This window comes from Methylobacterium sp. PvP105, from assembly GCF_017876975.1.
Classification (GTDB): Bacteria; Pseudomonadota; Alphaproteobacteria; order Rhizobiales; family Beijerinckiaceae; genus Methylobacterium; species Methylobacterium radiotolerans.
The window spans coordinates 1341627-1398137 of record NZ_JAGIPA010000001.1 but is presented as its reverse complement, the minus strand read 5'-3'; the positions used below and the strand labels follow the sequence as shown (position 1 = coordinate 1398137).

Genomic DNA, 56511 nt, shown 5'->3' with positions numbered 1-56511 from the left:
GAGCTGCGCGGCTGGAGCGACTACGCCCTGGAGGGCCAGGGCCGCCTCACGCATCCGATGCGCTACGACGCGGCGAGCGACCGCTACCTGCCGGTTGGCTGGGACGAGGCTTTCGCGGAGATCGGCGCGACTCTGCGGGGGCTCGACCATCCGGACCAGGCCGAGTTCTACACGTCGGGCCGGGCCTCCAACGAGGCGGCGTACCTGTACCAGCTCTTCGCCCGCGCCTACGGGACCAACAACTTCCCCGACTGCTCGAACATGTGCCACGAGGCGAGCGGCGTCGCGCTGATCGACGCCATCGGCATCGGCAAGGGCACGGTCCTGCTGGAGGATTTCGAGAAGGCGGACGCGATCTTCTGCGTCGGCCAGAATCCCGGCACCAACCATCCGCGGATGCTCGGCGACCTGCGCCGGGCAGCTGAGCGCGGCGCCAAGGTGGTGGTCCTGAACCCGGTCCGCGAGCGCGGCCTGGAGCGGTTCGCCGACCCGCAGAACACCGTCGAGATGCTGCGCGGCGCCAGCCGACCCATCGCCAGCCACTACCTGCAGCCGCGCTCGGGCGGCGACATGGCGGCCTTCCGGGGCATCGCCAAGGTCGTGTTCGCGCGCGACGCCGAGGCGCTCGCGGCCGGCCGGCCCTCGCTCCTCGACCGCGCCTTCCTGGAGCACCACACCGCCGGGCTCGACGCGTATCGCGCCGCCGTCGAGGCGACGTCCTGGGACGCGATCCTCGATCAGTCGGGCCTGACCATGGACGAGATCGCCGCGATGGCGGACGTCTATCTCGGCGCCCAGCGGGTCATCGCCACATGGGCCATGGGCGTGACTCAGCACCGGCACTCGGTGGCGACGATCCGGGAGATCGCCAACCTGCTGTTCCTGCGCGGCCATATCGGCCGGCCCGGCGCGGGCCTTTGCCCGGTGCGCGGCCATTCCAACGTGCAGGGCGACCGCACGGTCGGCATCAACGAGCGCCCCTCCGCCGCCTTCCTGGATTCCCTGGAGCGCCATTTCGGGCTCGCCATGCCGCGCCGGCACGGCCACAACGTCCTGGCGGCGATCCGCGCCATGCGGGACGGCACGTCGAAGGCCTTCATCGGGCTCGGCGGCAACTTCCTCCGGGCGACGCCCGACACGCCGGTCGTGGCGCAGGCGCTGGCCTCGTGCCGGCTCACCGTGCACATCGCCACCAAGCTCAACCACGCCCATCTCGTGCCCGGCGCGGTCGGCTACCTGCTCCCCTGCCTCGGCCGCACCGAGATCGACCGGGGCGCCGAGGGCAAGATCCAGATCGTGACCGTCGAGGATTCGATGAGCATGGTCCACGGGTCGGGCGGCATCAACAAGCCGGCCTCGAAGGAGCTGCGCTCCGAGATCGCCATCATCGCCGGCATGGCGCAGGCCACCGTCGGCTCCGCCGCCATCGACTGGGCCGGGTTCGCCGCCGATTACGACCGGATCCGCGAGGCGATCGCCGCCACGATCCCGGGCTTCACCGGCTACAACACCCGGGTGCGCAAGCCGCGCGGCTTCATGCTGCGCAACCTCGCCGCCGAGCGGGTGTTCGAGACGGTCACGGGCCGGGCCAACTTCTCGGCCGACGCCCTCCCGACCGAGACCGAGCATCAGGCCGCCCGGAAGACCCGCGACACCTACGTGTTGCAGACCTTCCGCAGCCACGACCAGTACAACACGACGATCTACGGCCTGGATGACCGCTACCGTGGCGTCTACGGCGAGCGCCGCGTGATCTTCGCCCACCCGGACGACCTCGCGGAGATCCGCGACCGGCTCGGCGATCGGGTCGACGTCGTCGGCACGCACGACGACGGCATCACCCGCCGGGCGGAGGATTTCCGCCTCGTGCCGTTCGACATGCCGCGGGGCGCCCTGGCTGGCTACTACCCGGAGCTGAACGTGCTGGTGCCGCTCTCGACCTCCGGCGAGAAGAGCGACACGCCGACCTCCAAGTCGGTTCTGGTCACCCTGCAGGCGCGCGCGGCGGCGTGAGCGGGGGGCTCGACGAGGCGGCGTTCGTCGCCGCCCTCGACCGGGTCTCGGCCGCCCGGCCGGATCTCGACCCGCTGGCGGCGGGCCTCCTGGCGGCGCTGGACCTCGGCCTTCCGGGCGACAGCCGCGCCTTCGCCCGCACCTTCGGGGTGGAGCACGCCCTCGTGCTGCGCGCCCTCTCGGGCCTGGAGGAGGCCGGGCTCGTCGCCGTCACGGCGCGCGACGGGCGCACGCAGCGGACGCGCTACACGACCTCCGGTTCACGAGCTTCGGTGCCGTCGCCTCCGGCGTCATCGCGCGCGTAGCGCAGTGACCTGGGCAGCGCGATGCCGCAGAGCGTGGCGCTGCTGGATGGCCTCGCCCCGCTCGCAGGGTCGGGGGTTAGCCGACATCGGACGGAGCCGCGCTCAGAACCCCTTCGCCCTGATGGCCTCGGCCCAGGTGACCGCCCGGCGGTTCACGCCGAGATGCTGCCGCTCGTAGAGCCGGCCCTCCAGCTTGATCGCGCCGCGCTTGGCGTATTCCGGGCGCTCGAACGCCTCGATCACCAGCTTGGCGCGGCGCACCTCCTCCTCGGTGGGGGCGAAGGACGTGTTGGCCGGCTCCAGCTGCGTCGGGTGGATCAGGGTCTTGCCGTCGAAGCCGAGGTCGCGCGCCTGCCGGCACTCGTCGCGGCAGCCCTCCGTGTCGGCAATGTCGTTGTAGACGCCGTCGAGGATCGCGAGCCCCTCCGCCCGGGCTGCGGCCAGCGCCATCATCATCCAGGGCAGCATCGGCACGCGGCCGGGGACGATCTTGGCCCAGGTGTCCTTGGCGAGGTCGTTGGTGCCGAGGACGAGGCAGGTCAGGCGGTTGCGCGGGTCGCGCTTCGCCCGGGCGATCTCCTGGATGTTGAGGATCGAGGCCGGGGTCTCGATCATCGCCCAGATCGCGATGCCGTCCGGCGCGTCGAGGGATTCGAGCCGGTCGGCGATGCTCTCCAGCACGGCCGGGGACGAGACCTTCGGCATCAGGATCGCGTCGGGCTTGGCCTCGATGGCGGCGTGGAGATCCGCCTCGCCCCACGGGGTCTGTGGGGCGTTGACCCGGATGACCAGCTCGCGGCTGCCATAAGCGCCGCTCTTCACCGCGGCGCAGACCTGCTCGCGGGCGATGTCCTTCTCCTCAGGGCCGACGGCGTCCTCGAGGTCGAGGATGATGCTGTCCACCGGCAGGGTCTTGGCCTTGTCGAGCGCCCGCTGGTTCGAGCCGGGCATGTACAGCACGCTCCGGCGCAGGCGCAGATCGGTCGTCGTGGCCATCGGCTTCTCCCTCCTGGGCCGTCGCGCGGCCTCCCGTCGTTGCGCTGCACCCTAAAGCACGAACCCGGTCGCGCCACACCCTAAAGGTCGGGGCGGGTGAGTCCCCGCGCTGTTTGATACCGCGCCGTCTCTCCGCAGATCGAAGCCCCGGTTTGGTCATGTTCCGCCGCTTAAAGGCCGACCGAAACCAATTCTCGGAGTCCGGGATCTCTACGATGCGCAAAGCCTTGGTCACCCTCGCCTTGCTCGGGACATTGGCTGCACCCGAGGCGGCCCGGGCCCAGAGCCGGACCACCCTCGGCGTCGGCTCCGGCGCGGTCGCCGGGGCGCTGGTCGGCGGGCCGATCGGCGCCGTCGCGGGGGCCGTGGTCGGCGGCTTCGTCGGGAACTCGACGGAGCGCGGGCGCCGCCACGTCCGCCGGGGCCGCCGCTACGCCGCGCCGCGCCGCTCCTATCCGCGGCGCGCGGAGGCGGTCGTGCCGCGGACGACGGGCTCCGTGGCCCGCGCCGCGCCGCCGGCCCAGCCCACCACCTGGAAGGACCCGCGCTAGCAGGCCTCGAGGCCGCGCGCGGCTGTCGCCTAGGCTGCCGGTTCGAGGGCGGCCGGGGCGGGCGTCCGGAACGTGTCCCGGGCGAGGCGCGGGAAGGCGATCGCCTGCCCGAGGCCGCGGGCGCCCAGGAAGCTCACGAAGGCGAGCCACAGCCCGGTATTGCCGAAGCCCAGGCTCTCGACCAGCGCGAGGATCGCGCAGTAGGCGGCGAGCGCGCACACCATGAGGTTGCGCATCGCCCGCGTCCAGGTCGCGCCGATATAGATCCCGTCATACGCGAAGGGCGCCGCGGCGGCGAGCGGCGCCAGGGCGGCGAGGACGAGGTAGGACTGGGCCGCCTCGCGGACCGGACCGTTCGTGGTCACGGCATCGATGAAGGCCGGGCCGCCCGCCAGAGACACCAGGCTGACCGCGAGGCCGAAGCCGAGGCACCAGCGCAGGCTCAGGGCGGCGGCCGCGTCGAACGCCTCCCGGTCCCGGGCGCCGACGGCCTGGCCGCACAGGGTCTCGGCCGCCGTGGCGAAGCCGTCGAGGAAGAAGCCGCCGATCAGGAAGAGATTCCACAGGACCGAGTTCGCGGCCAGGACCACGTCGCCCTGCCGGGCGCCGAGCGCCGAGAACAGCACGATGCCGGTGATCAGCGCGAGCGTCCGCAGGATGACGTCGCCGTTGACGCTGAGCGTCCGGCGCAGCGCCGCGGCGTCGCGGAGGTCGCGCAGCGGCACCCGGAAGGGCCGGGAGCCGAGCCGCGCCAGGAGGGTCAGCCCGAGGCCGAGCCCGAGCGCCTCGGCGCCGAGGGTCGCCAGCGCCGCGCCGGCGAGGCCCAGGCCGAAGCCCAGGACCAGGGTGAGCGTCAGCGCGACGTTGGTCAGGTTGATGGCGATCTGCAGCAGCAGGCCGAGATCGGTGCGCCCGCGCCCCAGGACCGAGCCGAGCACGCCGTAGCTCGCCAGCACGAAGGGCGCTGACAGGATGCGAATGTGGAAGTACGTCGCGAGACCGGCGATGACTGCCGCGCTCGCCCCGCTGATCGCGAAGGCGAGCTGCGCGAGAGGGCCTTGCAGGGCCACCAGGACGAGGCCGATCAGGGCGCCCGCCGCCAGCGCCCGCGCCAGGATGCGGTCGACCTCGGCGTCGTCCCGTCCGCCGACCGCCTGCGCGGTCAGGCCGGCGGTCGCCATGCGGAGCGCCCCGAACGACCAGAAGATCGCGTCGAAGATCACGGCGCCGAGGGCGATGGCGCCGAGCAGCGCCGCGTCGCCGAGCCGCCCGATCACCGCCGCGCCGACGAAGCCGAGCATCGGCGTCGTGACGTTGGCGATCGTCATGGGCAGCGCCAGGGCCAGGACGCGGCGGTTCGTCGAGCGGGCCGAGCTGGCGACGGTGTGCATCATGCCGCACGCTAAGAAGCCGAGCCCTCCGCGCAAAGCGGGGTGATCGCATCGGCGGGTTGCGATGGCGGGCGGCCGATCTGCCCGAACCCACGGCGCGCCGGGCCGTCGGGGCGCGACCGTGTCGGATCGGCCCCCGACTCCGTCAGCGGGAGACGGCGAAGAGGCGCGCGATCAGCCAGAGCGGTACGACCACGATCGCCCCGGCGACGATCCAGCCGCCGAAATCGTGGAGCGAGGCGAGCCCGACCTCCACCAGCGCCCGCGCCGAATCGTAGACGTGCCAGAACAGCCGCCCCGGCGTCAGGCCGAGCATCGACATGAAGGCGCCGACCAGCACCGACAGGAACAGCAGCCGCAGGAACACGCCGGCGGGCGAGCCGCCGAGGAACCGCCGCAGCGCGGAGGGATGGGACCGGTAGCCCTCCGCGCCGTAGGGGGCGTTCGGCGGGGCGCCCTGCTGATAGCCTTGCCGGCGCCGGTCGTGATCGACGAGCATTGCGTCCTCGTGAAGCCTCAGGGCCCTCGGATCGGCGACGAAGCGGGCGGAACCGTGGCCGGCACACCACACCGCTTCGAAACCCGAGCGCGGATCAGGCGTTGGCGGGTTTCTCGCGCGCCGTGCACATGGCAAGCGGCGTCGCGCGCGCCAAGATGCGGGACGGGGTGGATTGCGACGCGCGACTCGCGCGGCGCGGCCTCGACCAAAGGGAGAACTCCCGGGAATCGGGATTGGTGTGAGAGGCTCTGAGTGCCGACGGGACCATACGCACGATGATCGACCACGCCCTGTTCGACCCGGCGACGATCGATCCCGAGACGCTCCGGCTCAATGCCGAGATCGTCGCGGCGCACGCCGCGCTGCCCGATCCCTGGTCGCTGCCGATCGCCGAGGTTCGCGAGCGCCGCCGTCTGGGCACCAAGGCGGCCCCCGCCATGCCGCACAGCGCCCGGGCGGAGTGGCTGACGATCGACGGGCCGGGCGGTCCGCTCAAGCTCCGCGTGGTCCGGCCCAAGCCCGGCGTGAAGCTGCGCGGCGCCTACCTGCACATTCACCGCGGCGGCTGGGTCTGGGGCTCCGCCGACGAGCAGGATCCCTGGCTGGAGCGCATCGCCGACACCTGCGGCTTCGTCGCCCTGTCGGTCGAGTATCGCCTCGCCCCCGAGCATCCCTATCCGGCGGCCCTGCTCGACTGCGAGGCCGCGGCCCTGTGGCTGGCCGGTCCGGGGAAGACCGAGTTCGGCATCCACGCCCTGACCATCGGCGGCGAGTCGGTGGGCGCGCACCTCGCCGTGATGGTGCTGCTGCGGCTGCGCGACAAACACAACCTCCCGCGGGCCTTCCGGGGCGCCAACCTCAACGCCGGCTTCTTCGATCTCGGCCTCACCCCGTCGGTGCGGAACTGGGGCGAGGAGCGGCTGGTCGTGAACACCCGCGACCTGACCAAGTTCGCCGACGGCTACGTCCGCGAGGGCATCGACCGGCGCCGGCCGGACGTGTCGCCGATCTACGCCGACCTGAAGGGCCTGCCGCCCGCCCTGTTCACCATCGGCACCGCCGATCCCCTCCTCGACGACACGCTGTACATGTCGGCGCGCTGGGCCGCGGCCGGCAATGGCGGACACACGGCGATCTATCCCGGCGGCTGCCATGTCTTCGCCCGCTACCCGAGCCCGATGAGCGAGCGGGCGCTGGAGCTGATCGACCGCTTCCTGATGGCGCTCGCCTGAGCGTCCCGTCCGAGATCCTGCCGGAAGGATTCCGCGCCTGGTTCGCGGGCCGCGGCTGGGCGCCCCGGTCGCACCAGCTCGATCTCCTGCGGATCGCCGGCGCCGGCCGCTCGGCGCTGCTGGTGGCGCCGACCGGGGCCGGCAAGACGCTGGCCGGCTTCCTGCCGAGTCTCGTCGACCTCGCCGAGCGCGGGCCGCAGAAGAAGGCGGCGGGCCTCCACACCCTCTACGTCTCGCCCCTGAAGGCGCTGGCGGTGGACATTGCCCGCAACCTCGACGCGCCGATCGCCGAGATGGCGCTGCCGGTGCGCGTCGAGACCCGCACCGGTGACACGCCGGCCCACAAGCGCACCCGCCAGATCAGCCGGCCGCCGGACATCCTTCTGACCACGCCCGAGCAGCTGGCCCTGCTGATCGCCCACCGCGAGGCGGCTGAGTTTTTTGCCGGACTGCGCTGCGTGGTGCTCGACGAGCTGCACGCGCTGGTCACCTCGAAGCGCGGCGACCTGCTGGCGCTGGCGCTGGCGCGGTTGCACCGGCTGAGCCCGGGACTGGCGGCGATCGGGCTTTCCGCGACGGTGCGGGAGCCGGACGAGCTGCGGAAGTACCTGGTGCCGCAGGGGCCGCTCCCCCCTCCTCCCTCTGCGAGCGGGCAACCGGGATCGCATCGCGACGAGGGTCATACGGCTGCGGAACATGACGGGGACCCCCGTGCCGGTGCAGGAGTGGGAAAGGGTGAGGGCCGGAGCCTTCCGGGAGGAGGCTCGGCCTCCTCGCGACTTTCTCCCGCACGGGAGAGGGCCCCCGTCGAGACGCCCATGGCCGACCTCGTCACGGTGGCCGGCGGCGCGAAGGCGGATCTTCGCATGCTCGACCTCGGCCGGGCGCTGCCGATCTCCGGCCACACGGCCTGGCACTCGATGCCGGCAATCTACGAGCTCATCAAGGAACACCGGACCACGCTTGTCTTCGTGAACACCCGGCTTCAGGCCGAGTACACGTTCCAGGAGCTGTGGCGGCTCAACGAGGACGCGCTGCCGATCGCGATCCACCACGGCTCGCTCGATGCCCAGCAGCGCCGCCGGGTCGAGGCCGCCATGGCGGCAGGGCAGCTCCGCGCGATCGTCTGCACCGCAACCCTCGACCTCGGCATCGACTGGGGCGACGTCGACCTCGTGGTCAATGTCGGCGCGCCGAAGGGGGCGAGCCGGATCATGCAGCGGATCGGCCGCGCCAACCACCGCATGGACGAGCCCTCGAAGGCCTACCTCGTCCCGGGCAACCGCTTCGAGATGCTGGAGTGCCAGGCGGCGCTGGACGCCGTCGAGGAGGCCGCGCAGGACACGCCCGACGCCCGCCAGGGCGCCCTCGACGTCCTCGCCCAGCACGTGCTCGGCATGGCCTGCGCCGACGCCTTCGACCCGCTCGAGCTCTACGACGAGATCGTCTCGGCCGCGCCCTACGCCGGTCTCTCCTGGGAAGCGTTCGAGCAGGTCGTCGACTACGTCGCGACCGGCGGCTACGCGCTGCGCGCCTACGAGCGGTTCGCGAAGATCCTGCGCGGGCCGGACGGGCTCTGGCGCGTCCGCGACGCCCGCACCGCGCAGGCCTACCGGATGAATGTCGGCACCATCGTGGAGGCGGCGCGGGTGAAGGTCCGGCTCGGCCGGACCCTGCGCGGCAAGCCCGGCACGGTGTTGCCGAAGACCGGCCGCGTGCTCGGCGAGATCGAGGACGAGTTCGCCGAGACGCTCACCGTCGGCGACACGTTCCTGTTCGCGGGCGAGACCCTGCGGTTCGAGGGGCTCTCCGAGGACGAGTGCCTCGTCACCCGCGCGCCGGCCGGCACCGATCCGGCGATCCCGTCCTACGCGGGCGCAAAGTTCCCGCTCTCGACCTTCCTGGCCGCGCGGGTCCGGGCGCTCATCGCCGACCCGTTCGCGTGGGACCGGCTGCCGAAGCAGATCGGCGAGTACCTGCTGCAGCAGCGCCGACGCTCGGTCCTGCCGGGCGAGCGCGACCTCCTCGTGGAGACGTTCCCGCGGGGCAAGCGCTTCTACCTGACCGCCTTCCCGTTCGAGGGCCGCCTCGCCCACCAGACGCTGGGCATGCTGCTGACCCGGCGCCTGGAGCGCGCCGGCCTGCGGCCCCTCGGCTTCGCGGCCAACGATTACGGCATCGCCATCTGGTCGACCCGCGACGTCTCGGAGCGCGCCGCGATCGATCCGGACTTCATCGGCGACCTGTTCGCGGTCGACATGCTGGGCGACGACCTCGAGGCGTGGCTCGACGAATCCGCCATGATGAAGCGCACGTTCCGCCAGTGCGCGGTGATCGCCGGCCTGATCGAGCGCCACCATCCGGGTCAGAAGAAGTCCGGCCGGCAGGTCACGATCTCGACCGATCTGATCTACGACGTGCTGCGCAAGCACCAGCCCGACCACCTCCTGCTGCGGGCGGCGCGGCAGGATGCGGCAACCGGACTCCTCGACGTGAGGCGCCTCGGCATGATGCTAGAGCGCATCCAGGGGCGAATCATCCACAGGTCTCTCGACCGGGTCTCGCCGCTCTCCGTGTCCGTGATGCTCGAGATCGGGCGCGAGCGGGTCTACGGCGAGGGCGCCGACGAGATCCTGGCCGAGGCCGAGGCGGAGCTTCTCCAAGAGGCTCTGTCCTGACCGCCGATCCGCCCTCCCCCGACGACACCGAGGATGCGATCTTGGCGGCCGGCCTGAGACTCGAGAAGACTCACAAGCACCCCACCCTGCTTCTCGCGGGCGAGACCCTGGTGCTCGACCTCTGCGGCGGCCTCTGGCTGCCGGAGCACCGGACGCTGATCGTGTCCGATCTCCATCTGGAGAAGGGCTCGTCCTACGCGGCCCGCTCCGGCCAGTTCCTGCCGCCCTACGACACCCGCGAGACGCTCGCCTGCCTGCACGAGGCGGTGGTGCGCCACGATCCCGCCCGCGTGGTCGCGCTGGGCGATTCCTTCCACGACGCCCGCGGTCCCGAGCGCATGGAGCCCGGCGACCGCGCCCTGGTGGCGGCCCTGCAGGAGGGGCGGGACTGGGTCTGGATCGCCGGCAACCACGACGCGGCCGTGAACGAGGGCGTGGGCGGCCGTTACGCCGACGCGCTCACGCTGGGCGGCCTCGTCCTGCGCCACGAGCCGAGCCCGGAGCCCGTCCCCGGTGAGATCGCGGGCCATCTCCATCCCTGCGGGAAGGTGGCGATGCGCGGGCGGGCGGTGCGCCGCCGCTGCTTCGTCACGGACGGCACCCGCCTCGTCATGCCGGCCTTCGGAGCCTACGCGGGCGGCCTGAACGTCCGCGACAGGGCGATCGAGAGCCTGTTCCCCGACGGGTTCACCGCCCATCTCCTCGGAGACGGGCGGGTCTTCGCCATCGGCCGGGCGCAGCTCGCCCGGGATTGAGCCGCGCGGATCAGGCCGTCTTCATGAAGCGGATCACGCTCTCCGACAGGCTCGTCGAGTGGCCGGCGAGGCTCTCGGCGATGCCCTGGACCGTCTGCGCCAGCTGACCGGTGGCGTTGGCGGCCTCGGAAACGCCGCCGATATTGCCCGCCATCTCGTGGGTCGAGACCGCCTGCTCCTCGACGGCGCTCGCCATCGCCAGGGTAAGCTTGGACAGTTCGTCCACCGCCGCGGTGATCATCTCGATGGCGCCCACGGCGTCGCCGGTGGCGCTCTGGATCGCCGAGACCTGCTGGGTGATCTCGCCGGTCGCCTTGGCCGTCTGCTCGGCGAGTGCCTTCACCTCGGAGGCGACGACCGCGAAGCCGCGTCCGGCGGCGCCGGCCCGGGCCGCCTCGATCGTGGCGTTCAGCGCCAGCAGGTTGGTCTGGTCGGCGATCGACTTGATCATGCTCACCACCGCGTCGACCTTGCGGGCGTTCTCGGCGAGCTGGCGCATGGTCGCGTCGGTCGTCCCCGCCTGGGCGGCGATCTGCTGCGCGCGCTCCGAGACCCGCCCGACCTGGCCGGAAATTTCCTGGATCGCGCCGTTCATCTGCTCGGAGCTCGACGCGACCGACGAGGCCTTGTGGCGCGCGGATTCGGCTGACTGCATCAGGCCCTCGGCCGAGCTCTGCATCTCCTGGATGGCGGAGCCGACGGCCTCCACGACGCGCTTGACGTCGGTCTCCATGTTCACCTGCGCGGTGACCACCGCCCAGGTCAGCATCGGGCCGAGGTACTGCCCCTTCTCGTCGTTCACCGCCGTGACCCGCAGGTTGAGGGTCTCTGGCCCGACCCTGATCTTGGTGCTGTGCGGCAGCCGGCTCGCGTCCGCCAGCATGGTGCGCTGGTGGCTCGGGTTCTTGTGGAAGATATCGAAGGAGCGGCCGAGCATGTCGTCGACTCTGACCGGCAGGTGCTGGTCGATCGTGCCGAGCGTCTTGCGCGACGTGGCGTTCATGTAGTCGATCTTGAAGTTGTCCTTCAGGTCGGCCGTCATGACGGCCACCGGTACGTTGTCGATCATCGTCAGGAGCCGATTGATCTCCTTCTTCTTCGCGGAGATGTCCGCGGCGAACTTTACGACCTTGATCGGCTTGCCCCGCGCGTCGAGGACGGGATTGTACGTCGCCTCGAGCCAGACCGAGTCGCCCTCCTTGTCGAGGCGCAGGAACTCGCCCGTGACGTACTGACCGTCCTTGAGCTTGTCCCAGAACGCGGCGTACTCCGCGGTCTCGGCATAGCTCTTGTCCACGAAGATGCGGTGATGCCGGCTCTGGACGTCGCTGAGGCTGTACTTCATCAGCCGCAGGAAGTTCTGGTTCGCGTGGAGGACGGTCCCGTCCATCGAGAATTCGATGATCGCGAGTGAGCGGTCCAGGGCGTCGATCTTGGCCTGGGCCTCGTTGAAGACAGTACGATTGAACATGGTCCCGCTCGCGTTCCCCCGCGCCGGGTCTAGCGCCGCATCGTTAATGAATTGCTTATTTCGGAATTCGTTCAGGTTAAGCGCGGGCGAAGATCGAACGAATGCTTGCGACGCCGTGTCCGCTCTGTGCTCGTGTCCGGACCGGCGCCGCCCTCGGCGGCTGAGATGCGATGTGGTGTTTCCAATGCTATAATTTTTCGGTCAATATTAGAACCAGCCCCGCATGCGGAAGTATATGATCGGCGCGACCGCGCTCAAGAGGATCAGGCCGAGCGCGTAGGGATATCCGAGAGCCCAATCCAGCTCGGGCATGTGCTTGAAGTTCATGCCGTAGATCGACGCGATCAGCGTCGGCGGGACGCCGACCACCGAGACTACGGTGAGGACCCGGAAGACGTTGTTCTGCTCGATCGTGATGAGGCCGAGGGCGGCGTCGAGCAGGAACTGGACGTTCTCGGCGAGCCGCGTCTCGAACTCGTCGAGGGACTCGATGTCCCGCTTGATCGTCTCGAAGCGGGAATCCTCCGGCAGGCCGAGGCCGTCGCAGGCCGCGGCGACGAACGGGATGATCCGTTCGAGGCCGAGCAGGCTCGACCGGATCTTTCCCAGAACCTTCCCGCGGTTGCTGATGCCGCGCAGAATCCGGCGCAGGGCGAGATCGCGGCGCCGGGGCGGGGGGCGCTCCAGGCGCCGCCGCTCTGCGCCGCGGACGTCGAAGTCGAAGATGCGGGTGGAGAGCGTGTCGAGCTCGGATCCCATGTCTTCCAGGGCGTCGGCGAGGCTGTCGACCAGCTCTTCCAGGACGACGAGGAAGATCTCGCTGGGTGTCGTGCTGCCGTCGCCGTCCGCGATGCGCTTCGCGGAGGTCTCGAAGGCGCGCAGCTCGTGGAAGCGGATCGTGACGAGGTGATCCTTGGTCAGCAGGAAGCCCAGCGGCTTCAGCTGCGACGCGCTCTGCTCGAAGGTGATCATCGGCGTCGAGAGCGAGAGCCCGCCCTTCACCCGGCGCAGGCGGCTCGACGTCTCCACTTCCGAGAGCGCCGCCCGGGACGGCACGCGCAGACCGGTCGCGGCCTCGACCGCCGCGGCCTCTTCCGGCGTGGGATCGTTCAGGTCGAGCCACACGGTGTCGCGCGCGACCGGCCTGCCGGGTTGCAGCGCCACCGGGCCTTCGGGTCCGTGCAGGCTCAGCATGAGAGCGCGTTATCCATGAGGGGGAAAGGAGCCGCCGGCGCGTCATCGCACCGTCGCGCGGGGGTGCGACAGCCTTGACTCGGAACCCGCCCGCGCCTATCTCGCGGCCGTCTTTGGCACTCGCCGAGACAGAGTGCTAACAGTCGAGTTCGCGAGCGGTCCCGCCGGCCGCATCAACGCCAACTCCAGACCTGAAGCAAGAGGGCAGCTCATGAAGTTCCGTCCGCTGCACGACCGCGTGGTCGTCCGTCGCATCGAGAGCGAAGAGAAGACCAAGGGCGGCATCATCATCCCGGACACCGCCAAGGAGAAGCCGCAGGAGGGCGAAGTCGTCGCCGTCGGCCCCGGCGCCCGCGACGAGCAGGGCCGCGTCAACGCGCTCGACGTGAAGGCCGGCGACCGCGTCCTGTTCGGCAAGTGGTCCGGCACCGAGGTCAAGATCGACGGTCAGGACCTCCTGATCATGAAGGAATCCGACATCATGGGAGTCGTCGCCCTCTGATCGGATCACCCGTCATCGCCCTTTGAGGCCGTCCCGGCCTTGGGGTTCAACCAGTAGCTAAGAGGCACACAATGGCAGCGAAAGACGTTCGTTTCTCCGCCGACGCCCGCGATAAGATGCTGCGCGGCGTCGACATCCTCGCGGATGCGGTGAAGGTGACGCTGGGCCCGAAGGGCCGCAACGTCGTGATCGAGAAGAGCTTCGGCGCCCCGCGCATCACCAAGGACGGTGTGACGGTCGCCAAGGAGATCGAGCTCGCCGACAAGTTCGAGAACATGGGCGCCCAGATGGTGCGCGAAGTGGCCTCGAAGACCAACGACATCGCGGGTGACGGCACCACCACCGCGACCGTGCTGGCCCAGGCCATCGTCCGCGAGGGCGCCAAGTACGTCGCCGCCGGCATCAACCCGATGGACCTGAAGCGCGGCATCGACCTCGCCACCCAGGCCGCCGTCAAGGACATCATCGCGCGCGCCAAGAAGGTCTCGACCTCCGACGAGGTCGCCCAGGTCGGCACGATCTCCGCCAACGGCGACAAGGAGATCGGCGAGATGATCGCCCACGCCATGCAGAAGGTGGGCAACGAGGGCGTGATCACGGTCGAGGAGGCCAAGACGGCCGAGACCGAGCTCGACGTCGTCGAGGGCATGCAGTTCGACCGCGGCTACCTCTCCCCGTACTTCATCACGAACGCGGAGAAGATGGTCGCCGAGCTCGAGGACCCCTACATCCTCATCCACGAGAAGAAGCTCTCCTCGCTCCAGGCCATGCTGCCGGTGCTCGAGGCCGTTGTTCAGACCGGCAAGCCGCTCCTGATCATTGCCGAGGACATCGAGGGCGAGGCGCTCGCCACGCTCGTCGTCAACAAGCTCCGCGGCGGCCTCAAGGTCGCGGCCGTCAAGGCGCCGGGCTTCGGTGATCGCCGCAAGGCGATGCTCGAGGACATCGCGATCCTGACCAAGGGCCAGATGATCGCCGAGGATCTCGGCATCAAGCTCGAGAACGTGACGCTCCCCATGCTCGGCCGCGCCAAGCGCGTGCGTATCGAGAAGGAGAACACCACGATCATCGACGGCGTCGGCGAGAAGTCCGACATCGAGGGCCGCATCTCGCAGATCAAGGCGCAGATCGAGGAGACCACCTCGGACTACGACCGTGAGAAGCTGCAGGAGCGTCTGGCCAAGCTCGCGGGCGGCGTCGCGGTGATCCGCGTCGGCGGCGCGACCGAGGTCGAGGTGAAGGAGAAGAAGGACCGCGTCGACGACGCCCTCAACGCCACCCGCGCGGCGGTCGAGGAAGGCATCGTCCCCGGCGGCGGCACCGCGCTGCTGCGCGCCAAGAAGGCGGTCGCCGAGCTGAAGTCCGACATCCCGGACGTCCAGGCCGGCATCAAGATCGTCCTCAAGGCTCTCGAGGCCCCGCTCCGCCAGATCGCCCAGAACGCGGGCGTGGAAGGCTCGATCGTGGTCGGCAAGATCACCGACAACACCTCCTCGGAGACCTTCGGCTTCAACGCCCAGACCGAAGAGTACGTCGACATGATCCAGGCCGGCATCGTCGACCCGGCCAAGGTGGTGCGCACCGCTCTGCAGGACGCGGCTTCGGTCGCCGGCCTGCTGGTCACCACCGAGGCGATGGTCGCCGACGCGCCGAAGAAGGACAGCCCCGCTCCGGCCATGCCGGGCGGCGGCATGGGCGGCATGGACTTCTAAGTCCGCGCCACCGCGCATGACGGGGGAAAGGGGTCGCCGAGAGGCGGCCCCTTTTCTTTTGATGGCGGCACGCCCCAGCGGCGCGCGAGGCGCAGTCCGGTCAGCCTCATCGGCCGTGACGCGGCGAAGCCCGCGCCACGAGGCGCGCCCGCACAGTAGCGATCAAGGATTGCCGGACGCGGCCGGTCGCCCGGACCGGAATATCGAAGTTCAGGCTGTGGTCGATCAGGTCTCGGATCCCGTCCTGATCGAGGCCTTCGCCGCCGACCTCGATGAACTCCAGGATCCAGGCATGGATCGCCGCGTGATCCGATGGATCGGGATCCGCAGCGAGAATGAGCCGGCCACCGTGTATCCAGTCATCGCGGAGGGCAGCCGAATCCTCGGCGGATGAAGTCATGACCTGACCTCGCGGTCGCGCTCGACGCCGCCGCTCCATCCTCGCGTCCGGGCAGTACTCGGGGCGCCGATCACGCTTGGCGGAGGCTCGACGCGGGCGAGGACGCCGCGTCCGCGGCGAGATCGTGCCTGCTCCTGCCGCGGCATCGCGCGGAGGTCGAGGGAGGGTGCAGCAGCGCGGATCGCGTCCGCGCAGCGGGCTCGCCGACCGTGTCGGATCCGGGGAACCGAGGCCCGGCGCCGCCCCGCGGCGGGTCGGGCGGCCGGCCCAAACGAGAAACGGGACGGCTCGCGCCGTCCCGTTCAGGGGCCTACCTATCGGCCAAGGAAGATCGAAGCCAGTCGCTGGAGCAGGCCCCGCGGTGCGGGCGGAGGCTCGCTCTGCCCAGGACCGTCCCCGATCTAAGCGTTGGCGGCGAAGGGGTGCTGCGCGGAGTTGCGCTGCTCGGTGACCGTCGAGGCCTTCGGCTCGCCGTTGACGGCGCGCTGGATCGACAGCTTGGTGGCCTCGTAGTTGTACTTCTGGATCTTGGCGTCGTCGGCCGCCTCCCAGTGGATGAACACGCCGACCAGGATGTACAGGTCGTCGGCCTCGTCCGCCGGGATGATGCCCTCGGCCACCGCGTCCTGCACAGCCTTGGCAACGCCGTGCTGGGCCGGGCCGAACATCTGGACGGCCTGACGGGCGTCGTTGATGGTGACCTTGTTGAACATCAGGGTGTTCGGCTTGCACGGCAGGTTCGGCGCGATGACCGCGAGCAGGCTGGTGAAGCCGTGCTTGTTGTTCACGAGGCCGTTGCAGAAGGCCGTCTCGGCCGGCGAACCGCGCGGTCCGATGATGAGGTCGATGTGGGCGACCTCGTTGCCGTCGCCGACGAGGGCCTCGCCGACCTGAACCTTGGTGATCTTCGCCATTCGGTGTCTCTCCCTGGATTCCGAAATAGAGCCGCGCGCCGGGCGGTGCCGCGGCCGGGAAGCCATCCTTGTTATCGGCGCCCGACCATGCCGGCCGAGCCGGATGGGCCGAGCCGGTTGGGCCGGACAGCGCGGCGGACCCTACAGCGGGGCCCTGCGGCTCACAACCCGCACAAGGCTCTGACACGGAGGAATTTCCATCCGTCCGGCGCTATGAACACCGGATCGTGCACGCGGCTCAGGCCAGCCGGGCACCGGCGCCCGCGAGCGCGTCCCAGAACAGCGTCGCGACGGTGAAATCCGCGCTCGTACCGGGATTGATCGACCGCCCTTTCAGCGACGCGTCGAGGGCCAGCAGCGCGTCCACCGGCCGCGCGGCGAGGTCGATCCCGGCGAGCGTCGCTTCTACCTCCCGGCGGACGCCCTCGGCCGCGGCCGCGCCGTGCTTGCGGGCGACGTGGCTGTCCGGGACGGTGCGCAGGAAGGCGAGGTGGATCGCAGTCGTGCACCAAGTCGGGTCGAGCCCGGCGGTGCGGGCCTCGCGCAGGGCCGCGAGCCCGATCGCCGGCACGTCCGCGAAACCCGTGACGTAGGCGCGGGCGATCCGGTCCCGGTCGGCGGCCTCCGCCATGGCGTCTCGCAGCGATCCGGGCGCCGGTTCGGCAACGTCGTGCCGGGCGGCCTCGCCGAGGCCGCCCGGATTGGCGCGCCGGATGCCCGCGAAGACGGCCTCCGCATCCGCGCCGTCCAGGGTGTCGAGCACCGAGGCGACGGTCCGCCCACGCTCGGCCGCGACCGCGAGCGGCGCGCAGAGCAGCAGGATGCCGAGATTGGTGTTCTGGCCCACCGCCGCCATGGTGGCGGCGACGCCGTCGCGGACCCGCGTCCCGACGCCCGCGCCCGCCCTGGCCAGGGGCCGCGCCGAGAGGTCGGCACTCGTGACGAAATCCGCCAGCACCATGCGGTGGCCGGGCGCGTAGGCGTGGACGTTGCCGGGCTTGAGGGCGTCGAGCTCCGCGAGGCAGGCCGCTCGGTACAGCGTGCCGATCAGGGCCGAGTCGAGGCCGATCTCGCTCATGCCACCACGAGCCGAGGACGGCTGGCACCGCGGGCCGCGGCGAGGAAGCCGCGCACCACCGCGGCGGCGATGTCGGTCTCGCACACGGTCTGCAGGCCCGACCAGGCCGGCATCGAGTTGACCTCGAGGACCGAGAACCCGCCCTCCCCGTCCTCAACGAGGTCGACGCCGGAATAGTCGACGCCGACCGCGGCCGCCGCCGCCTCGGCCAGCTCGGCGGCGCCGCGCGGCATCGCCCAGGGGAGCGGCCGGCCGCCCCGGTGGACGTTGGTGATCCAGCCGTCGCCCTCGCGGATCATGCCGGCGATAGCCCGGCCGTCGCAGACGAACACCCGGTAGTCGCGCCACAGGCCGTCCCGGCGCGGCACGTAGCGCTGGAGGTAGTAGACCCGCGCCACCGACTCCTCGTCGGGCAGGTCCTCCGGGCGCTCGATCAGGGCGAGCCCCTCCCCTTGCGAGCCGAACAGCGGCTTCAGGACCAGCGGCGCACCCGGACGCGCCTCGGCGGCGACCAGGGCCGCGGCCGCCTCGCGCTTCGAGAACACCCAGGTGGCCGGCGTGGGCAGCCCGGCGCGATCGATGAGCAGCGAGGTCGCCGCCTTGTCCACCGAGCGCTCGATCGCGGTCGGCGCGTTCCAGACGGTGACACCCGCCGCGACCAGCGCGTGCAGTACGCCGAGCCGCATCGTGGTCGCCTCGAAGGTCCCGCCCGCGATGGTTCGCATCAGGACGCCGTCCGGCAGCGCGTCCGGGAAGCCCGGAACGCGGAGAGGTTCGGCGCCGCCCGTCACGACGGCCACGTCGGCGAGCGAGAACAGCACCGGCTCGACGCCGTTCGCGCGCAGGGCGGCGAGCAGGCGGCTCTTGTGCCAGGTGCCGTTATCGGCCGCGAGCCCGATGCGCATGGGTGTCCTGATCGTCACGGCGCCGCCCGCCTCCGGGGCGGCCCAGGGAGATGTCACTGAGCGGGTCCGGACTCCCCGTCCCGCGCGGGAGAGCGAGCCCGGCTCGCCTCTCAGGCGAAGGACGCGTCCACCAGCGTCGGCTCCAGGCGGCCGCCGCGATAGGTCGCGCCGGAGCGCACCGACGTGACGATCGCCTCGGCCGGCGAGAACAGGGCGCCGTCGATCTTGTAGAAGTCGCCGTTCACCCGCGCGAAGATCTCGGCGAAGGGCGCGCCGTGGTCGCTCGAAGTCGTTGACGGCAGCTGCTCGGCGAGCTGCTTGGCGTCGGCATCATCGGCATCCACGAAGAGCTGGACCCGCCCGCCGTAGATGATCGCGTCGTTGGTGCGGCCCATCGCCTTGATGAAGTCCGGGTGCGGCGGCGACAGCGGCGCCGAGCCGATCCCGTCCACGATGGCGTGCAGGTCGAAGCCGACCGTGTGGGCCTTGTGGAGGGCGACCTCGAGGACGCGGGCGACGACCTGGGTGGAGCCCGCGAGGCTCTGCGTCGGCGCGTAGATGAAGGTCAGGTCCTCGGGCTTGAGGCCGGAGGCCTCGGCGACTTTGGCGACGACGCTCTCGGGCGGGCCGCCCGCCGCCTCCAGAACGAGGGCGGTCTTGGTGGCGGAATCGCGGAAGCCGAGCTCCTGGTAGAGATCCTCGACGGCCGCCACGGCTCGGCCCGGGCCCGAGCCCAGGGCGAAGAAGCCGGAATCACCGGTCTCGTCCGCAAGGCTCCAGCCGGCGTACTGGCTGCCCAGGCAGGCGAGCACCGGGTCGGCGGAATGCACCGTCACCGAGTAGGGCCAGGACGCGATCGGCCCGCTCGGCGCGATGGTGACGGTGCCGAGGCCGCCGAGGCAGATCTCGGCGATGCGCCGCCCGGCCTCGATCGAGCCTCGCGCCTGCGCGCCGGCATCGACCATGCGGGCGCCGCCGGCGGCCTGCGACACGGAGAGCCGCAGGGTCGCGGCGTCGGCCACGAGCCGCTCGACCAGGGGGCCTGAGAGCGCGTTGATGCTGGGATAGGACTGGCTGGCACTCATGACGGGGCTTCCTCGGGGTGTGTTTTCTTCGCCGCGCAGACGGCCCGCAGGTGTGCCGTCCGCGTTTCCAACAGGGCGAGCACCTCCGCCCGGTCCGCGCCTTCGGCCAGCACCGTGCAGAGCGGCGCGTCGCGGCGGACCGCCGAGCCGGGGCACGGGCGGTCGCGCACGCAGTCCGGCCAGTCGAGGTCCGGCACAGGCGCAAGCTCACGGTCCGCGTAACAGATCTGCGCGGCCGCCGCACCCGCCGGATGCGGTCCGGGATCCGGCATCGTGCCCAGGCAGGCGGCGATGTGGGCCGCGAGCAGCGGCGTCCCGCGCCGGTCCAGGACGTCGAGGGTCGCGCCGGGCCGCGGGTTGATCTCGGTGAGCCACCATTCGGCCCCGTCGACCAGCAGGTCGGCGCTGGCGAGGCCGCGCAGGCCCGTCGCGGCGACGATCCTCTCGATGCCGGCGGCGACGGCCTCGACGACCGAAGCGGGAAGCGCCGGGGCTTCTCCGGCGCCGCGGACGAGCGCCCCGGCATAGCGGAACGGGCGGATCGGCGACGGCGCGCACCACTGCTCGGTGACCGCGAGGACGCGGATCGTGCGCCCGTCGGCGAGGACGTTCAGGGCGTGCGGCCGCCCCGGCACGCGCGCCTGGAAGTAGTAGCCCGGCGGCGCGAGCGACCGCGTGGCCGGCCGGATGTGGCTGCCGCCGGAGCCCCCGGCCCGCTTGAGCAGCCAGGACGCGGGATCCGCCGGCGGCCCGGCCGCCACGGCCGGATGCGGCACGCCGAGGCGCGCGCACAGGGCCGCGAAGGCCACGGGATCCTTCAGGGCGGCGACGGTCCCGGCCGAGGCGCCGATGAGCCGGTGCCGCGCGGCGAGGCGCGCGATCAGGTCGGGCGCGTCCTCGAAGCCGCTGCCCAGGATCAGGTCGACCGGGCTTCCGGCCCGCGCCGCGAGGTCGTCGAGCGCCGCCAGGGTGGCGTCGGCGGCGGGGGCGGTGCCGAAGCGGCCCGGCAGTTGCCGGTAGGCCTCGGCCAGCACGCGGGTGTCGGAATCGCCGAACAGGTCGGCGACGTAGGGCCGAAGCCCCGCGCGCCGCGCCGCCTCGGCCAGGGCGCGACCGGCCTGCGCGGCGATCAGGACCGCGTCCGCCATCGGCATCCGGTCCGGGAGCGGCCTAGCCGGCGATCTCCACGGCGAGCTCGTAGGCGTCGCGGAAGTCGAGGCACAGCGGCGTGTCGGAGGCGAGCATCCGGTCGAACAGGCGCCGCTGCGTCTGGTACTTCACGTCGCCGACGGCCAGCGCGCCGATGCCGACGCCCTTGCCGCTCGGCAGCGCGACGTCCACCGCGTTGACGTCGATCCCCGCGATGCCGGCGGGCGGCACGGCGTTGACGTCCGAGGCGACGAGCAGCTTCGGCGCCGACTTCAGGTCCTCCGCGGTGAGGATCGGGATGCCGGCCGGCCCGGCCGAGAGGATGACGTCGGCGTCGCGGATGGCGGCGCGGCGATCCTCGGGCGTCGTGCCGTCGACGGCGCCCACCTCGACGCCGAAGCGCCACTTCATCGTGAAGGCGATCTTCGAGACGCGTTCCTCGCCGTCGTGGCCGACCAGCACGGTGGTGGCGCCCTGCAGGGCGCCGATCACCGCGGCCACGTAGGCGACGACGCCGGCGCCGCCGAAGATCACGATGCGCTTGCCCTCGAGGTCGGTGCTGAATTTCTGCCGCAGGGCGCGGGAGACCTGCGCCACCATGGCGGCGCCGGTGGTGAACGAGCCTGCCGGGTCGGCGAAGACGTGGTTCACGAAGGGCGGCACGAAGGCCTTCTTGGCGCGGTCGACCATGTCGAGGGCGTCCTCGGCGTTCTTGCCGCCGATGAAGATGCCCGTCCGCGTCCCGTCGGCCGGCGACCGCGAGAAGATCGAATCCTGGGTCAGCGAGACGACGTCGGCGAGGCTGACCTCCGTGTAGGTCACCACCGTCTCGAAGCCGGCATCCACGGCCATGTTCACGTCGAACGGGCTCATGTGCCGGAGCGGCGTCAGCATGTGGAGGATCGAGCGGGCCATGGAATCCTCGTGCGGCGCGCGAGAGAGGCGCCTTCCCTCCGTCCAAACCCGGAGCGGCGCCCCGGGTCAAGCCCGGGGCGGCCGGCTCACGCCGGACCGGTTACCGAAGCGCCACCGTTGCGGCCCCGGGCGATGACGAACCGGAGGGGGCCGCCGCGATCGAGGCTGGCCACCAGGGCGCGGGCCTCCGCCTCGGACGGGACCAGCGCGAAGCCGGTCGGCCCCCAGGAGGACTGGCCGTAGCCCGCGAGGCCCCGCGCGGCGACGCTGGCGAGCGCCTCCGCCACCGCGGCGCTGGCGTAGCGACCGCCCTGATGGGGCGCGAAATGGTCGCCGATCAGCGTCTGGATCCGGGTGATGCCGGCGCCGAAGCCCTGCGGCTCCGCCAGGGCGACGGCGGGCAGCACCTGCATCAGCGCGATCCGGCAGATCTCGGCGGCCTGGGCCTCGGGGAAGCGCGGCAGGTCGCGGAAGGCCTCGACCTCCCGCGTCCCGTGCACGCCGGCCATGCTCGGATCGAGGATCAGGACGATCCGCCAGGCCTCGGGATAGGGCAGGCGCGCGATCACCGGCGGCGGCCCGCCATCCGCGCCGCGGCCGCCGTCGACGATGAGGCCGCCCTCGGTGAAGGCGCACAGGCCGACGCCGGACCGGTTGCCCCGGTCCAGGGTCGCCGCGAAGGATTCCGCCGCGAAGGGCTCGCCGTTGAGGCGCGCCATCGCGGCCGCCACCGCGAGGGCGAGCTGCGTGCCCGAGCCGAACCCGGCATGGGCCGGGATCACCCGCTCGACATCGATGGCGACGTCCCCGCCGCGCCCGAGATGGGTGGCGGCGGCCTCGACGTAGCCGCGCACCCGGTCGGATTCCGGGCCCGTGACGGTGGGCCGGGCGGCCCGGCGGGCGGTCAGGGCCAGGGATGGCGCGTCGATGGCCAGCCCGATGCTGCCGAAGCGCCGGCCGAGCCCGCCATGCAGGTCTAGGAAGCCGAAATGCAGCCGCGCCGGCGCCTCGACCCGCACGGTACCGTCCGCCGTCGCCTCGTTCCGTTCGGGGACCTCGCCCAATGCTCTTCCCTCGAATCCCGCAGGTCCGGCGCCCGCGCGGCGCGCTTTTCACACGCGTCCCCGGACCGGGCAACGTGGGCGCGCGCGGATCGTGCCCGCTGGCGGCGCAGAACAGACCGCCCGGAGCGACCGCAAGGCCGTCCCGCGGCGCCGATGCCCCGCGATCCGGGGCCCGGTCGCGGCGCCGCGCGCGGCGGCGAACCGATACCCGCGATTCACTTCCCGACGCGCAACGCCGCCGGACCCCCTTGCCGCGGTGCGCGGATGAAGGCAAACCTAAGGCCGCGACGGCGCGCCGAGTTTGCCGCCTGCCCGGACACGCCGGGCGGATGAGCCATTCCGATTCGGTGGGGAACCCTCGGGCTCGAGGGGCACCCGCTTCGTCCGGTCTTACGGCCGTCGCCCGCTCCGAAACCAAGCAAGAACGTTGCGAGAGGGAGCATGGCAGCCTGGGTGAAGGGTGGCGCGACGGACGCGGGCACCGCCATCGAGGCGGCCGCGTCCCTGCTCGCCAAGGCGCGCGCGCCGGTGATCGCCGGCCTCAGCGCCGACGTGGCCGCGATCCGCGCGGCCTACGATCTCGCGGGGCGCATCGGCGCCTCCGTCGACACCGCCGGCGCGGCCGGCACCTACGCGGACCTCGGGGCGCTGAGCCGGGTCGGGGCGCTGACCTCGACACCCGCCGAGGCCGTCGGGCGCGCCGACGTGGTGCTGGTGGTCGGCGCCGCCCCCTGGCAGGCGCCGCTCCTGAAGCGCCTCGTCGACGGCAAGCCCGGCCGCGGTCGCGCCGCCGGGTCGGACCGCACCCTGCTGGCCGTCGGTGCCAACGCCACCGCGTCCCTGTCCTGGCCGGCCGAGGGCGGGCTGACCGAGGCGGTCGGCGTGCTGCGCGCCCACGCCCGCGGCCATCTGGCCGGCGACGATCTGCCCGGCCAGATCGCCGCCCGGCTCGCCGCCGCGCAGTACGGCGTGCTCCTCTACGACGCGGCCGAACTCGGCGAGGTCGGCATCGAGATGCTCCAGGGCCTCGCCATGGAGCTCAGCGAGACGACGCGCTGCTTCACCCTTGCGGTCGGCGGCACCGGTCAGGACCGGGCGGTGGTGCCGGTCTCGGCCTGGCTCACCGGGCAGGCGCCGCGCAGCGGCTTCGGGCGCCGCGTGCCCGAGCACGATCCCTGGCGCTTCGACGCCGCCCGGCAGGTCGCCGCCGGCGAGGTCGACGCGGTCCTCTGGCTCGGCGCCGTCCCGGTGTCGCGCCCAGACTGGTTGTCGAACATCCCCTCCGTCGCGCTGGTCGCGGACGGTGAGGCCAAGGCCGCCGAGGTGGTGATCTCGGTCGGCCAGCCCGGCCGCGACCACGGCGGCGTGTTGTGGAACGAGCAGCGCGCCGCGCTGACTTTCTGGCCGGCCTCGGCGCCGTCGGATCTGCCGTCGGCCGCGTCGGTGCTGGGCGCCCTCAGGGAGCGCCTGGTCACGGGCCCGGCCGCGTCGAGGAGTGAACCCGCATGCTGAGCGTGATCCGGGGCGGGCGCGTCGTCGATCCGACCGCGTCCCGCGATTCCGTGGGCGACGTCTGGATCGAGGACGGCCGCGTCGTCGATCCGCCGGGCCGCGAGCCCGACGCGGTGATCGACGCCGCCGGCTGCGTGGTGATGGCCGGCGGCGTCGAGGTGCACTCGCACATCGCCGGCGGCAACGTGATCACCTCGCGGCTGCTGCTGCCGGACCTCTACGTCAGCGAGGCGGCGCCCGACGGCCATCCCTTCGCCCACGCGGGCGGCGCGGCGGCCTGGATCGGCTCGACCTACGCGCGGATGGGCTACACGACGGCCGTCGAGCCGGCGATGCCGCCGACCCACGCGCTGGGCACGCAGCTCGAACTCGCCGACATCCCGCTCCTCGACCGCGGCGCCCTGACCGTGATGGGCAACGACGACCAGCTCCTGCAGCTCCTGCGCGAGCGCCAGGGCGGCAACGCCGTGCGCGACCTCGTCGCCCTGTCGGTCGCCCAGTCGCGCGGCCTCGGGGTGAAGTGCATCAACGCGGGCGGCGCCTCCGCCTTCAAGGACGGGGCCCTGCGCCTGTCGCTCGACGACGAGATCCCCTGCTACGGTCTCTCGACCCGGCAGATCATGGGCTCGCTCCTCGACGCGGTCGAGGAGATCGGCGTCCCGCACCCGCTGCACGTCCACTGCAACAACCTGGGCCTGCCCGGAGCCGACGACAGCTTCATGGCGACGCTCGACGCGGCGGAGGGGCGGCGCATCCACTTCGCCCACGCGCAGTTCTACGCCTACGGCGCGGTCGACCCGGCCAATCCCGGCACCGGCGGCTTCCGCTCGGCCGCCGAGCGGATCGCCCAGGCGATCACCGACAACCCGAACGCCACCCTCGATATCGGGCAGGTCGTGTTCGGCCAGACCGTGACGGTGTCCCTCGACATCCTCCGCCAGTTCGCCGGCCGCAAGGGCGCCAAGCCGAAGAAGTGGGTCCTGAACGCGGGCGACGCCGAGGGCGGCGGCGTGGTGCCGTTCCTGTACCGGCCCCGGGGCCCGACCAGCTCGCTGCAATGGGCGATCGGCCTGGAGATCATGCTGCTCTCCACCGACCCGGAGCGGACGATCCTGACCACCGACCACCCGAACGGCGGCCCGTTCACGCAGTACCCGCGCATCATCCACCTGCTGATGGACAAGTCGGAGCGCGACCGCGAGATCGCGACGCTGCCGAGCGTCGTGGGGGAGCGCTCGAGCCTGCCGGGACTGGAGCGCGAGTACACGCTCTCGGAGATCGCGCAGCTGACCCGGTCCGGACCGGCGAAGCTCCTCGGCCTCGCCGACCGCGGCCACCTGCGGGCCGGCGCCCGGGCCGACGTCGCGGTCTACCGCGACGACGCGAACCGCACCGCGATGTTCACCGCGGCCAAGCTCGTCCTGAAGGACGGCGTGCCGATCGTCGAGGACGGCGAGGTCGTGGAGTGGCGCGCCGGTCGCACGCTGTCGCTGACCGTCGAGTCCGACAAGGCCATGGCGAAGCGCGCCGACACCTACCTCACGGAGCGGTTCGGCGAGGGTCTCGACAGCTTCGCCGTGCCCGACGCGGCCTTCGGCGAGGGCCGGGAGACTTTCGAGGCGGTGCCATGCCGGGCGTGATCAGCGGGGCGAGCCGCGGGAAGTACGATGTCTGACCTCACCCTCAACGGCATCCCGGTCGTCGACACCTTCGCGGAGGCGTTCGACGTGGCCGGCACGGCCATCATCGTCACGAACGACACCGCCAAGTGGGCGATGATCGCCGCGACCACGATGACGGGCTTCGCCACCTCGGTCATCGGCTGCGGCGCCGAGGCCGGCATCGACGCCGAGCTGTCGCCGGAGGAGACTCCGGACGGGCGGCCCGGCGTGCGCATCCTGCTGTTCGGCTTCGAGCCGAACGGCCTGAAGGACCAGCTGATCAAGCGGGTCGGCCAGTGCATCCTCACCTGCCCGGGCACCGCCTGCTACGCGGGCGTCGACGGGCCGACCAAGATCAAGCTCGGCGGCGCGATCCGGTACTTCGGCGACGGCTTCGCGGTGGCCAAGCGCCTGCACGACGCCACCGGCAAGGCCCGGCGCTACTGGCGCATCCCGGTGATGGACGGCGAGTTCCTCTGCGAGGACGCGGTCCGGGCCGTCGACGGCGCGGTCGGCGGCGGCAACCTGCTGTTCCTCGGCCGCACCCACGCCGAGACACTCAAGGTCGCCGAGATCGCCGTCGAGGCCGCCAAGGCGGTGCCGGGCGCGATCCTCCCGTTCCCCGGCGGAATCGTCCGCTCCGGCTCCAAGGTCGGCGGCCGGACCAAGGGCATGATGGCCTCGACCAACGACGCCTACTGCCCGACCCTGAAGGGCCGCGCCGGCTCGGCGCTGCCGGCCGAGTGCGGCGTGGTCTTGGAGATCGTGATCGACGCCCTCACCTCGCAGGGCGTGTCCGACTCGATGCGCGCCGGCCTGCACGCCGCCACCGAGATCGGCGGCAAGCACGGCCTGATCGCCGTCACGGCCGGCAATTACGGCGGCAATCTCGGCCGACACCACTACCACCTGCGCGACCTGATCGCGCGCGACGACGCCAAGCCGGAGGGCTGAGCCGTGAGCACCCTCACCCTGCGCGCGGCCCCGCCCGAGCGGCTGGACCTCCTGAACATCAACCCGCTCGCCCTGAGCCGCCTGTCCCAGGGCGAGGTCGAGCGCCTCGAGATCGGCACGACCCGCACCGGCGTGCGCCTCGGCGACTGCTTCGCGGTCGCGCTGGACGGTTCCGACACCCTGACCATCGAGGGCGGCCACGGGCGCCTCGACCGTGTCGGCGCGTCGCTGGCCGAGGGCACGATCCGGGTCACCGGCGATGTCGGCCAGCGCCTCGGGGCCGGCATGGCGGGCGGCAGCCTGATCGTCACCGGCAATGCCGGGCCCTACGCGGCCTCCGGCGCCACGGGCGGCACGATCACCGTCGAGGGCGACGCCGGTGACTATGCCGGGGGCGCGGTCTACGCCGCGAAGGCGGGTCTCGACGGCGCGACGCTGATCATCCGCGGTGCGGCCGGCGCGCATCTCGGCGACCGGATGCGGCGCGGGACGATCGTGGCCGGGCGCGCGGGGGCGTACGCGGGCTCGCGCATGATCGCCGGCACCCTGGCGGCGCTCGTGGTCGGCGACCACCCCGGCTTCGGCATGCGCCGCGGGACGCTCCTCGTCGGCGCCCACGGCCGGATGTCGCCGACCTTCGTGGAGACCGGGACGCACGACCTCGTGTTCCTGCGGCTGCTGGCCAAGGCCCTGCGCGGCCTGAGCGCCGAGCACGCCGACCTCCTCGGCAAGCCGCTGCGCCGCTATTCCGGCGACCTCGCGACGATCGCCAAGGGCGAGATCTGGGTCGCGGCCTGACGTCGCCTGGGCAATGGGCGTGGGCGCGTCCTATTCTCCCGTCCAAGCCGGCCCGCTCGAGGCCGGCAGCCCGGGGAGGCGCCCATGCTGCTGCTGCTGTCGATCTGTCTCGTCGCCCAGCCCTCGACCTGCCGCGAGGACCGGATCGAGATGTCCTTCGAGAAATCGAGCCCTTTCGTGTGCCTGCGCAACTCGCAGAGCGCGCTCGCGACCTGGCAGGCCGCACATCCGGAATGGCACGTGGAGCGGTGGCGCTGCGCCGCCAAGGGCAGCCTGCCGAAGGACCTGTGACGACGCCCTCGACGGCACCTTGGTTCGGCGCCCCGGCGGTGCCATGCTCGGGCTCGCCCGCGGAGCGGGATTGAGGGCGGGACGGGGACGATGCGCTCGCTGAAGGTCCGCTTCGCGCTGCTGCTCGGCGGCACCGCCATCGTGGTGGTGCTGGCTGCCGCGGCCGCGCTGGCGGCGATCGGGGCGGCGGAGCGGACCGTCGACCGGACCCTCGAGGCTCAGCGGCGCCTGGAGCTGCTGGCCGAGCTGTCCGGCCGCCTCACCCAGTTCGGTCTCGCGGCCGTGGAGACCGTCGGCAACCCCGACGGCCAGCCCGAGGCGATGGCGATCGCCCGCGACAACGCCGATCGGGCCCTGACCACCGTGGACGAGGCGCTCGCCAAGAGCTTCCCGCCGAGCGACGACCCGGCCGACCGGATGCAGTACGCCGCGCGCACCCGCCCGATGGCGCAGCTGCGCGCGGCCCGCGCGGTGCTGGACCGGCAGGTCTCGCTGATCAGCCGCCAGACCGATCAGGAGCGGCGTCAGGACGCGATCAAGGGCGCGCTCAACGGCTTCGGCGCCATGACCGGCCAGCCCCTCTCCTTCCTCATCGAGGCCGAGCGGCGCAGCATGGCGCTCGGCTCCGAGCAGGCCCGGGCGCTGTCCGAGCGCCTGCGGGTGGCCGCCGCGGCCGCGGTGGCGGCGGCCCTGGTGCTGCTGGCGATCCTGTACCGGGGCGTCACCCGGCCGACCCTGGCGCGCATCGAGGAGGTCCGCCGCGCCGCGAGCGCCATCGGCCACGGCGCCCTCGACACGCGCCTCTCCGTCGCCACGCGGGACGAGCTCGGCCTGCTGATGACCAACGTCAACCGCATGGCCGCCCGGCTGGCACGGCGGGAATCGCGGGTCGCGGCCGACCGGGCGGCGCTGGAGGACACGGTGGCGGCGCGCACCGCCGACCTGCGCGCCGCCAACGCCCGGCTGGAGGCGGTCGATCAGTCCCGCCGCCGCTTCTTCGCCGATGTCAGCCACGAGCTGCGCACGCCCCTGACGGTGATCCTGGGCGAGTGCGACCTCGCCCTGCGCGGCGCGTCCCGGGGCGCCGATCCGGGGCCGGTCTTCGCCACGATCAAGAAGCGGGCGCAGCGCCTCAAGCTGCGCGTCGAGGACCTTCTCCGCGTCGCCCGCTCGGAGTCCGGCGAGATCGCGTTCGACAAGCGCCGTCTGGGGCTCGCCCAAGTCCTCGCGGAGGCCGTGGACAACATGAGCTCCGAGGCGGCGCGCCGCCGGGTCGGTCTCACCCTCGATCCGGGCAGCCGGGACGTCGAGAGCCTCGCCGACCGCGAGTGGATGCGCCAGACGGTCGAGAGCCTCGTCGACAACGCGCTCCGCCACGCCGCCGGCCTCACCCGGGTCGAGGTCGCCCTGGCGGCAGGTCCGGGACCGGTCGGGCGGATCACCATCACGGATGATGGTCCCGGCTTCGGTGCCTCGGAGGAGGCGCTGTTCGAGCGTTTCAAGCGCGGCTCGGGCGCCGGGCCGGACGAGACCGGGTTCGGCATCGGGCTCGCCCTGGCGCGCTGGATCGTAGAGCAGCACAACGGCACGATCCGACTCGGGCCCGGGCCGGACGGACGCGGGGCCCGGGTCACCCTGGACATCCCGGCCTGCGATCCGGCATGGGAAACGGGCGCGGCCGACGGCGCTGCTGTCGGTGCCCGAGTGGGCGCGCAGGTGAAGGAGTCGGCCGCATGACGCGGATCCTGATCGTCGAGGACGATATCGACATTCGCGGCCTCCTCGCCCGGGGTCTCGAAGCCGAGGGATTCGAGGTCGGGACGGCGGCCTGCGTCGACGAAGCGCTGAAGGCCGCCCACGATCCGGCCCCGGGCGCCGTGCTCCTCGACATCAACCTCCCGGACGGTTCGGGCCACGACGTCTGCCGGTCCCTGCGGGAGGGCGGCTTCCCCGGAGCGATCCTGTTCCTCTCGGCCCGGGACGAGATCCGCGACCGCGCCGAGGGCCTGGCGCTCGGCGCCGACGACTACATCGTCAAGCCGTTCGAGTTCGACGAATTGGTCGCCCGCCTGCGGACCCATCTGATGCGGCGCGAGCAGGCGGAGGCGCCGCGCTCGCGCATCACCGCCGGCAAGCTGATGCTCGACCTCGAGACCCGGCAAGCGAGCTGCGGCGAGGCCAGCGCCCGCCTCACGCCCCGCGAGGCCGACCTGCTCGCCATGCTGATGGAGAATATCGGCAAGCCGGTCTCCCGCGCCGACATCTTCGACCGGCTCTGGGCCAGCCAGGGCGGGCTCTCCCTCAACGTGGTCGACGTCTATATCGGCTACCTGCGCTCCAAGATGGCCGATTTCGTGCGCTACGGCGGGCCGGGCCTCGTCACCGTGCGCGGCAAAGGATTCATGCTCGAACTGCGCGGTCCCGACTTCCGCCAGTGAGCCACTGTACTTTAGTCGCAGGGTCGCCTGTTTCGTGATGGTTTCTGGACGCTTAGGAAGTCTCTCACGAAAAATTTGGGAGGATCCGGCAACTTAGTGCTTGAAGCCCGCGCGTGAATCGTCGATACCTCTCTCGCGCCGGAAATGAGAGCGCCATCAGTGTCTTAGGGTCCTCTTAGGATCCGCGCGACACGCGGTGATGATATCGCCTGAGGAGAAACACCATGAAGTGGGCTGCCCCGATCGTGTCCGAGATCTGCGTCGGCATGGAAGTGACGAGCTACGAGTCGGCCGAGATCGACACCTTCAACTGAGTTTTACGGGCCGGGGATCTCGGGAGCCGCACCATGCGCGTCGTGATCCTCGGTTCCGCGGCCGGCGGCGGCCTTCCCCAGTGGAATTGCCGCTGCCCCATCTGCACGCTGGCGCGGTCCGAACCGGACCGGGTGCGGCCCCGGACCCAGTCGAGCATCGCGGTCTCCGCGGACGGGTCGGATTGGCTGCTGATCAACGCCTCGCCGGATATCCGGCAACAGCTCTTCGACAATCCGCAGATGCATCCGCGCGAGGGCCTGCGCCACTCGCCGATCCGCGCGGTTCTCCTGACCAACGGCGACGTCGACCATGTCGCGGGTCTCCTGACCCTGCGCGAAGGTCAGCCCTACACGCTCTACGGCACGCGCGGGATCCTCGACTCCGTCAATGCCAACCGCGTCTTCGACGTGATGGCCGAGGGCGTCGTCGCCCGGCAGCCGATCGGCATGGACCAGCGCTTCGAGCCCCTGCCCGGCCTGTCGGTCACCCTCTTCCCGGTGCCCGGCAAGGTGCCGCTCTGGCTGGAGGACGAGACGATGGAGATCGGTGGCGAGACCGAGACCACCGTCGGGGCCTTGATCGAGGCCGGCGGCCGCCGCCTCGCCTACATTCCCGGTTGTGCCCGGGTGACGGACGGTCTGCGCGCGCGGATCGCGGGCGTCGACGCTCTGCTGTTCGACGGAACCGTCCTGCACGATGACGACATGATCCGGGCCGGCGTCGGTACCAAGACCGGGTGGCGCATGGGTCACGTGCCGATGCGCGGCGCGAACGGCTCGATCGACGCCTTGGCGGCGGTCGAGATCGGGCGGCGCGTCTTCGTGCACATCAACAACACCAACCCGGTGCTGGTCGAAGGATCGCCGGAGCGGGTGGATGTCGAGGCGGCCGGCTGGACCGTGGCGCACGACGGGCTGAGTCTGTCGCTGTAGGCGGTGCGCGGTCGGGATCCCCGACCCGGACCCCACCGGGAAGGGCCCGCGCGGGCGAGCCTCGAACGAGGGCTGAGGTCGAAGTCCGGTCGCACCCGAGGCTCGATGATCGGCACTTCCTGGTCAGGTCGGCACGACGACGATCAGGGCCCTGTGCCGCAGGCATCGGCGCCGCGAACGGGCGGTCCGCAGGCGACCGACGGTTGGGCCCGTCGGTTGCCGGCACTATATCGTCCCTGAGCCCGGACATTCGCCCCACAGACGAGGGCGGGATCAGGATACAGGAAACGCAGGTCGAGAACGGACGCCGGACACGCCATGAACGCCATCTTCCCGACCCCGGACACCGCCGACAGTCAGCGTCTCCTGAGTCCCGAGGAGCTGGAGGCGGCCCTGCGCGATATCGGCGCGCGCCGCTACCACAACCTGCACCCGTTCCACCGGCTGCTGCACGACGGCAAGCTGTCGAAGGATCAGGTCCGGGCCTGGGCCCTGAATCGCTACTACTACCAGGCGATGATCCCGGTGAAGGACGCGGCCGTGCTGGCCCGCATGACCGACGCGTCGCTGCGGCGGATCTGGCGCCAGCGCATCGTCGACCACGACGGCGACCACGAGGGTGACGGCGGCATCGAGCGCTGGCTCAAGCTGGCGGAGGGCGTCGGCTTCGACCGCGACTACGTCCTGTCCACCCGCGGCATCCTCTCGGCCACGAAGTTCTCGGTGGAGGCCTACGTCCACTTCGTCTCCGAGCGGACGCTCCTGGAGGCGATCGCCTCCTCGCTGACCGAGATGTTCTCGCCGACGATCATCTCCGAGCGCGTGGCCGGGATGCTGAAGAACTACGACTTCATCACCAAGGACACGCTGGCCTACTTCGACAAGCGCCTGACCCAGGCGCCGCGGGATGCGGACTTCGCCCTGGACTACGTCAAGCAGCACGCCACGACCCCGGAGCTACAGCGGCAGGCGATGGCGGCGCTGACGTTCAAGTGCACCGTGCTCTGGACGCAGCTCGACGCCCTGTACTTCGCCTATGTCGCCCCCGGCATGGTCCCCCCGGACGCCTGGCAGCCCGGCGAGGGTCTCGTGTCCGAGGCGTCCCAGGCCAAGCCGGGCGCGTCCGGCGGTAAGATGGCGGCCGGCGATCGCCCGCGGCTGCCGCGCGGCGTTCGGCTGCGCAACGACGAGACCCGTGGGAAGTGGGTCCTGCTCGCCCCCGAGCGCACCTTCGATCTCGACGACAACGCCGTCGCGGTCCTCAAGCTGGTGGACGGCGCGCGCAGCGTGTCCGACATCGCGGACGAGCTGGGCAAGACCTACGCGGCCGATCCGCGCGCCATCGAGGCGGACATCCTGGTGATGCTCGACGGCCTCGCGGAGAAACGGGTTCTCGAGCGATGAACGCGCCGACGCCGAACCGCCCCGATGCGCCGGCACCGGTCGGTCTGCTCGCCGAGCTGACCCACCGCTGCCCGCTGCGCTGCCCGTACTGCTCGAACCCGCTGGAGCTCGACCGCCGGTCGGGCGAGCTCGACACGCAGACTTGGCAGCGCGTCCTCGGGGAGGCCGCGGCGCTCGGCGTCCTGCACGTGCACCTGTCCGGCGGAGAGCCGACCGCCCGCAACGACATCGTCGAGATCACCAAGACCTGCGCCGATCTCGGCCTGTACTCCAACCTGATCACCTCCGGCGTCGGCGGGGCGCTGGCGAAGCTCCAGGCGCTCTACGACGTCGGGCTCGACCACGTGCAGCTGTCGGTGCAGGGCGTCGACGCGCAGAACGCCGAGAAGATCGGCGGCCTGAAGAACGCGCAGCCGCAGAAGTTCGAGTTCGCCGCCAAGGTGGTCGAACTCGGCCTGCCCCTCACGCTGAATTCGGTGATTCACCGCGGCAACATCCACGAGGTGGCGGGCTTCATCGATCTCGCGGTGAAGATGGGCGCCAAGCGGCTCGAGGTGGCGCACACGCAGTATTACGGCTGGGCCTACGTCAACCGCGCCGCCCTGATGCCCGACAAGGCGCAGGTCGACGAGTCGATCCGGATCGTCGAGGCGGCCCGCGAGCGCCTGAAGGGCCAGCTCGTCATCGACCTCGTCGTGCCCGACTACTACGCGAAGTACCCGAAGGCCTGCGCGGGCGGCTGGGGCCGCAAGCTCATGAACGTCACGCCGCAGGGCAAGGTTTTGCCGTGCCACGCCGCTGAGACGATCCCGGGGCTGGAGTTCTGGAACGTCAACGACCACGCCCTCGGCGAGATCTGGCGCGACTCCCCCGCCTTCACGGCCTATCGCGGCACGGACTGGATGAAGGAGCCCTGTCGATCCTGCGACCGGCGCGAGAAGGACTGGGGCGGCTGCCGCTGCCAAGCGCTCGCGCTCGCGGGCGACGCGGCCGCCACGGATCCGGCCTGCTCGCTCTCGCCGCTCCACGCCAAGGTCCGGGCGCTGGCCACCGAGGAGGCGGCCGAGAACCCGCCCGACTACGTCTACCGGACGATCGGCAGCAACGTCCGGTCGCCGCTCAAGGAGGAAGTGAACTCGTGAGAAGTCTTGTCGTGAGGAGCCTCGCGGCGACGTCGGTCGCGCTGGCTCTGGCCGCGCTGCCGGCCCTCGCCGAGGACGCGCCGAAGCCCGCCACCGTCACCCAGGCGAACGCCGCCGCCCCGCCCTCCGCGGCGGACCTGCTGTTCGACCAGCCGCACATGAAGAACACGGCGCCGGGCTCGACGCTGACCTACGATTACCTGCGTCGCTCTGGGATCTCGAAGGGCCCGTTCGGGGCGCCGCTGGAGGACACGGTTCAGCTCAAGGTGACGCCCGGGAAGAGCGCCGAGGGCCGCGATATCAGCGTCGTGATGTTCTCCGGGCTGAACCGGATGCCGGCCGGCCCGTTCGAGGACATGTCGGGTAATCCGGTCGTCTCGCTGTTCCTGGAGAACCACCTGCGCGCCGTCGCGAAGGTGCTGGAGGCGAACCCGCGCTACCTCAAGCTCGCGATCCGCAAGGGCCTGCGCGAGAAGGCGACCGTGACGCCAACCAAAGTGGATATCGGCGGCCGCGAGGTCGACGGCTGGCGCGTGGTCACGAAGCCGTTCGCGGGCGACGCGATGGCGCAGCGCATGCGCGGCATGGACGACATGACCTATACCTTCGTCACCGCCCCCTCGGTCCCGGGCGAGATCGTCTCGATCGAGGCGTCGTCGAAGAGCCCGGACGGGGGCGAACTGCTCGAGGAGAAGCTGAGCTATGATCAGAAGGCTGGCTGAACGGGGCGCGCTGGCCGCCCTCGCCCTGACGCTGTCGGGCCTGGCCGGCTGGGCCGCCGAGGAGAACGACTACCCGACCGACGCGCGGGTCGACTACGTGTTCGGCTGCATGGCCGCCAACGGCCAGACCCGCGAGAGCCTGCAGAAATGCTCGTGCTCGCTGGATCAGCTCGCCGCGATCCTGCCGTACGATAAGTACGTCCAGGCGAGCACGGTGCTCTCGATGCGACAGGGGATCGGCAACCGGGCGAACGAGTTCAAGTCGACCAAGATCTTCGACGACAAGGTCGCGGAGCTGCGCCGCGCCCAGGCCGAGGCCGAGATCCGCTGCTATCGCGGCTGAATCGAACGGCGAGGCCGGCGTTGCGCCGGCCTCCCGATTCGCGCACACCGGCTCCCGAACCGCGTTCGTGAACGGGACCCGCCTGTGACCCCCTCCTCCCGCCTGTCCGACCTGCTGCCCGCCCTCGGCGGCCGCACGCTGGTCATGGGCATCCTCAACGTCACGCCCGATTCCTTCTCGGATGGCGGCCTCTTCGCCGGGGAGGCCGAGGCGGTGACCCAGGCCGAACGGCTGGTCGCTGAGGGGGCGGCGATCCTCGACGTCGGGGGGGAATCGACGCGGCCCGGCCACGTTCCTGTCCCCGCCGAGGAGGAGCAGGCCCGCGTCGTGCCGGTCATCCGGGCCGTGGCGCCGCGGCTGCCGGTGCCGATCTCCATCGACACCTACAAGGCCTCGACCGCGCGCGTCGCGCTGGAGGCGGGCGCGCGGATCGTCAACGACGTCTGGGGCCTCCAGCGCGAGCCCGACATCGCCACCGTGGCGGCCGCGCACGGCGCACCGGTCATCATCATGCACAACCGCGAGACGATTGAGCCGGATCTCGACATCGTCGCCGACATGCTGGCCTTCTTCGAGCGATCGCTGGCGATCGCCCACCGCGCGGGTCTCGCCGATTCGGAGATCGTGCTCGACCCGGGGGTCGGCTTCGGCAAGACCTGGAATCAGCATCTCGAGGCGCTGCGCCGGCTGCCCGAGATCCGCGCCCTCGGATTCCCGGTCTTGGTCGGCGTGTCCCGCAAGTCGCTCCTCGGCCGCCTGCACGACCGCGAGACCCGTCCGACGGACCGCCTGCACGGGTCCCTCGCCGCCCACGCCGTCGCGGCGACCCTCGGGGCCGACATCGTGCGCGTGCACGACGTCGCGGCGCATATCGACGCGATGCGTGTCGTCGACGCCGTGATGCGGCCGGAGGCGCGCTGAGCATGGCGGGCGACCTGATCCGCGTCACCCGGATCGCCGTGTTCGGCCGGCACGGCGTGCTGGCCGAGGAGGCGGTGCTCGGCCAGCGATTCTACATCTCCCTGGAAGCCGAACTCGATCTCGGCCCGGCGGGACGCTCCGACGACGTGGCCGGCACGGTGAGCTACGCGGATCTCACGGCGGTGGCCGTCGAGATCGCCACCGCGCGCCGGTTCAACCTGATCGAGGCCCTGGCCGAGACGGTCGCGGCGGAGATCCTAGCGCGCTTCGCGCGCGTCGCGGCGATCACCGTGCAGGTCGACAAGCCGAGCGCGCCCGTCCCCGCCATCCTGGACAGCGTCGGCGTCGCGATCACGCGCCGCCGCGGGGCGAGCCGATGAGGGCGTATCTCGGCATCGGCAGCAATGTCGGCGACATGGCCGCGATGCTCGACCGCGCGGTCACCGGCCTCGCGGCGATCCCGGGCATCGACGTCGTGGCGCGCTCGGCCGACTATCGGACGCCGCCCTGGGGCAAGACCGATCAGCCGTGGTTCCTCAACGGCGCCGTGGCGGTAGAGACGGAGCTGGATCCACACGGCCTGCTCGACGCCTGTCTGCGGGTGGAGCACGACCTCGGCCGGATCCGCGAGGAGCGCTGGGGGCCGCGGGTGATCGACATCGATGTCCTGGCCTACGAAGGTGCCAGCATCGACGACGCGCGCCTCGTGCTGCCGCACCGCTACGTGCGCGAGCGGGCCTTCGTGCTGGTTCCCCTGGCCGAGATCGCGCCGGACCTCGTCATCGGCGGCGAGCGCGTGGTGGATGCCCTGGCGAAGCTCGACCGGACCGGCATCGCGCGCGCCTGACCACGGCCCGCGGCGGCGCGTCAGCGCTCGCCGGGGGCGACGAGCTTGTTCTCTTCCTCGTCGAGGAGCGGCACGTCGTAGTCGCGCAGGACCTTGTCGATGTCGGCCTTGCGCTTGCGCAGGATGGTGTTCAGCGAGCGCTTCCAGTCGTTCTCGCCGATCCGGACACCCATGGCGATCCGGTACGCCATCGGCGGACGCTCCGGCTCCTTGAGCAGCGGCACGACGCTCATGGGCGTGCCGGACTGCTTGGCGAGCCAGCCCGCGGCCGGACCCCAGAGGACGGCCGCGTCGATCTCCTTGGCGGCCAGCGCCGCGATGATCTCCGCGCTGACCGTCTGGTACTTCCGCGACGGATCGAGCTGGTAGGGCGCGTAGGCCTTCATGGCCGAGACGAGGCCGACTTCGCCCATCCGGTTGACGGGCGGCGTCCCGGCGATCACGCCGATGCTCTTGCCCTTCAGGCGCGGGTCGTCGAGGGCCGTCACGCCATCGAGCTCACCGGCGCGGGTGACCAGCGTGTAGGCGGAGCGGTAGTAGGGATTGGTGGTCTGGACGAGGTCGCTGCCGAAGGCCTGGCCCATGATGACGTCGCAGAGGCCGGTTCCGAGCGTGTTGCGCACGAAGCCGGGTCCCTGGGTCAACCAGTAATAGCGGACCTTGATCTTCAGTTCGTCGGCGATGATCGCCGCGATCTTGTTCTCGAAGCCGTCCTCCTTGCGTTCGGAGAACGGCATGTTGCCCGGATCACCGCAGACGCGCAGCACGTCCGTGGTGACGGTATCCGGCAGATGCTGGGCGAGAGCCCCCTGCGCCCCGGTCAGTGTCAGGGCGCAGAGAATGGCGATCCGGGCAAGAGACGACATCAGCCGCCCATGCATTCCTTCTCCGCCTTCTTGGCGGTGTCAGGCTTGTCCTCGTGCTCCGAGGGACGGATACGCCCGATCGCTCCGGCGGCGCGCGCCTTGAGGTAGACGTAGAGGTCGTCCGAGTAGCACATGACGTTCTTGTTGTCGCCGAAGGCCGGCATGACCTTCTGTTCGGCGGCGTTCACGTCCTGCTTGCCGCCCGCCAGGATGCCGATGAACTCCTCGTAGGAGAGGTGCTTCAGCGAGTCCTTGAGCGCCGGCGCGTAGGTCGAGCCCATGCCGTCCGGACCGTGGCAGACGTGGCACTCGGCGTGATACCGGCGGTAGCCCGAGTACGTGTACCAGTCGAGCATCTTGCCGTCCTGGGTCACGTGGAACGTCGGGTGGCCTTCGGCATCGAAATACTTGCCGTCGTCGACCTTCACGGCAGCATCCTGCTTCAGCAGCTTGGGATCCTGCTCGGCGGTCTTGTCGTTCGCGTTCAGCGAATTGGCGAGCTTGGGGTCGGCAGGCTTGGCATCCTCAGCATGTACGGCAACCGTCGAGACGGTCGCTAGGGCGAGGGCGGCGATAACCGGCCGCGTTACGATCTTGCTGAGGTTGAGCAACGCATGTGTCTCCCTGGATCGAGGCTCTTCGTCTCCCTCCGAGCCGCAGCCTCTTGCGAGAAAGTCTAATCACAAGGGTGCCGGCGCGGGAACCCGCGCCGGCACCGTTTTTCACGTCAAACCCTGCGGCCGATTAGTTCGGCAGGGCGAAGACCGTCAGCTGACCGCCGAGGTTGGTGTACTGCGACAGAGCCGCGTAGCCGCCCACCGCGCCGAGACCGGCATTCGGGTCGGTCAGGCCGGCCGCGAGGCCGATGCCGGCCCAGCCGCCGACGCCCGACAGGACGCCCACGTACTGCTTGCCCTTGTGCTGGTAGGTCATCACGTTGCCGATGATGCCCGACGGGGTCTTGAACTTGAACAGCTCCTTGCCGGTCTTGTCGTCGACCGCCTTCAGGTAGCCCTCAAGCGTGCCGTAGAACACGACGTCGCCAGCGGTGGCCAGAGCACCGGACCACACCGAGAACTGCTCGGGGTTGGACCACTTGATCTTGCCGTTGACGCCGTCCCACGCGATGAAGTTGCCCATGCCGCCGTGCGAGTTCGGGGCCGGGTACATCGAGAGGGTCGCACCGACGTAGGGCTGGCCCGGGGTGTAGGTCACCCGGAACGGCTCGTAGTCCATGCAGACGTGGTTGGTGGGCACGTAGAACAGGTTGGTCTTCGGCGAGAAGGCCGCAGGCTGCTGATCCTTGGTGCCCAGCGCCGCCGGGCAGATGCCCTTGGAGTTGGTGTCCTCACCGTTCTGCTCGGTCGAGTACTTCGACACGACCAGCGGACGGCCGTAGTTCTTCGAGCCCTTGTCCATGTCGACCTTGGTCGCCCAGTTGACGGCCGGGTCGAACTTCTCGGCGACCAGCAGCTCGCCCGTGGCGCGGTTCAGCGTGTAGCCGAAGCCGTTACGGTCGAAGTGCGTCAGGAGCGGCTGCTCCTTGCCGTCGATCTTCTGATCCGTGAGGATCATCTCGTTGATGCCGTCATAGTCCCACTCGTCGTGGGGGGTCATCTGGTAGACCCACTTGGCCATGCCGGTGTCCGGGTTACGCGCCCAGATGGTCATGGACCACTTGTTGTCGCCCGGACGCTGCTTGGGGTTCCAGGTCGAGGGGTTGCCCGAGCCGTAGTACATCAGGTCGAGCTTGGGGTCGTACGAGAACCAGCCCCAGGTGCAGCCGCCGCCAGTCTTCCACTGATCGCCTTCCCAGGTCTTCAGCGAGGAGTCCTTGCCGATCGGCTTGCCGAGCGAGGTGGTCTTCTCCGGGTCGACGATCAGCTGATCGTCCGGGCCCTCGGAGTAGCCGCGCCACACCTTCTTGCCGGTCTTCAGGTCGTAGGCGGTGACGTGGCACTGCACGCCGAACTCGCCGCCCGAGATGCCGACGATGACCTTGTCCTTGACCGGCAGAACCGTCGCGGTGTTGGTCTCGCCCTTCTTCGGGTCGCCGTTCACGACCGACCAGTTGACCTTGCCGGTCTTGGCGTCGAGCGACACGAGGGTGGTGTCGGCCTGATGCAGGAGGATGGCGCCGTCGGCGTAGGCCAGGCCACGATTGACCGTGTCACAGCACATGACCGGGATCACGGACGGATCCTGCTTCGGCTCGTACTTCCAGAGGATCTTCGCCTCGTGGTCGAGGTCGAGGGCGTACACGATGTTCGGGAACGGCGTGTGCACGTACATCACGTTGCCGACGACGAGCGGCGAGCCCTCGTGGCCGCGCAGCACGCCGGTCGAGAACGTCCAGGCGACCTGCAGGTCCTTGACGTTCTTGGCGTTGATCTGGTCGAGCTTCGAGTAACGCGTATTCGCGTAGTCCACCGTCTGAAGAACCTGTTCCGCCGGGTTGGCGATGCCCTTCATGACGCTTTCATTGGCCAGCGCCGGCGCGGCGACGGCCGCGACACCTGCGCCGAGCGCAAGGAGATGTACCGCTCTCATGGGTTCCTCCGACAAGTCTTGAGAGTTCTCGCGGCGCGCGACGAGAGTGGCGTCGCTCGGACTCCGACCTGACTGTTTGCGACAGGGATGGACGCCTCGGTAGCGGGCATAGTGGACTTCGAGGAGATCTACTGATCCCCTAGCCAGGAACCGCCATCCCTGAGGCGGCTCCCTCGAAACCGAGGCTTGCCCGGACCTTAAGAGATTTTTGAGCGCCGTCAACTCGCTGTTCCGCGCCTGTGGGCACACGGTGAAAGCTTCTTTTCGGGTGACACAGGCCCCGCCGATGTCATGCTTTTGCGAAAAGAAATGTTGCGACGCACAAGCGTTCTTCGGTCGTCTCGCCCCGATCTCACGGGCACGTGTGCGTGTCCCATGCAGACCTTGCACACGAACGAGCTTTGCTGGGCCTGAGCATGCGTCGTCCGCGCGGACGAGGGTCGCAGGGGCATCGGTCGCCCTCGGCGGAGGCCCCCCGCTAGACCGCACTGCGAGACGCTTCGGTGGCTATTCGTTGCCGAATTTTCCCAAAACCCGGTCGTGCGCCCAGTCGCCGCATCCGATTTTTTTGAGGATCCCCTCCCGTTCGGTAGGGTTCGCGCGCGACAAATTGCCGAATCGTCCCATTCTTAAGAATCGCTTCCGGGACGCGCGCACCGATCCGTGACGCCGTCCGGGATCCCGCGGAAGGTCCCCGGCGGCGTCAGAGCGCCCCGACCGGCCCGGTGCTCTCGAAGTCGGCGACGTCGCCGATCAGATCGGTCACGGAAATGTTGAGGCGCCGGCCACTGGACAGGCGGAGTTGGGCATCCGGCTCGAGCCAGACCGGTCGCAGGCCCGCGTAGCTGCCGTAGAGGTTGCCGTAAGCGACGACGCCGCCCTCGCGCCGCTCGATGACAACCCGGTAGCGGACGCGCACGGACTCGCACCCTTCAGCCGATACGAGACCGCGCCCGGTCAGCGTCTTCAAAATCTCGTTCGGCTCGAACATACGCGGGACGCAGGGGCGGGATTAAGCGGCAATCCAATTGCCATTTAATCCCGGACCTGCGGCGAGTCACGCCCGACCGCGGAGTTTGTGCCGTCAGCGTCGCCCCGGCGTCATCCGTTCGCGTCGGCGCCGGCGGCCGCGGGCTCGGCCTCGAGAGGGCGGACCACGATCCGGCCCGACTCGACCGACAGCGCCAGCCGGCCCTGCTTCAGCGCCAGCGCCTTCTCCCCGAACAGCGTCCGACGCCACCCCTGCAGCGCCGGTACCTCGGCGGCATCGTCGTCAGCGACGGCTTCCAGGTCGTCGACCGTGGCGATGATCTTGGGCGCGACGCCCTCGGCCTCGCAGACCGCCTTCAGCAGGACCTTCAGCAGCTCGACGATCGCGCCGTTGCCGCCGCTCCGCCGCACGCGCTCGGGCATCCGGACAGCGCTGGTGTCGCGGGCGAGGCCGCGCTCGACGGCGGCGACGATGTCGGCCCCCGTCCGGGACCGCTCGAAGCCCGCCGGGATCGTCCGCAGGCGCCCGAGCGCCTCGGCGCTCCGCGGCGCCGCCGACGCGATGTCGATGACCGCCTCATCCTTCAGGACGCGCCCGCGCGGGACGTTGCGCGTCTGCGCCTCGCTCTCGCGCCAAGCCGCCACCTCCATCAGCACGGCGATCTCGCGCGGCTTGCGCATCCGGCCGGAGAGGCGGCGCCACGCCTGGGCGGGATCGGCGCGGTAGGTCTCCGGCGAGGTCAGCACCGCCATCTCCTCGTCGAGCCAGGCGCCGCGGTCTGTCCGCAGCAACTCGGCGACGAGGACCTCGTAGATCTTCACCAAGTGGGTGACGTCGGACAGCGCGTAGGTCAGCTGCGCCTCCGACAGCGGCCGCCGCGACCAGTCGGTGAAGCGGGACGACTTGTCGATCTTGGCCTTGGCGACGTCGTTGACGAGCTGCTCGTACGAGACGGAGTCGCCGTAGCCGCAGACCATGGCGGCGACCTGCGTGTCGAAGAACGGGTGTGGCAGGATCCCGCCGATCAGCCAGATGATCTCCAGGTCCTGACGGGCGGAATGGAACACCTTGACGGTGCGCTCGTCGGCCATGAGCGCGATGAACGGATCCAGGTCGATCCCGGGCGCCAGCGGGTCGACCAGGACGGCGGTCCCGTCCGGTGCCGCCATCTGGATCAGGCACAGTTTCGGATAATACGTCGTCTCACGCATGAACTCCGTGTCGACGGTCACGAAGGGCTGCTCGGCGAGACGTGTGCAGATCTGGCGCAGCGCGTCAGTGGTGGTGATCAGGTCCATGCACCGGCTATACGCAACCGCGGCGGACATGGGGAGACGCGGCTTCGCAGGTCCCCATCTTTCGCGCTTTCACGCGCGGCTCGGCGACCGCGGTCACGCCACGGCCGCGACCGCCGCCTTCCGGCGCGCCCGGGCCTGCCGGCGGATCCGCAGCGCGTCGGCACGGCGCTGCGCCTCGGCGCGGCCCAGCAGGCGGTCGAGGATGCCAGTCTCGATGCGCTCGCCGGTGGCCCGATCGACGAGACGCCGGATCCGGTCGACGCGGAACCCGCGATAGCCGCCGCGCCGGGCGTCGATGCCGCCGAGAAGCGTCCGGCCGGGACCGAGCCTGAGCTCGCGCGCCTCGAGGGACCGGTTGCTCCAGGCCCCGGTCGCGTCCTCGTAGACGAGGTCGAAACGGCCCTCGAGGGGCAGCGTCCGCCACCCGGCGGGGACGCGTTCGGGCGCCGGCTTAGCGGGCCGCTCCAGATCGAAAAAGACGTTGTCGTTCATGGAGTTCATATGGGGATCGGGAGCCTCTTCCGGTAGGCCGGCGGGCGAGTCGCGCGCGGCTTTCGGCGCCGTTCTGCGCGCCCCGCGCTTGACTTGGGGGGCCTCGCGTGAATGGTGCCGGCCTTCCCACAGAAGAAGCCCGTCATGCACCGTTACCGTTCCCACACCTGCGGGGCGCTCCGCCCGTCCGACGTCGGGCAGAGTGTCCGCCTCTCCGGCTGGTGCCACCGCATCCGCGACCACGGGGGCGTGCTGTTCGTGGATCTGCGGGACCATTACGGCCTGACGCAGTGCGTGATCGATTCCGATTCCCCGGCCTTCAAGGCCGCCGAGACCGTCCGCTCGGAATGGGTCGTGCGCATCGACGGCCGCGTCCGCACGCGACCGGCCGGTACCGAGAATGCCGAGCTGCCGACCGGCGCGGTCGAGGTCTACATCGACGACCTCGAGGTGCTGGGTCCGGCCGGCGAGCTGCCGCTGCCGGTCTTCGGCGACCTCGAGTACCCGGAGGAGACGCGGCTCCGGTACCGCTTCCTCGACCTGCGCCGGGAGAAGCTGCACGCCAACATCATGAAGCGCGGCGCGATCATCGACTCGCTCCGCCGCCGGATGCGCGAGGGCGGCTTCTTCGAGTTCCAGACGCCGATCCTGACCGCGTCGAGCCCGGAAGGCGCGCGCGACTACCTCGTGCCGTCGCGGGTCCATCCCGGCAAGTTCTACGCGCTCCCGCAGGCGCCGCAGCAGTTCAAGCAGCTGACGATGATCGCGGGCTTCGACCGCTACTTCCAGATCGCGCCCTGCTTCCGCGACGAGGATGCCCGCGCCGACCGGTCGCCGGGCGAGTTCTACCAGCTCGACATCGAGATGAGCTTCGTCACCCAGGAGGACGTGTTCCAGGCGGTCGAGCCGGTCCTGCGCGGCGTGTTCGAGGAGTTCGCCGAGGGCAAGCGCGTCACCAAGGAATTCCCGCGGATCACCTACGCGGACTCGATGCTCAAATACGGCGTCGACAAGCCGGACCTGCGCAACCCGCTGATCATCGCCGACGTCACCGACCTGTTCGCCCGCGAGGACGTGGCCTTCAAGGCGTTCAAGGGCGTGATCGCTTCCGGCGGCGTGGTCCGAGCGATCCCGGCGACCGGTGCGGCGGCGCAGTCGCGCTCGTTCTTCGACAAGCTCAACGACTGGGCCCGTTCGGAGGGCGCGCCGGGGCTCGGCTATGTCGTGTTCGAGGAGGAGAACGGGCAGCTCACCGGCAAGGGGCCGATCGCCAAGTTCATCCCGGCCGAGGTCCAGGCGCTGATCGCCGAGCGGGCCGGTGCCAAGGCGGGCGACGCGGTGTTCTTCTCGGCCGGCGCTGAGGGCAAGGCGGCCGGCCTCGCCGGCAAGGCGCGCATCCGCATCGGCGACGAGCTGGGCCTCTGCGACAAGGACCAGTACGCCTTCTGCTGGATCACCGACTTCCCGATGTACGAGTGGAGCGAGGAAGAGAAGCGGATCGACTTCTCCCACAACCCGTTCTCGATGCCGAACATCGACCGCGAGGCGTTCCTGGCGCTCGACCTCGACGCGCTCTCCAGCGAGGACGAGAACGGCGCGAACACCAAGCGGATCCTGGACATCAAGGCGTTCCAGTACGACATCGTCTGCAACGGCGTGGAGCTGTCGTCGGGCGCGATCCGCAACCACCGTCCGGACGTGATGGAGAAGGCCTTCGCGATCGCCGGCTACGGCCACGAGGTCCTGGAGCAGAAGTTCGGCGGCATGCTGAACGCCCTGCGCATGGGCGCCCCGCCGCACGGCGGCATCGCGCCGGGTGTGGACCGCATCGTCATGCTCCTGTGCAACGAGCCGAACATCCGCGAGGTGGTGCTGTTCCCGATGAACCAGCGCGCCGAGGACCTGATGATGGGCGCGCCCTCCGAGGCGACGCCCAAGCAGCTGCGCGAGCTGCACATCCGGCTCAACCTGCCCGAGAAGAAGGCCTGAGGCGGCGCGAACCGCCGCCCGGTGCCGAGTCTCGTCGCGATCGTCGTCGCGCATGACAGCGCCGACGTGCTGCCCGGCTGCCTCGCGGCGCTGGCCGGGCAGCACGTGCCGGCGATCGTGGTCGACAATGCCAGCCGGGACGCCTCCGCGTCCGTCGCGGAGGCCGCGGGCGCGCAGGTGATCCGCAACGCCCGCAACGAGGGCTACGGTCGCGCCAACAACCGGGGCGTCCGCGCGGCCGAGACGGCGGAGCACGTCCTCATCGTCAACCCGGACGTCGAGCTGCGGCCGGGCGCCGTTGATGCCCTGCTGGAGGCGGCCCGATCCTGGCCGGACGCGGGCCTGCTCGCCCCGCGCCTCGTCGAGCCCGACGGGCGCTTCTTCTTCCAGGCGCGGTCCCTGCTCGCGCCCTACCTGACCAATCCCGCCGGCCGGCTCGCGCTCCCGCAGGGCGATGCCTGCGCGCCGTTTCTCTCCGGGGCCTGCTTGCTGATGCCGCGCGCCCTGTTCCTCGACCTCGGCGGCTTCGACGAGAACATCTTCCTGTTCTACGAGGACGACGACCTGTGCCGGCGCGTGGCCGATCGCGGTCGTGCGCTGATCCATGTCCACCGCGCCGAAGCGCTGCACGGGCGCGGCCGGTCGTCGGCGCCCGAGCCGGGACGGGTGTTTCGCGCGCGCTGGCATCAGGCGTGGTCGCGCGCCTATGTCAGCCGGAAATACGGCCTCGCGGACCCGAGCCTCGCCGCGCTGGCGGCCAATGTGCCGAAGGCGCTGCTGTCCGGGCTGGTCCTGCGTCGGGCGGGACTGGAGCGCTACGGCGGCTCGGCCGCCGGCGCCCTCGCCTTCCTGCGGGGCCGGACCGCGCTGGCCCGCGAGGGGCTGACCGGATGAGCGCGCCGACGATCGCGACCGCGCTGGAACGCGGGCGCAACGGCTTCACCGGCTTGCGGCTGCTGCTGGCTCTCGCCGTCGTGGTGTCCCACGCGTTCAGCGTCGCGACCGGCGCGGCCGGCGACGAGCCCCTCGCCCGGCTCACCGGCTACACGCTGGGCGAGCACGCGGTGAACGGCTTCTTCGCCGTGTCGGGATTCCTGGTCACGATGAGCTGCGACCGCCGCGGCATCCGGGACTACGCCCTCGCCCGGACCTTGCGGATCCTGCCCGGACTGGTCGCCGCGACCCTCGTTGTGTCGCTGGGTCTCGGGGCGGCGCTGACGCGCCTGCCGGTCGCCGAGTACCTGCGCGATCCGGCCCTATGGTCGTTCATCCGCGGGACGCTGACGACCTTCAAGAGCAACGCCGCCCTCCCCGGCGTCTTCGAAGCCAATCCCTACCGGGCGCCGCTCGGCACGGTCTGGACGCTGAAATACGAGGTGCTGTGCTACCTCGGCGTTCTCGCGGCCGCCCTGTCCGGCCTGCTCCGGCGCCGGTGGTCGGCCCCCCTGATCGTGGCCGGACTGGCACTCGCCCTGTCGATCGCCTGCGGCCTCCGCGGTCCCGACCTGCCCAAGGGCACCGAGACGGCGCTGCGCCTGCCGCTGATCTTCGCGGCCGGCGCGTGCCTCTACCTGTGGCGCGACCGCCTGCGGGTCTCGGCCGCCGCCCTCGCCTGTCTGGTCTTCGGCGCCTTCGCCCTCGCGCGAACGCCGGCCTACCCGGCCCTGCTGTTCCTCGCCGAGGCCTACGGCGTGGTCTGGCTAGCCCTCGGCCCCCTCGCGCGCGGCCTGTGCGACCCGTCGGCCGATCTCTCCTACGGGATCTATCTCTACGGCTGGCCGATCCAGCAGAGCTTGAACGCGCTGTGGCCCGCTGCCTCCGGGCCCGCGCTCCTGGCGCCGGCCCTCGCCCTCACCCTGCCGGTCGCGGCCCTGTCCTGGTACGGGGTCGAGCGGCCGGCCCTGGCGCTCAAGGCGCGGGCGCTCGGGCGGCGCCGCCTCGGCACGATCGAGCCGGCCGGCCCATGACCGCCGACAGCTCGCTCCCGCCGCTCGAGGCGCTGGGTCTCGCGGCGCGGATGCTGGAGGCGCAGGGCTTCGCGATCGTCGCCCGGAACGAGCGCGGCGACAGCCTGTACCTGCGGCGACCGGACTGCGCCTGGCACCTGCGCGTCTCGAACCACGCGCGCACCGCCAAGCAGCGTGCCCGCCGCTCCGACATCCTCGCGAGCCTCGTCATCGACGGGCCGCGCTCGCCGGATCGGGTCGGGAAGCTCGTCCGGGAGGCCGTCCGGAACTTCGAGGCCGCGCTGGCGCGGGTGGCGGATCAGGCGTCCGCGGCGGGGTCGCGGAAATAGGGCTCCACGGTGCCCTTCAGCTTCACCGTCATCGGATTGCCGGCCCGGTCGAGAGCCTTGCCGGCCGAGAGCCGGACCCAGCCCTCGCTCACGCAGTACTCCTCGACGTTGGTCTTCTCGACGCCCTTGAACCGGACACCGACCCCGCGCTCCAGCACCTTCTCGTCGTAGAACGGGCTGTTCGGGTTGGAGGCGAGGCGGTCAGGGGGGGTGTCGGTCATCGTCCGGATCTCGGATGGTCTTCGTGATGGGCCCCGCCGGTACGGGAAACCGCGCCGGCGCGCAACGCCGCGAGCAGGTCCGTGATCCGCCCGCTCTGGAGCAGCGGCACGAGCCGCGTCACCGCATCGTGCGGCAGGTCCCACCACGCCGACCCCACGAGCGCCTCGGCGGTCGCCGCGTCGAAGCGGCGGCGCACGACCCGGGCCGGGTTGCCGGCTACGACGGTGTAGGCCGGCACGTCGCGGGTCACCACGGCGCGGGCGGCCACCACGGCGCCGTGGCCGACCGTCACGCCCGACAGGATCATGCAGCCTGATCCCAGCCAGACATCGTTGCCGATCACCACGTCGCCCCGGGAGGCGTGGTAATCCTCCGGCGCATCGGCGTCCGGGAACAGGCCGCGCATCGCGGCGAACGGGTAGGTCGACGCCCAGTCGAGGCGATGATCGCCGCCGAGCAGGATCTCGACCTTGTCGGCGATGGAACAATAGCGGCCGATCGTCAGCCGCCGTCCGCTCTCCGGGAAGCGGACTTTTGGACGCCCGTACGAATAAGCGCCTATGGAGAAGCCGTAGGTCCTCGCCAGCTTGGCAAGGTGGATCCGGGTCTCGTTGTGCGGGTTGCGCCCCCTGCGCAGCCGGTGCAACAGACCGGTCATGACGCGAGCCTGCGCGATGCGCGGCCGCGTCGTCCTCGGTGAAGAAGGTGAGCGGGAGCGTGGGCGATGGCCGATAACATGTCCGAGGACCTCAAGGCCGGGGCGCTCGTCTACCACCGCCTGCCCAAGCCCGGGAAGCTGGAGATCCAGGCGACCAAGCCGCTCGGCAACCAGCGCGACCTCGCCCTGGCCTACTCGCCCGGCGTCGCCGCCGCCTGCATGGCGATCCACGACGACCCGCAGCAGGCCGCCGAGCTCACGATCCGCCAGAACCTCGTGGCGGTGCTCTCCAACGGCACGGCCGTGCTGGGCCTGGGCGATATCGGCCCGCTGGCCTCGAAGCCCGTGATGGAGGGCAAGGCCGTCCTGTTCAAGAAATTCGCCGGCATCGACGTCTTCGACATCGAGGTCGACCAGAAGGACGTGTCCAAGCTCGTCGACGTGGTCTGCGCCCTCGAGCCGACCTTCGGCGGCATCAACCTGGAGGACATCAAGGCGCCCGAGTGCTTCGAGGTCGAGGAGCAGTGCCGGGCCCGGATGAACATCCCGGTCTTCCACGACGATCAGCACGGCACAGCGATCATCGTGGCGGCGGCCGTCCTCAACGGCCTGGAACTCGCCGGCAAGAATCTGTCCGACGTCCGGATCGTCACGTCCGGTGCCGGCGCGGCGGCCCTCGCCTGCCTCAACCTGCTCGTGTCGCTCGGCGCGACCCGCGAGAACATCACGGTCACCGACATCAAGGGCGTCGTCTACAAGGGCCGCCCCGAGCTGATGGACCGCTGGAAGGACGTCTACGCGCAGGAGACCGACAAGCGGACGCTCGCCGAGGTGATCCCGGGGGCGGACGTGTTCATCGGCCTGTCGGCCGGCGGCGTGCTCAAGCCCGAGTACCTGAAGGAGATGGCCGAGAAGCCGCTGATCATGGCGCTCGCCAACCCCTATCCGGAGATCATGCCGGACCTGGCCGAGAAGGAGCGGCCGGACGCGATGATCTGCACCGGCCGGTCGGACTTCCCGAACCAGGTCAACAACGTCCTGTGCTTCCCCTACATCTTCCGCGGCGCGCTCGATGTCGGCGCCCACAAGATCAACGAGGAGATGAAGAAGGCGGCCGTGAAGGCGATCGCGGGCCTGGCCCACGAGACGACCTCCGACGTGGTCGCCCGCGCCTACGGCGGCGAGGCCCGGCCGTTCGGGCCGAAATCCCTGATCCCGAGCCCGTTCGACCCGCGCCTGATCCTGCGCATCGCCCCGGCCGTGGCCAAGGCCGCGATGGATTCGGGCGTCGCCGGCCGGCCGCTCCCGGATCTCGACGCCTACGTCGAGAGCCTCGACCGGTTCGTGCACCGGTCCGGCCTGATCATGAAGCCCCTGTTCTCGAAGGCGAAGGCCGAGCCCAAGCGCGTGATCTACGCCGAGGGCGAGGACGAGCGCGTGCTCCGCGCCGTCCAGGCGATCGTCGAGGACAAGGTCGCCTTCCCGATCCTGGTCGGCCGGCCGCGGGTCGTGGAGACCCGGCTGAAGCGCTTCGGCCTGTCGATCGAGCACGGCCGCGACTTCGAGCTGATCGATCCCGAGGACGATCCCCGCTACCGCGCCTACGTGCAGACCTATCTGGAGGTGGCGGGTCGCCGGGGCATCACCCCCGACGCGGCGCGCACCCTGGTGCGCACCAACAGCACGGTGATCGGCGCCATCGCGGTCCGCCGCGGCGAGGCCGACGCGCTGATCTGCGGCCTCGAGGGCCGGTTCGAGACGCGGCTGCGCATCATCCGCGACGTGATCGGGCTCGCCCCCGGCGTGGAGCAGTGCGCCGCGATGAGCCTCGTCGTGACGCATAACGGCGCCTACTTCCTGGCCGACACCCATGTCCGCCAGAACCCGACCGCCGAGGAGATCGCCGACGTGGCGCAGGCCTGCGCCAGCCATGTCAGCCGCTTCGGGATGACGCCGAAGATCGCGCTGCTCAGCCACTCGGATTTCGGCCAGTCGGATTCGCCCTCCGCGATGAAGATGCGCGACGCCCTCGCGCTCCTGCACGCGCGGGATCCCGAGCTGCAGGTCGACGGCGAGATGCAGGCGGATTCGGCCCTCAACGAGATGGTGCGCGAGCGCGTGCTGCCCGGCTCCCGCCTCAAGGGCGCGGCCAACGTCCTGATCTTCCCGAACCTCGACGCGGCCAACATCGCCTTCCAGTTCGCGAAGGTGCTGGCGGACGCCCTGCCGGTCGGCCCACTCCTGATCGGTCCGGCCAAGCCCGCCCACATCCTGACGCCGTCGGTGACGGCGCGCGGCATCGTCAATGTCACGGCCGCCGCCGTGGTCGAGGCCCAGGCGGACGAGGCCGCCCCGCGAGCCGAGGAGCGCGGTGTCGGCATGATCTCGGAATGAGGCGTGCCCGTCGGCGGCCGCGAGCGTGGCCGTCGATTTGCTTTCCGGTCCCGGTGCCACGAAATCACCGGGAGACGACGCGATGTGCGCGGGCGACGATCCAACCTGCCACGCCTTCGAGGAGCACCGCCGCCGGTTCCGGCGGGATCTGGAGCCTGAGCGGCGCGCCTTCCTGAAGAGCGGCTTCGCGGCGACCGGCGCCGCCGCTGCGGCCCTCGCGGCCGGCGGCCCGTCGCTGGTGAGCCCGGCCCTGGCCCAGGCGAGCGGGGCCAAGATCGCCGCCACGGCGCATTACCACCTGCCGGCGAATGCCGAGACCGTCCACTGGGGCTTCTTCAGCCGCAGCCTCAAGCCCAAGGTCGAGATCGGTTCGGGCGATTTCGTCACGATCGAGACGCTCACGCATCAGGCGAGCGACGACGCCGAGCGGATGATCCAGGGCGATCCGGGCGCCGAGAGTGTCTATCTCTGGACGAAGGACAAGATGGGCGTCTCGCCCCGCGGTGCCGGCGCCATGGACGCCAAGATCGGCCCCGGCGGCGGCCTCGGCGTGCATATCTGCACCGGCCCGGTGGCGATCCGCGGCGCCGAGCCCGGCGATGTCCTGGAGGTGCGCATCCTCGACGTCGCTCCCCGCCCCTGCGCCAATCCCAAGTACAAGGGACTGGCCTTCGGCAGCAACGCGGCGGCGTGGTGGGGCTACCACTACAACGACCTGATCACCGGCGATAAGCCCCGGGAGGTCGTGACCATCTACGAGGTCGACGCCACCGGCGAGCGCGACTGGGCCCGGGCGGTCTACAGTTTCCGCTGGCCGGGCGTCACCGACCCGTTCGGCGTCTCTCACCCGACCATCGACTATCCCGGCCTGCCGGTCGATCATTCCAAGACGCAGAAGACCTTCGAGGTCCTCAAGGGCATCCGTGTGCCGATCCGGCCGCATTTCGGCACGATGGGCGTCGCGCCCGCCGAGGCCGACCGGGTCAACACGATCCCGCCGAGCTACACCGGCGGCAACATCGACAACTGGCGGATCGGCAAGGGCGCGACGCTGTACTACCCGGTGGCGGTGCCGGGCGCCCTGTTCTCGGTGGGCGACCCCCACGCCAGCCAGGGCGATTCCGAGTTGTGCGGCACCGCGATCGAGTGCTCGCTCACCGGAACCTTCCAGTTCATCCTGCACAAGAAGGCCGACCTGCCCGGCACGCCGCTGGAGGCCCTCGACTTCCCGATGATCGAGACCCGGGACGACTGGGTGCTGTCCGGCTTCAGCTACCCGAACTACCTGCGCGACCTCGGTCCGGACGCCCAGAGCGCGATCTTCCAGAAGTCCTCCATCGACCTCGCCATGCGCGACGCCTTCCGGAAGATGCGCCAGTTCCTGATGCACGCGAAGGGCCTCACCGAGGACGAGGCCATCTCGCTGATGTCGGTGGCGGTCGATTTCGGGATCACGCAGGTCGTGGACGGCAACTGGGGCGTCCACGCCGTGGTCAGGAAGGCGATCTTCTCGGATCGCGTCGCCTGACGTCGGGCCGGATCACGCGGCCTTCGCGGTTCCGGCCATCGTCATCAGGCCGGTGATGACCCGGTAGGTCTCGACCCAGGCCTCCCGGAGTTCCGGCGTGAAGTCCGGGCCGAGCTCCTGTTCCAGCGTCCAGATCAGGGCCGCGCCGACCGGCTCGTAGTGCGCCTGCAGCGCGCCGTAGCCGGCGTGCCGGTCCCCGAGATCGCGCACGGTCGCGACCAGGGCCTCGGGCTTGTCGAGGTTGGACACCGCCAGCGCCAGCATGGCGACGAGCTTCCGCTTCTGCGCGGTCATGTCGTCCGGGAAGAGCGACCGGACCTGCGGCGCGATGTCGAACAGGCGTCCGTAGAACAGGTCCGCCACGGCATCGCCCAGCGTCTGCACCGTCTCGAAACTGTCCCGGACCAGCGCGACCTGCGCGGCGGAGACCGCGTAGGAAACGCGGACGCTCGCCAGAAACCGCCCGACCTCCGCGGTCAGGCGGTCGGACTGGTCCGACAGGGCGGAGGCCGCGTCGAGAACCTGGCCGGCGGCCAGACCGGTGCTCTCGGCCGCCTGCGCGACCCCGGTGATGGTGGTGGTGACCTCGCCGGTGCCGACAGCCGCCTCCCCGACGTTGCGGACGATCTCCTGGGTTGCCGCACCCTGTTCCTCGACGGCCGCCGCGATCGAGGCCGCCACGCCGTTGATCTCGCGGATCCGCGCGGTGATCGCCGCGATGGCCTCCACCGCTTGACCGGTGGAGGCCTGCACCTGCGCGATCTGTCCGGAGATCTCGTCGGTGGCCTTGGCGGTCTGCTCGGCCAGCGCCTTCACCTCGGAAGCCACGACCGCGAAGCCGCGGCCGGCGACGCCCGCGCGCGCTGCCTCGATGGTCGCGTTGAGCGCCAGCAGATTGGTCTGCTCGGCGATCGATGAGATGAGCCCCACGACGGCGCCGATCTTGTTCACGGCGCTGTTCAGGTCCTGCACGCGCGCGGCGGTCCGATCGGCCTCGGCCGCGGCCTGCCGTGCGAGAGCCGCCGAGCCGTCGGCCTGCCGCCCGATCTCCTGCACGGAGGTGCCGAGCTCCTCGGCGGCCGCCGCCACGGTGTTGACGTTGCTGGAGGCTCGTTCGGCGGCGGTCGCGACCGTCGTCGACTGTCCCGCCGTCCGTGTGGCCGTCGCCGTCATCGACCGTGCCGTGACCTGCAGCGCGGTGGCCGAGGCCGCGACCTGGCCGATCATGCCCCCGACCGCCTGCTCGAACCGTTGCGCCATCTGGCGCAGGCTGTCCCGCCGCTGGTCGTCGGCGTCCAAACGCGCCCGCTCGGCCTCGCCTTCGAGCTCGCGTGTGCGGATCAGATTGTCCCGGAACGCCTGCACGGCCACCATGATCGGCGCGAACTCGTTCCGGTAGGCCTGCACCGGGAGTGCGACGGCGGTCTCACCCCCGGTCAGCGCGCGCATCGCCGTGGCGATGGTCCGGATCGGCCGCAATACGCCCTCGAACAGGGCGACGAGACCGAGGCCGACGAGCAGCAGGACGGCCAGCAGCGCCGCGGCGTTGTGCAGGAGAACCCGGTCCGCTGCCGCAGCGAGGGTCTCGGCCCGTCCCACCATCTCGTCGAGGGCGGCATCGGCCAGATCGACGATCGTCATCTGCTCGAGGGTGTTCCGTTTGCGGATGTCCTGGAACGTGTAGGGGGACGCCCGCTGCTGACTCAGGGCATCGAAGACCGCCCTCGCCGCTTCCGCCGCCTCGCCCTCGAAATTGCTGCGCTTGGCTCTCTCGAACGCCGCGCGCGTGGCGTCCGAGAGTTGGGCTGCGGCCTCGCTGGTGCTCGACCAAGCCGACTGGAGCCGCGCCCGCTCCTCGGCGGCAGCCACGGTCTCGGGCAGCGACCACGACGTTCCGGCGGCCAGCGACGTCTGGACGCGCAGGGCAACGTTGCCGATCGCGACGCGGGTCGACCAGGCTGACCGCTTGAGGACGAGGTAGCGCTGCAGGATCGCGTCGGAGCGCGGAATGGCCGAATCCACGGCATCCGTGGTCGCCGTCAGCGCGTCGAGGAGATCTTGGAAAGCCGCCAGCACGGCGGGTAACAGCGCCGGGTCCCGCTTCGGCTTCGCGACGCGCAGAGCCTCATCGATGCGGGGGCGGAGCCGGTTCGCGGCGTCCTGCGCCGCGTTCAGCCTCGCCAACGTCGCCGACACGGCGGGCAGATCCTGGTTCTGCAACAGGTCCTGAAGGCTCTTGAAGCCCGCGATCATCGCCTCCCGGTTCACCGCGTAGGCTCTCAGGCCCTCCGCGTCGGCGGCCGCGTCTCCGCCCAAGGCGAGGGCTGCCCCCCGCTCGAGACGCGCTGGGAGGATCGTCTTGAGGAGTTGGCGGCTCGCGCGAGTCAACGTGACCGCAGACTGGGCCTGCTGCGTCTGGTGCCGCGCATCGATCAGAGAATTTCCCGCATATCCCAGTAACATCAGCGCCATTGCGAATATCGTCGTGCACATAGCGGCACGAATTGAGAGATAGCTAAGCAATCTCATTGCGCGAACGCTCCAGCGTGCGAGTTCGGTCAGTTGTCCGGTCGCATCATAGGGCGAAGTTCGCGCACAATCACGCTGTGTGCTGACAGAATCTTAAAGTATACTGAACTTGATTACTTTGGAAATGGCGTTGCTCTTTTTGAAAACTGTATAAAACCATCATCAACAATCAGAAAAATTACTTGAGAAATTAAATAGGTGTTACGGCGCCTTTATCTATCCGCCGGTGGGCGGACGACACTGGGGACGCGCGGTGTCCACCTTCGCGACTGTCACGATGCCGTCGTCGGCCCCTGCGGGCACGGCGCGCGCTCGGCAAGCCGGCTCTCGAACGCGAGAGCGGAACGCGGCGTCGAGCGAGATCATCCCTGCACCGGCGGCCATGGGCCGCCGTGCAACGCCGAATCCACGTCTCACTGCTCTCGGGGCGCCGGGGCCGCGAGGCGCGGTTCAGGCGGCGGCGCCCGTGATCTCGACACGCCCATCGAGGCCGACAACGCGCCCGAGGCCGCGAACACGGTTCAACAGGCGATCCCCGTTCAGGGCCTCCCACTCCTGCGGCAGACGCAGCACCACGCGGCCATCCTCGACGGTGAGCGGCGCCCGTCCGAGCGCGCCGTCCATGCCGGCCGAGATCGGGAAGGCGATCCGGAGCAGCGCGCCCAGGAGGCGCGCGCGCTCGAACAGGCGCGGACCGGCCACGCTGCGGAGCATCGCGTTCGCCTTCTCAGGCGCCAAGCCGATGTGTTTCAGGGACACCGCCAGGGCGAGATAGGCCCGCCCCGGATGATCCACGCCCACGAAGGCGGCGTTCTGGATCACCGCGATGCTCTGCTCGCCGCGGTAATCCGGATGCGCCCGCCAGCCGACATCCGACAGCAGGCAGCCCGCGTGGCGCAGGCGGCGCTCGTCGGCGGTCTCGTGGCCGTCCAGGGTCGCGACGAACCGATCCGTCCAGGCGATCAACTCCTCGCCGTGGCGCGGCGAGCGCGCGCGCAGGACGTTGAATTCCGACGCCGAGGCCAGCAGCGGATCGACCAGCCTTGTGTCCCGGTCGAGCTGCTCGAACAGCAGGCCCTCGCGGACGCCCGATGCCGAGATTGCCACCTCGCGCGGGCGCCCGACCCGGATGATCTCCTCCAGCACGACGGCTCCGTAGGCGAGCAGCGGGCGCCGCGCCTCCGAGATCGCGTCGACGTCCTGCAGCAGCGCCACGTCGGTCTGCTCGACGACCTGCAGGAAGCTGAGCTCGTCGGTGGGCTCCACCGCGTAGCCGTGCATCACGTGGACGGGGTAGCCGCGGGCCGCCTGGTGGAGCCGCGCGATCGCCCGCCACGTGCCGCCGACCGCGTAGAAGGTCCGCCCGCGCAGGGTCTCCAGCTGCGGGGCGGCCTTGCGCATGTACTCGCGGACGATCTTGGCGGCCTTCTTGACCGAGCCGCCGGACAGGTCCTGCAGGGCGAGACCGCCGAGGGGCATGGTCACCCCCTGGCCGACGACGGCCCCGCGGACGTCCACGAGTTCGAGGGAGCCGCCGCCCATGTCGCCCACCACGCCGTTCGGCGCGTGGAAGCCCGAGACCACGCCGAGCGCGGACAGCTCCGCCTCC

The 56511-nt window shown here is 70.8% G+C and carries 53 protein-coding genes (2 of these 53 running past the window's edge); 31 read left to right on the top strand and 22 right to left on the bottom strand.

Annotated elements, in window-relative coordinates:
* Both J3A75_RS06660 and J3A75_RS06655 read left to right on the top strand, forming a co-directional pair.
* On the top strand, positions 1 to 2013 hold the 3' portion of the coding sequence (locus J3A75_RS06660) for an FdhF/YdeP family oxidoreductase (RefSeq protein ID WP_209649837.1). The gene continues 285 nt to the left of window position 1, outside the view; 2013 of the gene's 2298 nt are visible here — the last part of the coding sequence; its start codon lies off the left edge, out of view; it ends in the stop codon at positions 2011 to 2013.
* The gene (locus tag J3A75_RS06655; protein ID WP_012317552.1) at positions 2010 to 2318 is read left to right on the top strand and encodes a hypothetical protein; all 309 of its coding nucleotides are present in this window, start codon (positions 2010 to 2012) and stop codon (positions 2316 to 2318) included. The genes J3A75_RS06660 and J3A75_RS06655 overlap by 4 nt, the downstream gene beginning before the upstream one ends.
* Before the next feature lie 102 nt (positions 2319 to 2420).
* Here J3A75_RS06655 and J3A75_RS06650 read toward each other — a convergent pair whose 3' ends face one another.
* Positions 2421 to 3314: an HpcH/HpaI aldolase/citrate lyase family protein gene (locus tag J3A75_RS06650; protein ID WP_012317551.1), complete on the bottom strand. Its 894-nt coding sequence runs from the start codon at positions 3312 to 3314 to the stop codon at positions 2421 to 2423.
* Positions 3315 to 3529: 215 nt separating this feature from the next.
* On the opposite strand from J3A75_RS06650, the gene J3A75_RS06645 reads away from it, so the two are divergent.
* Entirely contained in the window at positions 3530 to 3865 is a 336-nt protein-coding gene (locus J3A75_RS06645; protein WP_209649835.1) for a hypothetical protein, read from the top strand.
* Positions 3866 to 3894: 29 nt separating this feature from the next.
* Here J3A75_RS06645 and J3A75_RS06640 read toward each other — a convergent pair whose 3' ends face one another.
* Entirely contained in the window at positions 3895 to 5259 is a 1365-nt protein-coding gene (locus J3A75_RS06640) for an MATE family efflux transporter (RefSeq protein ID WP_209649833.1), read from the bottom strand.
* A 142-nt stretch (positions 5260 to 5401) separates the two neighbouring features.
* Complete coding sequence (locus J3A75_RS06635; protein WP_012317548.1) at positions 5402 to 5755, bottom strand: DUF6460 domain-containing protein; 354 nt, start codon at positions 5753 to 5755, stop codon at positions 5402 to 5404.
* 275 nt (positions 5756 to 6030) lie between these two features.
* Between J3A75_RS06635 and J3A75_RS06630 the strand changes: the two genes are divergently transcribed.
* From J3A75_RS06630 to pdeM, 3 genes are read left to right on the top strand one after another with little or no spacing between them, the layout of a single operon-like run.
* Positions 6031 to 6987 (top strand): alpha/beta hydrolase, encoded by a 957-nt coding sequence (locus J3A75_RS06630; RefSeq protein ID WP_012317547.1) that lies wholly within the window; start codon positions 6031 to 6033, stop codon positions 6985 to 6987.
* Positions 6984 to 9665, top strand: coding sequence for a ligase-associated DNA damage response DEXH box helicase (locus J3A75_RS06625; protein ID WP_209650909.1), 2682 nt, complete (start codon positions 6984 to 6986; stop codon positions 9663 to 9665). Before J3A75_RS06630 ends, J3A75_RS06625 begins: the two co-directional genes overlap by 4 nt.
* 41 nt (positions 9666 to 9706) lie before the next feature.
* Positions 9707 to 10420, top strand: a complete 714-nt coding sequence (gene pdeM / locus J3A75_RS06620; RefSeq protein WP_024831082.1) for a ligase-associated DNA damage response endonuclease PdeM — start codon at positions 9707 to 9709, stop codon at positions 10418 to 10420.
* Between the two features lie 10 nt (positions 10421 to 10430).
* On the opposite strand, the gene J3A75_RS06615 is transcribed toward pdeM, so the two are convergent.
* Complete coding sequence (locus tag J3A75_RS06615) at positions 10431 to 11891, bottom strand: methyl-accepting chemotaxis protein (RefSeq protein WP_024831083.1); 1461 nt, start codon at positions 11889 to 11891, stop codon at positions 10431 to 10433.
* A 207-nt stretch (positions 11892 to 12098) separates the two neighbouring features.
* Positions 12099 to 13085: a CorA family divalent cation transporter gene (locus J3A75_RS06610; protein ID WP_029358410.1), complete on the bottom strand. Its 987-nt coding sequence runs from the start codon at positions 13083 to 13085 to the stop codon at positions 12099 to 12101.
* Between the two features lie 211 nt (positions 13086 to 13296).
* On the opposite strand from J3A75_RS06610, the gene groES reads away from it, so the two are divergent.
* From groES to J3A75_RS06595, 3 genes are all read left to right on the top strand, one after another.
* Entirely contained in the window at positions 13297 to 13587 is a 291-nt protein-coding gene (gene groES / locus J3A75_RS06605) for a co-chaperone GroES (protein ID WP_012317542.1), read from the top strand.
* 71 nt (positions 13588 to 13658) lie between these two features.
* A complete protein-coding gene (groL, locus tag J3A75_RS06600) occupies positions 13659 to 15299 on the top strand; it encodes a chaperonin GroEL (RefSeq protein ID WP_012317541.1) in 1641 nt (546 codons plus the stop codon).
* A gap of 169 nt (positions 15300 to 15468) precedes the next feature.
* Entirely contained in the window at positions 15469 to 15693 is a 225-nt protein-coding gene (locus J3A75_RS06595; RefSeq protein WP_209649831.1) for a hypothetical protein, read from the top strand.
* Positions 15694 to 16100: 407 nt separating this feature from the next.
* Here the strand turns inward: J3A75_RS06595 and fae are convergent, their stop codons facing one another.
* The 7 genes from fae to J3A75_RS06560 form a co-directional block, all read right to left on the bottom strand.
* Positions 16101 to 16613 carry a 5,6,7,8-tetrahydromethanopterin hydro-lyase gene (gene fae / locus J3A75_RS06590; protein ID WP_012317540.1) on the bottom strand — a complete coding sequence of 171 codons (513 nt, stop codon included), beginning with the start codon at positions 16611 to 16613 and terminating at the stop codon, positions 16101 to 16103.
* Positions 16614 to 16851: 238 nt separating this feature from the next.
* The gene (locus tag J3A75_RS06585) at positions 16852 to 17691 is read right to left on the bottom strand and encodes a triphosphoribosyl-dephospho-CoA synthase (RefSeq protein ID WP_209649829.1); all 840 of its coding nucleotides are present in this window, start codon (positions 17689 to 17691) and stop codon (positions 16852 to 16854) included.
* Complete coding sequence (locus tag J3A75_RS06580) at positions 17688 to 18596, bottom strand: RimK family alpha-L-glutamate ligase (protein ID WP_012317538.1); 909 nt, start codon at positions 18594 to 18596, stop codon at positions 17688 to 17690. Before J3A75_RS06580 ends, J3A75_RS06585 begins: the two co-directional genes overlap by 4 nt.
* A 110-nt stretch (positions 18597 to 18706) precedes the next feature.
* Complete coding sequence (mch, locus tag J3A75_RS06575; RefSeq protein ID WP_024831085.1) at positions 18707 to 19681, bottom strand: methenyltetrahydromethanopterin cyclohydrolase; 975 nt, start codon at positions 19679 to 19681, stop codon at positions 18707 to 18709.
* Complete coding sequence (locus J3A75_RS06570; protein ID WP_024831086.1) at positions 19678 to 20829, bottom strand: ATP-grasp domain-containing protein; 1152 nt, start codon at positions 20827 to 20829, stop codon at positions 19678 to 19680. The genes mch and J3A75_RS06570 overlap by 4 nt, the downstream gene beginning before the upstream one ends.
* Positions 20830 to 20851: 22 nt before the next feature.
* The gene (locus J3A75_RS06565; RefSeq protein WP_024831087.1) at positions 20852 to 21745 is read right to left on the bottom strand and encodes an NAD(P)-dependent methylenetetrahydromethanopterin dehydrogenase; all 894 of its coding nucleotides are present in this window, start codon (positions 21743 to 21745) and stop codon (positions 20852 to 20854) included.
* A gap of 86 nt (positions 21746 to 21831) precedes the next feature.
* Positions 21832 to 22809, bottom strand: a complete 978-nt coding sequence (locus J3A75_RS06560) for a beta-ribofuranosylaminobenzene 5'-phosphate synthase family protein (RefSeq protein ID WP_127991530.1) — start codon at positions 22807 to 22809, stop codon at positions 21832 to 21834.
* Positions 22810 to 23250: 441 nt separating this feature from the next.
* On the opposite strand from J3A75_RS06560, the gene J3A75_RS06555 reads away from it, so the two are divergent.
* The 16 genes from J3A75_RS06555 to folK all read left to right on the top strand — a co-directional run bounded on the left by J3A75_RS06555 (position 23251) and on the right by folK (position 37089).
* The gene (locus J3A75_RS06555; protein WP_127991531.1) at positions 23251 to 24321 is read left to right on the top strand and encodes a formyltransferase; all 1071 of its coding nucleotides are present in this window, start codon (positions 23251 to 23253) and stop codon (positions 24319 to 24321) included.
* Entirely contained in the window at positions 24315 to 25961 is a 1647-nt protein-coding gene (locus tag J3A75_RS06550; protein WP_012317532.1) for a formylmethanofuran dehydrogenase subunit A, read from the top strand. The genes J3A75_RS06555 and J3A75_RS06550 overlap by 7 nt, the downstream gene beginning before the upstream one ends.
* Before the next feature lie 27 nt (positions 25962 to 25988).
* The gene (fhcD, locus tag J3A75_RS06545) at positions 25989 to 26936 is read left to right on the top strand and encodes a formylmethanofuran--tetrahydromethanopterin N-formyltransferase (RefSeq protein WP_012317531.1); all 948 of its coding nucleotides are present in this window, start codon (positions 25989 to 25991) and stop codon (positions 26934 to 26936) included.
* Positions 26937 to 26939: 3 nt separating this feature from the next.
* Positions 26940 to 27734, top strand: a complete 795-nt coding sequence (locus J3A75_RS06540) for a formylmethanofuran dehydrogenase subunit C (protein ID WP_209649827.1) — start codon at positions 26940 to 26942, stop codon at positions 27732 to 27734.
* Between the two features lie 84 nt (positions 27735 to 27818).
* Positions 27819 to 28025: a hypothetical protein gene (locus J3A75_RS06535; protein WP_012317529.1), complete on the top strand. Its 207-nt coding sequence runs from the start codon at positions 27819 to 27821 to the stop codon at positions 28023 to 28025.
* A 90-nt stretch (positions 28026 to 28115) separates the two neighbouring features.
* Complete coding sequence (locus tag J3A75_RS06530) at positions 28116 to 29762, top strand: sensor histidine kinase (protein WP_209649825.1); 1647 nt, start codon at positions 28116 to 28118, stop codon at positions 29760 to 29762.
* Positions 29759 to 30463, top strand: coding sequence for a response regulator transcription factor (locus tag J3A75_RS06525; RefSeq protein WP_012317527.1), 705 nt, complete (start codon positions 29759 to 29761; stop codon positions 30461 to 30463). The genes J3A75_RS06530 and J3A75_RS06525 overlap by 4 nt, the downstream gene beginning before the upstream one ends.
* 224 nt (positions 30464 to 30687) lie before the next feature.
* Positions 30688 to 30777 (top strand): pyrroloquinoline quinone precursor peptide PqqA, encoded by a 90-nt coding sequence (gene pqqA / locus J3A75_RS06520; RefSeq protein ID WP_012317526.1) that lies wholly within the window; start codon positions 30688 to 30690, stop codon positions 30775 to 30777.
* 33 nt (positions 30778 to 30810) lie between these two features.
* Positions 30811 to 31710 (top strand): pyrroloquinoline quinone biosynthesis protein PqqB, encoded by a 900-nt coding sequence (gene pqqB, locus J3A75_RS06515; RefSeq protein ID WP_029358397.1) that lies wholly within the window; start codon positions 30811 to 30813, stop codon positions 31708 to 31710.
* Between the two features lie 318 nt (positions 31711 to 32028).
* A complete protein-coding gene (gene pqqC, locus J3A75_RS06510; RefSeq protein ID WP_012317524.1) occupies positions 32029 to 33114 on the top strand; it encodes a pyrroloquinoline-quinone synthase PqqC in 1086 nt (361 codons plus the stop codon).
* Entirely contained in the window at positions 33111 to 34256 is a 1146-nt protein-coding gene (pqqE, locus tag J3A75_RS06505; RefSeq protein WP_012317523.1) for a pyrroloquinoline quinone biosynthesis protein PqqE, read from the top strand. The genes pqqC and pqqE overlap by 4 nt, the downstream gene beginning before the upstream one ends.
* Complete coding sequence (locus J3A75_RS06500; RefSeq protein ID WP_209649823.1) at positions 34253 to 34978, top strand: hypothetical protein; 726 nt, start codon at positions 34253 to 34255, stop codon at positions 34976 to 34978. The genes pqqE and J3A75_RS06500 overlap by 4 nt, the downstream gene beginning before the upstream one ends.
* Positions 34959 to 35321 carry a hypothetical protein gene (locus J3A75_RS06495; RefSeq protein WP_012317521.1) on the top strand — a complete coding sequence of 121 codons (363 nt, stop codon included), beginning with the start codon at positions 34959 to 34961 and terminating at the stop codon, positions 35319 to 35321. The genes J3A75_RS06500 and J3A75_RS06495 overlap by 20 nt, the downstream gene beginning before the upstream one ends.
* An 84-nt stretch (positions 35322 to 35405) precedes the next feature.
* A complete protein-coding gene (gene folP, locus J3A75_RS06490; RefSeq protein ID WP_012317520.1) occupies positions 35406 to 36242 on the top strand; it encodes a dihydropteroate synthase in 837 nt (278 codons plus the stop codon).
* A gap of 2 nt (positions 36243 to 36244) precedes the next feature.
* Positions 36245 to 36622, top strand: a complete 378-nt coding sequence (folB, locus tag J3A75_RS06485; RefSeq protein WP_012317519.1) for a dihydroneopterin aldolase — start codon at positions 36245 to 36247, stop codon at positions 36620 to 36622.
* The gene (gene folK / locus J3A75_RS06480; RefSeq protein ID WP_012317518.1) at positions 36619 to 37089 is read left to right on the top strand and encodes a 2-amino-4-hydroxy-6-hydroxymethyldihydropteridine diphosphokinase; all 471 of its coding nucleotides are present in this window, start codon (positions 36619 to 36621) and stop codon (positions 37087 to 37089) included. The genes folB and folK overlap by 4 nt, the downstream gene beginning before the upstream one ends.
* A gap of 20 nt (positions 37090 to 37109) precedes the next feature.
* Here the strand turns inward: folK and xoxJ are convergent, their stop codons facing one another.
* The 6 genes from xoxJ to J3A75_RS06450 all read right to left on the bottom strand — a co-directional run bounded on the left by xoxJ (position 37110) and on the right by J3A75_RS06450 (position 43286).
* Entirely contained in the window at positions 37110 to 37970 is an 861-nt protein-coding gene (gene xoxJ, locus J3A75_RS06475) for a rare earth element methanol dehydrogenase accessory protein XoxJ (protein WP_029358380.1), read from the bottom strand.
* On the bottom strand, positions 37955 to 38566 hold the full coding sequence (locus tag J3A75_RS06470; RefSeq protein WP_012317516.1) for a c-type cytochrome, methanol metabolism-related: 612 nt from the start codon (positions 38564 to 38566) through the stop codon (positions 37955 to 37957). The genes xoxJ and J3A75_RS06470 overlap by 16 nt, the downstream gene beginning before the upstream one ends.
* A gap of 133 nt (positions 38567 to 38699) precedes the next feature.
* Positions 38700 to 40505, bottom strand: a complete 1806-nt coding sequence (gene xoxF1 / locus J3A75_RS06465) for a lanthanide-dependent methanol dehydrogenase XoxF1 (RefSeq protein ID WP_012317515.1) — start codon at positions 40503 to 40505, stop codon at positions 38700 to 38702.
* Positions 40506 to 41208: 703 nt separating this feature from the next.
* Entirely contained in the window at positions 41209 to 41496 is a 288-nt protein-coding gene (locus tag J3A75_RS06460) for a hypothetical protein (RefSeq protein ID WP_012317514.1), read from the bottom strand.
* A gap of 110 nt (positions 41497 to 41606) precedes the next feature.
* Entirely contained in the window at positions 41607 to 42794 is a 1188-nt protein-coding gene (gene rnd / locus J3A75_RS06455; RefSeq protein WP_012317513.1) for a ribonuclease D, read from the bottom strand.
* A 93-nt stretch (positions 42795 to 42887) separates the two neighbouring features.
* On the bottom strand, positions 42888 to 43286 hold the full coding sequence (locus tag J3A75_RS06450; RefSeq protein ID WP_024831096.1) for a hypothetical protein: 399 nt from the start codon (positions 43284 to 43286) through the stop codon (positions 42888 to 42890).
* 144 nt (positions 43287 to 43430) lie between these two features.
* Here J3A75_RS06450 and aspS point away from each other — a divergent pair, with 144 nt between their 5' ends.
* Genes aspS through J3A75_RS06430 form a run of 4 tightly spaced genes read left to right on the top strand, consistent with a single transcriptional unit; the run spans position 43431 to position 47571 of the window.
* Complete coding sequence (aspS, locus tag J3A75_RS06445; protein WP_029358375.1) at positions 43431 to 45275, top strand: aspartate--tRNA ligase; 1845 nt, start codon at positions 43431 to 43433, stop codon at positions 45273 to 45275.
* Positions 45276 to 45296: 21 nt separating this feature from the next.
* A complete protein-coding gene (locus tag J3A75_RS06440) occupies positions 45297 to 46169 on the top strand; it encodes a glycosyltransferase family 2 protein (RefSeq protein ID WP_029358373.1) in 873 nt (290 codons plus the stop codon).
* Complete coding sequence (locus J3A75_RS06435; RefSeq protein WP_024831099.1) at positions 46166 to 47242, top strand: acyltransferase family protein; 1077 nt, start codon at positions 46166 to 46168, stop codon at positions 47240 to 47242. The genes J3A75_RS06440 and J3A75_RS06435 overlap by 4 nt, the downstream gene beginning before the upstream one ends.
* On the top strand, positions 47239 to 47571 hold the full coding sequence (locus tag J3A75_RS06430; RefSeq protein ID WP_012317508.1) for a hypothetical protein: 333 nt from the start codon (positions 47239 to 47241) through the stop codon (positions 47569 to 47571). The genes J3A75_RS06435 and J3A75_RS06430 overlap by 4 nt, the downstream gene beginning before the upstream one ends.
* Here the strand turns inward: J3A75_RS06430 and J3A75_RS06425 are convergent.
* A complete protein-coding gene (locus J3A75_RS06425; protein ID WP_020091812.1) occupies positions 47541 to 47792 on the bottom strand; it encodes a DUF3297 family protein in 252 nt (83 codons plus the stop codon). The two genes, J3A75_RS06430 and J3A75_RS06425, sit on opposite strands and share 31 nt — an antisense overlap.
* Positions 47789 to 48451: a CatB-related O-acetyltransferase gene (locus J3A75_RS06420; protein WP_179239954.1), complete on the bottom strand. Its 663-nt coding sequence runs from the start codon at positions 48449 to 48451 to the stop codon at positions 47789 to 47791. Before J3A75_RS06420 ends, J3A75_RS06425 begins: the two co-directional genes overlap by 4 nt.
* 66 nt (positions 48452 to 48517) lie before the next feature.
* Between J3A75_RS06420 and J3A75_RS06415 the strand changes: the two genes are divergently transcribed.
* A complete protein-coding gene (locus J3A75_RS06415; protein ID WP_012317505.1) occupies positions 48518 to 50845 on the top strand; it encodes an NADP-dependent malic enzyme in 2328 nt (775 codons plus the stop codon).
* Between the two features lie 82 nt (positions 50846 to 50927).
* The gene (locus J3A75_RS06410; protein WP_012317504.1) at positions 50928 to 52373 is read left to right on the top strand and encodes an acetamidase/formamidase family protein; all 1446 of its coding nucleotides are present in this window, start codon (positions 50928 to 50930) and stop codon (positions 52371 to 52373) included.
* Between the two features lie 12 nt (positions 52374 to 52385).
* Here the strand turns inward: J3A75_RS06410 and J3A75_RS06405 are convergent, their stop codons facing one another.
* Together J3A75_RS06405 and ppx are read right to left on the bottom strand one after the other, a co-directional pair.
* Complete coding sequence (locus tag J3A75_RS06405) at positions 52386 to 54902, bottom strand: methyl-accepting chemotaxis protein (RefSeq protein ID WP_209649821.1); 2517 nt, start codon at positions 54900 to 54902, stop codon at positions 52386 to 52388.
* 450 nt (positions 54903 to 55352) lie between these two features.
* Positions 55353 to 56511, bottom strand: the 3' portion of a protein-coding gene (ppx, locus tag J3A75_RS06400; RefSeq protein ID WP_029358363.1) for an exopolyphosphatase. Its footprint extends 395 nt past the window's final position; 1159 of the gene's 1554 nt are visible here — the last part of the coding sequence; the start codon falls outside the window, past its right edge; it ends in the stop codon at positions 55353 to 55355.

Coding starts and splice junctions, on each gene's coding strand:
- J3A75_RS06650 (WP_012317551.1), bottom strand. CDS start 3,314: ATGGCCACGACGACCGATCTGCGCCTGCGCCGGAGCGTGCTGTACATG.
- J3A75_RS06645 (WP_209649835.1), top strand. CDS start 3,530: ATGCGCAAAGCCTTGGTCACCCTCGCCTTGCTCGGGACATTGGCTGCA.
- J3A75_RS06640 (WP_209649833.1), bottom strand. CDS start 5,259: ATGATGCACACCGTCGCCAGCTCGGCCCGCTCGACGAACCGCCGCGTC.
- J3A75_RS06635 (WP_012317548.1), bottom strand. CDS start 5,755: ATGCTCGTCGATCACGACCGGCGCCGGCAAGGCTATCAGCAGGGCGCC.
- J3A75_RS06630 (WP_012317547.1), top strand. CDS start 6,031: ATGATCGACCACGCCCTGTTCGACCCGGCGACGATCGATCCCGAGACG.
- J3A75_RS06615 (WP_024831083.1), bottom strand. CDS start 11,891: ATGTTCAATCGTACTGTCTTCAACGAGGCCCAGGCCAAGATCGACGCC.
- J3A75_RS06610 (WP_029358410.1), bottom strand. CDS start 13,085: ATGCTGAGCCTGCACGGACCCGAAGGCCCGGTGGCGCTGCAACCCGGC.
- groES (WP_012317542.1), top strand. CDS start 13,297: ATGAAGTTCCGTCCGCTGCACGACCGCGTGGTCGTCCGTCGCATCGAG.
- groL (WP_012317541.1), top strand. CDS start 13,659: ATGGCAGCGAAAGACGTTCGTTTCTCCGCCGACGCCCGCGATAAGATG.
- fae (WP_012317540.1), bottom strand. CDS start 16,613: ATGGCGAAGATCACCAAGGTTCAGGTCGGCGAGGCCCTCGTCGGCGAC.
- J3A75_RS06585 (WP_209649829.1), bottom strand. CDS start 17,691: ATGAGCGAGATCGGCCTCGACTCGGCCCTGATCGGCACGCTGTACCGA.
- J3A75_RS06580 (WP_012317538.1), bottom strand. CDS start 18,596: ATGCGCATCGGGCTCGCGGCCGATAACGGCACCTGGCACAAGAGCCGC.
- mch (WP_024831085.1), bottom strand. CDS start 19,681: ATGAGTGCCAGCCAGTCCTATCCCAGCATCAACGCGCTCTCAGGCCCC.
- J3A75_RS06570 (WP_024831086.1), bottom strand. CDS start 20,829: ATGGCGGACGCGGTCCTGATCGCCGCGCAGGCCGGTCGCGCCCTGGCC.
- J3A75_RS06565 (WP_024831087.1), bottom strand. CDS start 21,745: ATGGCCCGCTCGATCCTCCACATGCTGACGCCGCTCCGGCACATGAGC.
- J3A75_RS06555 (WP_127991531.1), top strand. CDS start 23,251: ATGGCAGCCTGGGTGAAGGGTGGCGCGACGGACGCGGGCACCGCCATC.
- J3A75_RS06550 (WP_012317532.1), top strand. CDS start 24,315: ATGCTGAGCGTGATCCGGGGCGGGCGCGTCGTCGATCCGACCGCGTCC.
- fhcD (WP_012317531.1), top strand. CDS start 25,989: ATGTCTGACCTCACCCTCAACGGCATCCCGGTCGTCGACACCTTCGCG.
- J3A75_RS06535 (WP_012317529.1), top strand. CDS start 27,819: ATGCTGCTGCTGCTGTCGATCTGTCTCGTCGCCCAGCCCTCGACCTGC.
- J3A75_RS06530 (WP_209649825.1), top strand. CDS start 28,116: ATGCGCTCGCTGAAGGTCCGCTTCGCGCTGCTGCTCGGCGGCACCGCC.
- J3A75_RS06525 (WP_012317527.1), top strand. CDS start 29,759: ATGACGCGGATCCTGATCGTCGAGGACGATATCGACATTCGCGGCCTC.
- pqqA (WP_012317526.1), top strand. CDS start 30,688: ATGAAGTGGGCTGCCCCGATCGTGTCCGAGATCTGCGTCGGCATGGAA.
- pqqB (WP_029358397.1), top strand. CDS start 30,811: ATGCGCGTCGTGATCCTCGGTTCCGCGGCCGGCGGCGGCCTTCCCCAG.
- pqqC (WP_012317524.1), top strand. CDS start 32,029: ATGAACGCCATCTTCCCGACCCCGGACACCGCCGACAGTCAGCGTCTC.
- pqqE (WP_012317523.1), top strand. CDS start 33,111: ATGAACGCGCCGACGCCGAACCGCCCCGATGCGCCGGCACCGGTCGGT.
- J3A75_RS06495 (WP_012317521.1), top strand. CDS start 34,959: ATGATCAGAAGGCTGGCTGAACGGGGCGCGCTGGCCGCCCTCGCCCTG.
- folB (WP_012317519.1), top strand. CDS start 36,245: ATGGCGGGCGACCTGATCCGCGTCACCCGGATCGCCGTGTTCGGCCGG.
- folK (WP_012317518.1), top strand. CDS start 36,619: ATGAGGGCGTATCTCGGCATCGGCAGCAATGTCGGCGACATGGCCGCG.
- xoxJ (WP_029358380.1), bottom strand. CDS start 37,970: ATGCATGGGCGGCTGATGTCGTCTCTTGCCCGGATCGCCATTCTCTGC.
- xoxF1 (WP_012317515.1), bottom strand. CDS start 40,505: ATGAGAGCGGTACATCTCCTTGCGCTCGGCGCAGGTGTCGCGGCCGTC.
- J3A75_RS06460 (WP_012317514.1), bottom strand. CDS start 41,496: ATGTTCGAGCCGAACGAGATTTTGAAGACGCTGACCGGGCGCGGTCTC.
- rnd (WP_012317513.1), bottom strand. CDS start 42,794: ATGGACCTGATCACCACCACTGACGCGCTGCGCCAGATCTGCACACGT.
- J3A75_RS06450 (WP_024831096.1), bottom strand. CDS start 43,286: ATGAACGACAACGTCTTTTTCGATCTGGAGCGGCCCGCTAAGCCGGCG.
- aspS (WP_029358375.1), top strand. CDS start 43,431: ATGCACCGTTACCGTTCCCACACCTGCGGGGCGCTCCGCCCGTCCGAC.
- J3A75_RS06435 (WP_024831099.1), top strand. CDS start 46,166: ATGAGCGCGCCGACGATCGCGACCGCGCTGGAACGCGGGCGCAACGGC.
- J3A75_RS06430 (WP_012317508.1), top strand. CDS start 47,239: ATGACCGCCGACAGCTCGCTCCCGCCGCTCGAGGCGCTGGGTCTCGCG.
- J3A75_RS06425 (WP_020091812.1), bottom strand. CDS start 47,792: ATGACCGACACCCCCCCTGACCGCCTCGCCTCCAACCCGAACAGCCCG.
- J3A75_RS06420 (WP_179239954.1), bottom strand. CDS start 48,451: ATGACCGGTCTGTTGCACCGGCTGCGCAGGGGGCGCAACCCGCACAAC.
- J3A75_RS06415 (WP_012317505.1), top strand. CDS start 48,518: ATGGCCGATAACATGTCCGAGGACCTCAAGGCCGGGGCGCTCGTCTAC.
- J3A75_RS06410 (WP_012317504.1), top strand. CDS start 50,928: ATGTGCGCGGGCGACGATCCAACCTGCCACGCCTTCGAGGAGCACCGC.
- J3A75_RS06405 (WP_209649821.1), bottom strand. CDS start 54,902: ATGAGATTGCTTAGCTATCTCTCAATTCGTGCCGCTATGTGCACGACG.